The sequence below is a fragment of the Enterobacter sp. NFIX59 genome (assembly GCF_900113755.1).
In the GTDB taxonomy this organism is placed as follows: domain Bacteria; phylum Pseudomonadota; class Gammaproteobacteria; order Enterobacterales; family Enterobacteriaceae; genus Enterobacter; species Enterobacter pseudoroggenkampii.
The window spans coordinates 470,592-526,254 of sequence record NZ_FOQN01000002.1; the positions used below are offsets into that span (position 1 = coordinate 470,592).

The 55,663-nt window shown below is 57.1% G+C and carries 62 protein-coding genes (1 of these 62 running past the window's edge); 29 read left to right on the forward strand and 33 right to left on the reverse strand.

Annotation, left to right across the window (positions count from 1 at the left end):
• The 16 genes from BM007_RS23425 to BM007_RS11125 form a co-directional block, all read right to left on the reverse strand.
• Positions 1-1,697, reverse strand: the 5' portion of a protein-coding gene (locus tag BM007_RS23425) for a phage tail protein (protein ID WP_244319931.1). 61 nt of this gene lie to the left of the window's left edge; the window shows 1,697 of its 1,758 coding nt (coding positions 1-1,697); its start codon is at positions 1,695-1,697; the stop codon falls past the left edge of the window.
• Between the two features lie 11 nt (positions 1,698-1,708).
• The gene (locus BM007_RS11055; protein ID WP_090418755.1) at positions 1,709-2,239 is read right to left on the reverse strand and encodes a phage tail protein I; all 531 of its coding nucleotides are present in this window, start codon (positions 2,237-2,239) and stop codon (positions 1,709-1,711) included.
• Complete coding sequence (locus tag BM007_RS11060; RefSeq protein ID WP_090418758.1) at positions 2,232-3,140, reverse strand: baseplate assembly protein; 909 nt, start codon at positions 3,138-3,140, stop codon at positions 2,232-2,234. The genes BM007_RS11055 and BM007_RS11060 overlap by 8 nt, the downstream gene beginning before the upstream one ends.
• A 5-nt stretch (positions 3,141-3,145) precedes the next feature.
• Positions 3,146-3,496 (reverse strand): GPW/gp25 family protein, encoded by a 351-nt coding sequence (locus BM007_RS11065; RefSeq protein WP_090418761.1) that lies wholly within the window; start codon positions 3,494-3,496, stop codon positions 3,146-3,148.
• Positions 3,493-4,134: a phage baseplate assembly protein V gene (locus BM007_RS11070; RefSeq protein WP_032645069.1), complete on the reverse strand. Its 642-nt coding sequence runs from the start codon at positions 4,132-4,134 to the stop codon at positions 3,493-3,495. Before BM007_RS11070 ends, BM007_RS11065 begins: the two co-directional genes overlap by 4 nt.
• Before the next feature lie 112 nt (positions 4,135-4,246).
• On the reverse strand, positions 4,247-4,714 hold the full coding sequence (locus tag BM007_RS11075) for a phage tail protein (RefSeq protein ID WP_048990835.1): 468 nt from the start codon (positions 4,712-4,714) through the stop codon (positions 4,247-4,249).
• Complete coding sequence (lysC, locus tag BM007_RS23270; RefSeq protein ID WP_230581841.1) at positions 4,677-4,922, reverse strand: Rz1-like lysis system protein LysC; 246 nt, start codon at positions 4,920-4,922, stop codon at positions 4,677-4,679. Before lysC ends, BM007_RS11075 begins: the two co-directional genes overlap by 38 nt.
• The gene (gene lysB / locus BM007_RS23430) at positions 4,810-5,235 is read right to left on the reverse strand and encodes an Rz-like lysis system protein LysB (protein ID WP_090418764.1); all 426 of its coding nucleotides are present in this window, start codon (positions 5,233-5,235) and stop codon (positions 4,810-4,812) included. The genes lysC and lysB overlap by 113 nt, the downstream gene beginning before the upstream one ends.
• Positions 5,232-5,741, reverse strand: a complete 510-nt coding sequence (locus BM007_RS11090) for a lysozyme (protein ID WP_090418767.1) — start codon at positions 5,739-5,741, stop codon at positions 5,232-5,234. Before BM007_RS11090 ends, lysB begins: the two co-directional genes overlap by 4 nt.
• The gene (locus tag BM007_RS11095; RefSeq protein WP_023309247.1) at positions 5,725-5,946 is read right to left on the reverse strand and encodes a phage holin family protein; all 222 of its coding nucleotides are present in this window, start codon (positions 5,944-5,946) and stop codon (positions 5,725-5,727) included. The genes BM007_RS11090 and BM007_RS11095 overlap by 17 nt, the downstream gene beginning before the upstream one ends.
• Positions 5,937-6,140, reverse strand: a complete 204-nt coding sequence (locus tag BM007_RS11100) for a tail protein X (RefSeq protein ID WP_061716452.1) — start codon at positions 6,138-6,140, stop codon at positions 5,937-5,939. Before BM007_RS11100 ends, BM007_RS11095 begins: the two co-directional genes overlap by 10 nt.
• A gap of 178 nt (positions 6,141-6,318) precedes the next feature.
• The gene (locus tag BM007_RS11105) at positions 6,319-6,759 is read right to left on the reverse strand and encodes a DinI-like family protein (RefSeq protein WP_024906437.1); all 441 of its coding nucleotides are present in this window, start codon (positions 6,757-6,759) and stop codon (positions 6,319-6,321) included.
• A gap of 109 nt (positions 6,760-6,868) precedes the next feature.
• On the reverse strand, positions 6,869-9,058 hold the full coding sequence (locus tag BM007_RS11110) for a replication endonuclease (RefSeq protein ID WP_090418770.1): 2,190 nt from the start codon (positions 9,056-9,058) through the stop codon (positions 6,869-6,871).
• Between the two features lies 1 nt (position 9,059).
• A complete protein-coding gene (locus BM007_RS11115; protein ID WP_090418773.1) occupies positions 9,060-9,281 on the reverse strand; it encodes a TraR/DksA family transcriptional regulator in 222 nt (73 codons plus the stop codon).
• Complete coding sequence (locus tag BM007_RS11120; RefSeq protein WP_023309252.1) at positions 9,281-9,508, reverse strand: DUF2732 family protein; 228 nt, start codon at positions 9,506-9,508, stop codon at positions 9,281-9,283. Before BM007_RS11120 ends, BM007_RS11115 begins: the two co-directional genes overlap by 1 nt.
• 68 nt (positions 9,509-9,576) lie before the next feature.
• On the reverse strand, positions 9,577-9,915 hold the full coding sequence (locus BM007_RS11125) for a DUF5347 domain-containing protein (protein ID WP_024906434.1): 339 nt from the start codon (positions 9,913-9,915) through the stop codon (positions 9,577-9,579).
• A 227-nt stretch (positions 9,916-10,142) separates the two neighbouring features.
• On the opposite strand from BM007_RS11125, the gene BM007_RS11130 reads away from it, so the two are divergent.
• From BM007_RS11130 to BM007_RS11155, 6 genes are all read left to right on the forward strand, one after another.
• Positions 10,143-10,718, forward strand: a complete 576-nt coding sequence (locus BM007_RS11130; RefSeq protein ID WP_024906433.1) for a phage repressor protein CI — start codon at positions 10,143-10,145, stop codon at positions 10,716-10,718.
• Between the two features lie 271 nt (positions 10,719-10,989).
• The gene (tssD, locus tag BM007_RS11135; RefSeq protein ID WP_090418947.1) at positions 10,990-11,481 is read left to right on the forward strand and encodes a type VI secretion system tube protein TssD; all 492 of its coding nucleotides are present in this window, start codon (positions 10,990-10,992) and stop codon (positions 11,479-11,481) included.
• A gap of 12 nt (positions 11,482-11,493) precedes the next feature.
• Positions 11,494-11,856 carry a tlde1 domain-containing protein gene (locus BM007_RS11140; protein ID WP_071994439.1) on the forward strand — a complete coding sequence of 121 codons (363 nt, stop codon included), beginning with the start codon at positions 11,494-11,496 and terminating at the stop codon, positions 11,854-11,856.
• A 101-nt stretch (positions 11,857-11,957) separates the two neighbouring features.
• Entirely contained in the window at positions 11,958-12,320 is a 363-nt protein-coding gene (locus tag BM007_RS11145; RefSeq protein ID WP_231103412.1) for a hypothetical protein, read from the forward strand.
• 211 nt (positions 12,321-12,531) lie between these two features.
• Positions 12,532-12,966: a hypothetical protein gene (locus tag BM007_RS11150; protein WP_061716449.1), complete on the forward strand. Its 435-nt coding sequence runs from the start codon at positions 12,532-12,534 to the stop codon at positions 12,964-12,966.
• A gap of 205 nt (positions 12,967-13,171) precedes the next feature.
• Positions 13,172-14,341, forward strand: coding sequence for a coiled-coil domain-containing protein (locus BM007_RS11155; protein ID WP_024906429.1), 1,170 nt, complete (start codon positions 13,172-13,174; stop codon positions 14,339-14,341).
• On the opposite strand, the gene BM007_RS11160 is transcribed toward BM007_RS11155, so the two are convergent.
• Positions 14,342-15,106: a siderophore-interacting protein gene (locus BM007_RS11160; RefSeq protein WP_090418776.1), complete on the reverse strand. Its 765-nt coding sequence runs from the start codon at positions 15,104-15,106 to the stop codon at positions 14,342-14,344. It lies immediately after the preceding gene.
• A 146-nt stretch (positions 15,107-15,252) separates the two neighbouring features.
• On the opposite strand from BM007_RS11160, the gene BM007_RS11165 reads away from it, so the two are divergent.
• The gene (locus BM007_RS11165; protein ID WP_090418780.1) at positions 15,253-15,747 is read left to right on the forward strand and encodes a PadR family transcriptional regulator; all 495 of its coding nucleotides are present in this window, start codon (positions 15,253-15,255) and stop codon (positions 15,745-15,747) included.
• On the opposite strand, the gene BM007_RS11170 is transcribed toward BM007_RS11165, so the two are convergent.
• Positions 15,744-17,303: a methyl-accepting chemotaxis protein gene (locus tag BM007_RS11170; protein WP_024906426.1), complete on the reverse strand. Its 1,560-nt coding sequence runs from the start codon at positions 17,301-17,303 to the stop codon at positions 15,744-15,746. The genes BM007_RS11165 and BM007_RS11170 overlap by 4 nt on opposite strands.
• Before the next feature lie 336 nt (positions 17,304-17,639).
• Entirely contained in the window at positions 17,640-19,160 is a 1,521-nt protein-coding gene (locus tag BM007_RS11175; protein WP_090418784.1) for a methyl-accepting chemotaxis protein, read from the reverse strand.
• A 435-nt stretch (positions 19,161-19,595) separates the two neighbouring features.
• On the opposite strand from BM007_RS11175, the gene ygjG reads away from it, so the two are divergent.
• Positions 19,596-20,975 (forward strand): putrescine aminotransferase, encoded by a 1,380-nt coding sequence (ygjG, locus tag BM007_RS11180; RefSeq protein ID WP_032650311.1) that lies wholly within the window; start codon positions 19,596-19,598, stop codon positions 20,973-20,975.
• Between the two features lie 36 nt (positions 20,976-21,011).
• Here the strand turns inward: ygjG and BM007_RS11185 are convergent, their stop codons facing one another.
• The gene (locus tag BM007_RS11185; RefSeq protein WP_048992625.1) at positions 21,012-21,614 is read right to left on the reverse strand and encodes a helix-turn-helix domain-containing protein; all 603 of its coding nucleotides are present in this window, start codon (positions 21,612-21,614) and stop codon (positions 21,012-21,014) included.
• Between the two features lie 42 nt (positions 21,615-21,656).
• Here BM007_RS11185 and BM007_RS11190 point away from each other — a divergent pair, with 42 nt between their 5' ends.
• Both BM007_RS11190 and BM007_RS11195 read left to right on the forward strand, forming a co-directional pair.
• Positions 21,657-22,343, forward strand: a complete 687-nt coding sequence (locus tag BM007_RS11190) for a B3/B4 domain-containing protein (RefSeq protein ID WP_090418788.1) — start codon at positions 21,657-21,659, stop codon at positions 22,341-22,343.
• 12 nt (positions 22,344-22,355) lie between these two features.
• Complete coding sequence (locus tag BM007_RS11195; protein WP_090418791.1) at positions 22,356-23,204, forward strand: dihydrodipicolinate synthase family protein; 849 nt, start codon at positions 22,356-22,358, stop codon at positions 23,202-23,204.
• 65 nt (positions 23,205-23,269) lie between these two features.
• Here the strand turns inward: BM007_RS11195 and lsrG are convergent, their stop codons facing one another.
• Genes lsrG through lsrA form a run of 6 tightly spaced genes read right to left on the reverse strand, consistent with a single transcriptional unit; the run spans position 23,270 to position 28,955 of the window.
• A complete protein-coding gene (gene lsrG, locus BM007_RS11200; RefSeq protein ID WP_090418794.1) occupies positions 23,270-23,563 on the reverse strand; it encodes a (4S)-4-hydroxy-5-phosphonooxypentane-2,3-dione isomerase in 294 nt (97 codons plus the stop codon).
• A complete protein-coding gene (lsrF, locus tag BM007_RS11205; protein ID WP_048992618.1) occupies positions 23,560-24,447 on the reverse strand; it encodes a 3-hydroxy-5-phosphonooxypentane-2,4-dione thiolase in 888 nt (295 codons plus the stop codon). The genes lsrG and lsrF overlap by 4 nt, the downstream gene beginning before the upstream one ends.
• Before the next feature lie 11 nt (positions 24,448-24,458).
• Complete coding sequence (lsrB, locus tag BM007_RS11210; protein WP_023333523.1) at positions 24,459-25,460, reverse strand: autoinducer 2 ABC transporter substrate-binding protein LsrB; 1,002 nt, start codon at positions 25,458-25,460, stop codon at positions 24,459-24,461.
• Position 25,461: 1 nt separating this feature from the next.
• A complete protein-coding gene (lsrD, locus tag BM007_RS11215; RefSeq protein WP_090418797.1) occupies positions 25,462-26,439 on the reverse strand; it encodes an autoinducer 2 ABC transporter permease LsrD in 978 nt (325 codons plus the stop codon).
• Positions 26,440-27,471, reverse strand: coding sequence for an autoinducer 2 ABC transporter permease LsrC (gene lsrC / locus BM007_RS11220; RefSeq protein ID WP_048992614.1), 1,032 nt, complete (start codon positions 27,469-27,471; stop codon positions 26,440-26,442).
• The gene (lsrA, locus tag BM007_RS11225; protein WP_090418800.1) at positions 27,468-28,955 is read right to left on the reverse strand and encodes an autoinducer 2 ABC transporter ATP-binding protein LsrA; all 1,488 of its coding nucleotides are present in this window, start codon (positions 28,953-28,955) and stop codon (positions 27,468-27,470) included. The genes lsrC and lsrA overlap by 4 nt, the downstream gene beginning before the upstream one ends.
• 215 nt (positions 28,956-29,170) lie before the next feature.
• On the opposite strand from lsrA, the gene lsrR reads away from it, so the two are divergent.
• From lsrR to BM007_RS11240, 3 genes are all read left to right on the forward strand, one after another.
• Entirely contained in the window at positions 29,171-30,142 is a 972-nt protein-coding gene (gene lsrR, locus BM007_RS11230; RefSeq protein WP_003862617.1) for a transcriptional regulator LsrR, read from the forward strand.
• 33 nt (positions 30,143-30,175) lie between these two features.
• The gene (gene lsrK / locus BM007_RS11235) at positions 30,176-31,756 is read left to right on the forward strand and encodes an autoinducer-2 kinase (RefSeq protein ID WP_090418802.1); all 1,581 of its coding nucleotides are present in this window, start codon (positions 30,176-30,178) and stop codon (positions 31,754-31,756) included.
• 185 nt (positions 31,757-31,941) lie between these two features.
• Positions 31,942-33,963: an NADPH-dependent 2,4-dienoyl-CoA reductase gene (locus tag BM007_RS11240; protein WP_090418805.1), complete on the forward strand. Its 2,022-nt coding sequence runs from the start codon at positions 31,942-31,944 to the stop codon at positions 33,961-33,963.
• A 119-nt stretch (positions 33,964-34,082) separates the two neighbouring features.
• Here BM007_RS11240 and rlmG read toward each other — a convergent pair whose 3' ends face one another.
• Positions 34,083-35,219 carry a 23S rRNA (guanine(1835)-N(2))-methyltransferase RlmG gene (rlmG, locus tag BM007_RS11245; RefSeq protein WP_090418807.1) on the reverse strand — a complete coding sequence of 379 codons (1,137 nt, stop codon included), beginning with the start codon at positions 35,217-35,219 and terminating at the stop codon, positions 34,083-34,085.
• A 208-nt stretch (positions 35,220-35,427) separates the two neighbouring features.
• Between rlmG and BM007_RS11255 the strand changes: the two genes are divergently transcribed.
• The 4 genes from BM007_RS11255 (at position 35,428) to sstT (ending at position 39,699) form a co-directional block, all read left to right on the forward strand.
• On the forward strand, positions 35,428-35,931 hold the full coding sequence (locus BM007_RS11255) for a YgjP-like metallopeptidase domain-containing protein (RefSeq protein WP_023333531.1): 504 nt from the start codon (positions 35,428-35,430) through the stop codon (positions 35,929-35,931).
• Between the two features lie 70 nt (positions 35,932-36,001).
• The gene (locus BM007_RS11260; RefSeq protein ID WP_090418811.1) at positions 36,002-37,000 is read left to right on the forward strand and encodes a Gfo/Idh/MocA family protein; all 999 of its coding nucleotides are present in this window, start codon (positions 36,002-36,004) and stop codon (positions 36,998-37,000) included.
• Between the two features lie 251 nt (positions 37,001-37,251).
• The gene (locus BM007_RS11265; protein ID WP_023309283.1) at positions 37,252-38,220 is read left to right on the forward strand and encodes a TerC family protein; all 969 of its coding nucleotides are present in this window, start codon (positions 37,252-37,254) and stop codon (positions 38,218-38,220) included.
• Between the two features lie 237 nt (positions 38,221-38,457).
• Complete coding sequence (gene sstT / locus BM007_RS11270; RefSeq protein WP_024906409.1) at positions 38,458-39,699, forward strand: serine/threonine transporter SstT; 1,242 nt, start codon at positions 38,458-38,460, stop codon at positions 39,697-39,699.
• A gap of 92 nt (positions 39,700-39,791) precedes the next feature.
• Here the strand turns inward: sstT and BM007_RS11275 are convergent, their stop codons facing one another.
• Positions 39,792-41,279 carry a UxaA family hydrolase gene (locus BM007_RS11275; RefSeq protein ID WP_024906408.1) on the reverse strand — a complete coding sequence of 496 codons (1,488 nt, stop codon included), beginning with the start codon at positions 41,277-41,279 and terminating at the stop codon, positions 39,792-39,794.
• Positions 41,280-41,296: 17 nt separating this feature from the next.
• Positions 41,297-42,709: a glucuronate isomerase gene (gene uxaC, locus BM007_RS11280; protein WP_024906407.1), complete on the reverse strand. Its 1,413-nt coding sequence runs from the start codon at positions 42,707-42,709 to the stop codon at positions 41,297-41,299.
• 475 nt (positions 42,710-43,184) lie between these two features.
• Here uxaC and BM007_RS11290 point away from each other — a divergent pair, with 475 nt between their 5' ends.
• From BM007_RS11290 to BM007_RS11340, 11 genes are all read left to right on the forward strand, one after another.
• Positions 43,185-44,483 (forward strand): MFS transporter, encoded by a 1,299-nt coding sequence (locus tag BM007_RS11290; RefSeq protein WP_024906406.1) that lies wholly within the window; start codon positions 43,185-43,187, stop codon positions 44,481-44,483.
• 115 nt (positions 44,484-44,598) lie between these two features.
• Positions 44,599-45,375 carry a transcriptional regulator ExuR gene (gene exuR, locus BM007_RS11295; RefSeq protein WP_023309288.1) on the forward strand — a complete coding sequence of 259 codons (777 nt, stop codon included), beginning with the start codon at positions 44,599-44,601 and terminating at the stop codon, positions 45,373-45,375.
• 344 nt (positions 45,376-45,719) lie between these two features.
• Positions 45,720-46,382 (forward strand): DedA family general envelope maintenance protein YqjA, encoded by a 663-nt coding sequence (gene yqjA / locus BM007_RS11300; protein WP_024906405.1) that lies wholly within the window; start codon positions 45,720-45,722, stop codon positions 46,380-46,382.
• A gap of 2 nt (positions 46,383-46,384) precedes the next feature.
• Entirely contained in the window at positions 46,385-46,768 is a 384-nt protein-coding gene (gene mzrA, locus BM007_RS11305) for an EnvZ/OmpR regulon moderator MzrA (protein WP_090418814.1), read from the forward strand.
• A gap of 142 nt (positions 46,769-46,910) precedes the next feature.
• The gene (locus tag BM007_RS11310; protein WP_008503142.1) at positions 46,911-47,279 is read left to right on the forward strand and encodes a DUF1090 domain-containing protein; all 369 of its coding nucleotides are present in this window, start codon (positions 46,911-46,913) and stop codon (positions 47,277-47,279) included.
• A gap of 31 nt (positions 47,280-47,310) precedes the next feature.
• Positions 47,311-47,616: an ElaB/YgaM/YqjD family protein gene (locus tag BM007_RS11315; RefSeq protein WP_008503141.1), complete on the forward strand. Its 306-nt coding sequence runs from the start codon at positions 47,311-47,313 to the stop codon at positions 47,614-47,616.
• 1 nt (position 47,617) lies between these two features.
• The gene (locus BM007_RS11320) at positions 47,618-48,010 is read left to right on the forward strand and encodes a phage holin family protein (RefSeq protein ID WP_023333540.1); all 393 of its coding nucleotides are present in this window, start codon (positions 47,618-47,620) and stop codon (positions 48,008-48,010) included.
• A 2-nt stretch (positions 48,011-48,012) separates the two neighbouring features.
• The gene (locus BM007_RS11325) at positions 48,013-48,309 is read left to right on the forward strand and encodes a YqjK-like family protein (protein ID WP_024906403.1); all 297 of its coding nucleotides are present in this window, start codon (positions 48,013-48,015) and stop codon (positions 48,307-48,309) included.
• Positions 48,310-48,519: 210 nt separating this feature from the next.
• The gene (locus BM007_RS11330; RefSeq protein ID WP_023309292.1) at positions 48,520-48,912 is read left to right on the forward strand and encodes a DoxX family protein; all 393 of its coding nucleotides are present in this window, start codon (positions 48,520-48,522) and stop codon (positions 48,910-48,912) included.
• Positions 48,913-48,983: 71 nt separating this feature from the next.
• Positions 48,984-49,970 carry a glutathione S-transferase family protein gene (locus BM007_RS11335; protein ID WP_090418816.1) on the forward strand — a complete coding sequence of 329 codons (987 nt, stop codon included), beginning with the start codon at positions 48,984-48,986 and terminating at the stop codon, positions 49,968-49,970.
• A gap of 107 nt (positions 49,971-50,077) precedes the next feature.
• Positions 50,078-50,443, forward strand: a complete 366-nt coding sequence (locus BM007_RS11340) for a DUF805 domain-containing protein (RefSeq protein ID WP_024906401.1) — start codon at positions 50,078-50,080, stop codon at positions 50,441-50,443.
• Positions 50,444-50,484: 41 nt separating this feature from the next.
• On the opposite strand, the gene BM007_RS11345 is transcribed toward BM007_RS11340, so the two are convergent.
• Positions 50,485-51,387, reverse strand: a complete 903-nt coding sequence (locus BM007_RS11345; protein WP_032650335.1) for a LysR family transcriptional regulator — start codon at positions 51,385-51,387, stop codon at positions 50,485-50,487.
• A gap of 104 nt (positions 51,388-51,491) precedes the next feature.
• Between BM007_RS11345 and BM007_RS11350 the strand changes: the two genes are divergently transcribed.
• Complete coding sequence (locus tag BM007_RS11350; protein ID WP_032650336.1) at positions 51,492-52,193, forward strand: pirin family protein; 702 nt, start codon at positions 51,492-51,494, stop codon at positions 52,191-52,193.
• Positions 52,194-52,286: 93 nt separating this feature from the next.
• Here the strand turns inward: BM007_RS11350 and BM007_RS11355 are convergent, their stop codons facing one another.
• The 3 genes from BM007_RS11355 to BM007_RS11365 all read right to left on the reverse strand — a co-directional run bounded on the left by BM007_RS11355 (position 52,287) and on the right by BM007_RS11365 (position 55,615).
• On the reverse strand, positions 52,287-53,591 hold the full coding sequence (locus BM007_RS11355; RefSeq protein WP_090418818.1) for an L-cysteine desulfidase family protein: 1,305 nt from the start codon (positions 53,589-53,591) through the stop codon (positions 52,287-52,289).
• A gap of 20 nt (positions 53,592-53,611) precedes the next feature.
• Positions 53,612-54,943 carry an SLC5/6 family protein gene (locus tag BM007_RS11360; protein WP_090418821.1) on the reverse strand — a complete coding sequence of 444 codons (1,332 nt, stop codon included), beginning with the start codon at positions 54,941-54,943 and terminating at the stop codon, positions 53,612-53,614.
• Positions 54,944-55,204: 261 nt separating this feature from the next.
• A complete protein-coding gene (locus BM007_RS11365; RefSeq protein ID WP_061716433.1) occupies positions 55,205-55,615 on the reverse strand; it encodes a Spy/CpxP family protein refolding chaperone in 411 nt (136 codons plus the stop codon).
• Positions 55,616-55,663: the final 48 nt, after the last annotated feature.

Below are 55,663 nucleotides of genomic sequence, written 5' to 3' on the forward strand. Positions count from 1 at the left end.
ACCGCTGTGTAATTCGTTTTTTGCTGCACAGCAGTCACTACAGTTCCATTTGGTGCATATGCAAATTCATTATCATTATTGCCGTTTGTAGCAACTCCCGCCGATGCAAGCCTGAGCCCTCCTTGAAGGAAGCTTGCTATAGTCCACGCAGGCGTCGCAAAACCTCCCTGAACCCATGCGGTTGTTGCATAAGGGCTCAAGTCCTGTTTCGGTGGCGGATTGTTAGGTGAATATACGCGCACACCGGGAGTGTCATATAACCCTGCAGCAGATTGAATAAATCCATCACTGCTAATATTGCGATTTGAGTGAATATCAGCGAGCGCACCTAAGTAACCACCTGCAACAACACTTCCGTCAGGAGAGATATTAAGTGACGGGCCACCTCCACCGCGCAAGCGAAGCACTTTATCATCACCAGCGTAAACAAGTCCCGCCTCTTGATTATCAGTTCTAAAGAACCAAAGATGCTTATTGTTTTCGCCACGGATAAAGATTGCATTTTGAGAAAGCTCAGTCGCGCCATTAAATGCTCTTATTGAACCGGGCGTCGTAACTGTTTTACCGCTAGAATCATATTGCACAGTGCTAAAATATCGCCATCCAATGTTAGTACCATCATCTTCGCGAATGGCTAGAACCTGCGTCGAATTTGTGTAGCTTACAAATTGAATTAAAGGTCTGTTAACCCTTCCCCCCTGCGCCGGGCTAGTCGCACAAATAACCTCAATATAATAAAAGTCTTGATTCAGAAACGGCGGGATGTTAGTGCATCCACGCACATCAATAAACAATGACTCCCCTACAACAAATGGGTATGTCGCAAAATCAAGCACTCCGTGGTTACATTCGGATTTAAAATTCCCCTTATATCCCACTGGAATTAATGCCCCTGAAGCATTATCAGCTATATTCCTAAAAGCAGCATCGCCGAGGCTGTTTTTCAGCGTTTTAATATCATCGCTGACCGCCTTCACGGCCTTTGGTGTGGCCGCAAGAGACTCAAACGCGCTGTCGGTTGCGCTACTGAGCTGAACGATACCCTTTTGCGCCGTGGTCGCGTCCTGAGCCGTATATTTTCCGGCTGCAAGATCATATGCCGCCTTGACCGCTTTCGACGTTGCTGCGAGCAACTCAGACGCACTGTCGGTTGCGTTACTGAGCTGTGTAAACCCTTTTTCCTTAGTCGTGGCATCAGGATGCCTGCGTGACGCCTCATGCTCTGCGAGCTTATCGTCGACATAATCCTGGGTTGCCATGACCAGTGAGGTATCTATCGAAAGCTCGATCGAGTCGATATTGCTCACCATAACCACCATACGCACGGTTTGTGCTCGGCCTGACCCCTCGGCCAGCAGTGGCTTATAGCTTTCCGCCATGTTACCGACAGCAATCAGTGTGCCGGTGTCGTCATAGAGTCCCATTTCTCGCACCCAGAAACCACCAGTTTCTGGTGGGATGAGCAATTCCGCGATCACATAATTTTGATTCTTGTTGTCCTGGCTGATTCTGTTCAGTTCATGACGCCAAACCTCATTGACGAGTTTCGTCTGACTGGCATCGGGAACAGGTAATGTCCCCCCACCATCACCCACGGCCATCGTGGTAAAATTCACTTTCTTCTTGTTCGGGACGGTCGCGGCAGCCAGTTTTTCGGCACCGGCTTTGGTGATAACCGTTTTATATTTCACTGTCATAGTGCTCTCACTTATCCGGGATAAACCGTGATGATGTCGCCGTCATAGCTCAGGGCGCCGGTATAGAGATAACCCGGTATGTCCTGGATGATATTCAGGCCAATAAGGTGGCGGCTGGCAGGCTTCGCATCGGCGATGAGCCTCTCCATTTCGTAATACATTTCCTCGGTGATGCCCGTATCCAGTACGCCGATATCAAGGCGGAAGGTGCCGGGCGGATCGTTGGTTTGCCACCACTCGGTAACGTTAATCAGATAGCCAAGCGGCTCCACCACGCGACGTACAGCGCCTATCGTTCCCTTGTGGGCATGAATAAACCACGCGGCGCGGATCACCTCCCGTTTGGTGGCCTCCGGCCAGTTCTCATCCCAGCGGTCAACGGAAAACGCCCACGCCAGCCAGGGAAGCAAATTCGCCGGACAGGTATCCGCACTCCAGAGATGGCGCAGCGGAACCGGCGTATTTTCGATGTCCGCGCAGGCGCGCGCCGCAGCGACCTCAAGCGCCGATGAGCCAACCGGTAACAGGCGTGTATTACTCATCGTTTCCCCCCACGATTACGCTGTAGTGGCTGCACCATGAGGCCTGCGTTTCATCAAGCACGATGTCAGCCGCGGGTGCGGTCAGTTCCACCCGCTGCACCCCTTCCACATGAAGAGCCGCGTAAATGGCGGACTTGCGGATATCGCGTCCCAGCCGATGCTGAGCCGTGATGTAGGCCTGTAACCGGGCTCTTGCCGCATTGAGTACCGGTTCACTTTCGGGGCCGGGAAAAAGGAAAAGCGATGCTTCAATGCTGTAGTCGACAATGTTGGCCGACTGGACGGTCACCCGGTCGGCGACGGGCCTGACATCCTCATCGTTCAGCGCATTGCGAACAACGGCGAGCAGTTCCTCAGACGCTATGCCGTTATTCTCCCGGGAGAGCACGGAGACAGTGACGTTTGCCGGCTGTGGGCTAATGACGGAAATGTCTGCCACCCGGCCATCTGCACTGCGGCCATGGAACTGATACGCGCCCGTCGAACCGGCCACGCTCAGCCCTTCCGGCGCCTGCTGGATGCGCAGACGAAAGTCGGTATCGGACTCCATCACAGCCGGAGTGGGCGGTAACGTGGTGTCGTCGGCAGGGGTAATAGTCAGACGCGCAAGGTTCGCGTTTGCCCCAATCTGGTCCAGATCGCTGCCCGCCGCGTAGGCCAACATGACCGCCCGTGCAGCCTCGTTAACCCGCTGGCGCCAGATAACTTCCCGGTAGGCGTTCTCCTGCAGCAGCTTCACAATCGGCTCTGACTCCAGGGTCAGCGTCCGTGCAATCGCCTCTCGCTCCTCTTCCGGATAGAGCGACACAAAGGTGGCCTTTCGTTCTGCCAACAGCGTTTCATAATCCACCTCCTCCACGACATCAGGCGCGGCGAGCTGGCTCAGATCAACAATAGCCATAGCGTTTAACTCAGTGAAATGGTGATAGAAAAGGATTGTCCGGAGATCGGGCGCGTGCCGGTGATATCGACATACAACGTCCCGTCGTTCTCCGAACGCTCGAAAGTGATGGCCGTCAGGCTTATCCGCGGCTCCCATTTCTGGATGGCGGAATAGCATGCGGCCATGATCTGCAGGCGCAGCGCCGGGCTCTGCGGCCTGTCAATCATCTCCGCCAGCAGCGAGCCGTAATCCCGCCGCATGACCCGCGAACCAATCGGCGTGACCAGGATGTCGCGCACGCTTTGCCGAATGTGTTCAGCCTCTGAAATGCTCAGCCCGGTCTGCCTGTTCATCCCCCTGTAACGCACCGTCATTGTGTCCCCTTAGTCCAGCTTCCGCCGCTTTGCACACTGCCGTGCGCGTGGTTGTCCACCTGCACCCCGTTGGAGGTGAATTTACCGCCGGAATGCTCAATATTTCCGGCCATCACACCACCCTTCTGCACTTCCAGCGAGGCGGTAATTAACCTGTTGGTACACACCACTTCAGGCGTATCCAGCGTGATGCGGGATGTTGACGTCACCCGTACCTCCGGCACGGTGGCGGTCAGCGATTCAGAGGCGGTAATGTCGGCCGTTTTAATGCCTGCAACCGTCAGCGCCCCGCGCCCGGGTTCGTACTCGATCACCGCGCCGTCCGGAAACGAGACGTGGAACGCATCAGGTGACCCGGACGGTGCCGGATGGTCGTCCGAGAAAATGCCGGGCAGCACAAAGGCGGTATCCAGCTCACCGCCGATGGCCAGCAGCAGCACCTGCTCTCCCTCGGAAGGGGCCCACCACACGCGCGAACGTCCCGCACGACAGGTTAGCCAGTTCAGCCAGGTGGTTTTCATCCCGCCGGTCTGGACACGACAAAGCCCTCTGTTGAGGTCAACGTCGGTCACAACACCGATACGAATCAGGTTGCGGATCGCGCGAGCGATACCGTTCATGGAAGTTAATGTATTCATGAGAAGAGAATGCCGTTCAGGAGGAACGGCAGCAACGAGACGGGGTTTTCTGCGGGATGATACAACAAGCGGTCCAGACAACAGGCGGTTGGCGGCCTTCAGCGCAGGGAGCTTAGTCCTCCCACTGGCTGACCAGCTCACCGTTGATGTACAACGCCTTCGGACGCGTGACGGGCTCCGGCAGCGGCGGCTCCGGGGAATAGGTCGCGTGCAGAGCGCCCTGCTCCTGAGTGACAAGAATGCGCTCGGTCAATTGCACGCTGATGGTGATATCCATCGTATCGTCATCGTTTAAGACGATCGTGAAGGTGTATCCGTTTTTGCGTCCTTCATCGAGGGTAAAAATATCCGGCTGATTTTCCCGCAGCCAGGCCAGCACCGGGACAAAAAATCCCTCGCTGTCGCCGGTGAAACCGCTGACCTTCGCGTTCAGCGCATACCGCTTTTCAAAGGAGAGCGAGGAGGCAAGTCGGGCGTCTATATTGCCGCTTCCGACCGACATCTGCAGGCGCTCCGGGTTGGCATTCAGCTGGGGGATCGCGTCAATTAATGCCTGACGCAGGCTCTTGAGTTTGTGCATCGAGTTTATCCTGACAGTCTTTTATGGTTTCAACCTGCAGCGCGCAGGCGATAAGGGCGTATTCAAGCCTGCGAATATCGGCGCTGAGATCGCCGTTAGTGGCGGGTTCGCTTCCCGGCATCGGGCAGCGGCTCACCTTCGGGCAGGCGTTGTAAACAATGGGCTGCGGAGGCACAGGCGGTGCGGGTGTGCAACCTGCGGACAGCATCAGGCAACTGAGCGGTATACCAGCGGCGTAACGCTTCATTTTCATTGAGTAATCTCCCGATAGTCGCTTCCCGTCTTGCCCTCTCCTCGCCCGCAGTAACAAGCTCCTCACGGAGCCTGACCTGGGCGTGTTCATTTGCTCTGGCCATCCGCTGCGACAGGGACAGCTGATGGTTAAGCGTGGCGAGGGCCGTTTTTTGCTCGCTGGCGACCCGGTTGGCCGTGGCTAAAGAACGGGACAGGGTCTGGTTGTCATGACGAAGCCACAGCGCGATCGCCAGCAGTCCGGCCAGCATCAGCATGAGGACTCTCATGGCAGCCCCTTCATGCACCAGGCCTTCTCGCGGACGCGGCGATTTTCCAGCCCGGTTTTTTTGACGCCGTTGACGTACACCCAGCGGGTAAGCTGCCCGCACGCCTGCGACCACTGTTTACGTTTGATAAAGGAGACCAGAGTCGAACGGCAGGCGGCGCCTGCGCCGACGTTAAAGGAAAAACTCACCAGCGCGTCGTAGACCCGCGGCGGCATCTCCACCGGCGCGCACGCCGCCAGACGACGCTCAACGTTGAGCACATCAGCGACCAGATTTACCGCGGCCTCACGCTCGGTAATGTCCCGCGTCGGCACGACGTTTGCCGTGTGGCCAATGCCTGACGTCCATACGCCAGCGCTGCACCGGTAGGGCGAGAGGCGACATCCTTCGAGATCGGCAATCAGCGCCAGCCCCTCCGGGGAGGTTTTCAGTAATCGAAAGTCAGGCATCAGCACCGCCAGGGCCAGCACGCCGGCGACGCTGCAACGCTTAATGATTGAGTTCACGAATGCTCTTCTTATCGAGGCCCAGAGACTGGAGGTAGCGCCAGGTTTTGCGCTTAAACCAGTAATTCGTCAGCGCGGTAAAAATGGCGCAAAGGCTCCCCACGTACAGCGCAACCTTTTCAGGAGACATCGCCCCGAACCAGGCCAGCGCCACGGCCAGCCAGTAGGCGATAACCGTGGTGATTTTCTCCAGGCTCAGTCCCATAGGTTTACGGATTCTTTGGTGGGGGCGCTATTCACCTCCGGCATCTCTACCGGCGTGCCGTGAGGCAAAATAACGCCTGACTCCGCGAGGCCAGGATTGGCCTTCAGAACGGCTTCTACGACGCCAACCGTGCGCCCATAATAGCGGGCGCAAACGGCATCAAGCGTGTCCCCCTGCATTGCATAGATCTTCATCAGACGCTCCCAACATCCGGTTACCAGGTACTGTAGAGTTTCCCGGGCCGGCGGTCTTTTCGCTATCGCTGACGGATGGACAATCTCGGACACAACAGACCGTCCACAAGCAGCGAAGCGTGGGTCGACGAAAGCGCAAAATCTGAATGAGGGTGTACGTTCGGGCTATGACGCTGGGCTAACGCCAGCTCTCGTCTTCCCAGACTTCCCGGAGAATATTATCCAGCATTTCGCGATCGGCCTCTCCTTCAAGCCCCTGGAGCTCGACTCCCGTCACCGATCCTATTTTCACGCTCACCCGCGATGACGGAAACAGGGATCGTATTCTGCGGGTCAGTTCGCACTGAAAGGCTTCAACGACGGCATGGCCAATCTGCTGATCTTTATCGAGCGTAATGTTCACCCGAACGTTACCCTCTTTTTTGATTCGTTCCGGAACAGGCGATGCTGAGAAAACAACGGTAAATGCGTTGTTCTTGATTAAATTTCCCCGCGCAATCTCAGCAATCAAATTCAGGGCAATCTCACGATCTCTTTCCTGACATGTTCCTTCTGTCGTCAGTCGCGCAATCATCTCGACGCGTTCAATCATGACCTGCTCGTTCAACTCTCTGTCCACACAACCTCCACCACGAGATACTGTATAAACATACAGTAGCACGTATTCATAAAAAGAGTGAAGCGAAAAATCAGAACCCTTCACGGTATGTACATGATATGGATGGAGATTAGCGGGCTCTCTGAGCGAAGAGATCCGTTAAATAGCCAATACGTTCAAGGATTTTCCGCGCCTTGTGCTGATAAGAACGCGCTGCCGGAAAGAGCGATCCGTCAGCTGCGCCTCTGCACCATTTGTCGTTAAAACGGCTTACGCCGCCCGCCATAAGATGCAGGGCCTCTCCGCGGCTGATGGCGATTCCGGTGGCGAGCCGTATCTCATCGATCACTTTCTCCGGAACCCCGTTCTGCGGGTCGCTCGCGAAGACGATGGGCGACGACGCGCCAGGGCGGATGAATTTGATGCGTTCGGTTAACGCCCGCCTCGCACGCCTGCTGAGGGGTTGAGAAAGATCGGTCTGCGTACAGTTATTGACAGAACTCCGAGAGGATACAGGTGCGTCCTTAAGATCCGCGGCCCGCTTCGGCACAATTTTCCACTGCGTGAGTCGGGTTATAATTGGGCTGCCCGCGCCAACGGCAGAATCGTACACGCCGCGGATGCGGACCGTTTCCTCGCCGTACTGGTTAAACCCGGCGCCCGGCTCATACAGGGTGCGCACCTGTAAATCATCGCGACGCACAAACGGGCCGCCCTGTGCAGTAACGTATCCCGCCCAGTCGCCGGCGTCGGCAGCCTCATGGACGGCGGCAAACTCGACGCTCAGACCGCGCGCGGCCTCGGGATCCGCCAGACGTCGCAGCTCGCGGTAGACCGTTACCGGCGCGCCGCCGATAAACTGAAACTGGCGAATGTGCCAGCGCCCCGCCCAGGCCGACACGGCGGACGCCGTCTCCTTCAGCAGCCCGCCGCTTTCGCTATCGGTCTCGCCATCGAGCGCATAGCCGTCGATATTCTTTGAGATGTATTTGGCAATATAGCCGGTAGCGCTGCCTTTCTGCGGATCGATCGCGTCCGCGTGAAAGCGAGCCTGTCTGGCGCTTTCGCTCTGCAGCTCAGCGGCATCCTCCTCCCGGGCGTAGTCCCCTATAATCCGGCGAACGCATTCGACGTCTTCCGGCCGCATAAACACCAGCATGTGCCAGTGGGGCGTACCGTCGTGATGGGGTTCCGCAACGCGGATACCGAAAATACGGATCCCATCACGGTGGAGCTTTGCGCGGATGCGCGCCCACAGTCGGGTGAGGTAGCCTTGCGTATCCGCCGGACTGGCCCCGTTCCACTTCGCGTTGGGGTAGCCTGATTTCAGCGTCGCGTGATACTGCGCGGGCGCGGTTAAGGTATAGAACTCGCCCACATAGCCCAGCGCCTCACAGATATTTTCAAACCCGCGGATACGGGTCATCAGTTCACAGCGTCGTATCGCCGGGTTGGCCACCGAGCTATCGAATTTTTCAATCAGGCTAATGCGGTTGCCCTCTTCATCTTCCAGCTCCATGCCCTTGAGAAATTCGCGGGTGCGGCGCTTCTGCTCGCGCCACTCGGTCACGCAGCGTTTGCTCGCATACGCCGTTCTCTTTTTGCTGACGTTGCCGAGGGCAATCTGCAAATGCTCGCGCCAGGCAGCCGCGACCCGACGCAGACGCCCGCGCCACCACGCCTCGGAAAACATGCGGATCACCGCCGCGGAAACGTCATCTTTGTCGAAACACGTCTTCGACACGCGCTCCCAGTGCGGAGGCGACACGTTGAACTGGCGGGCGATCAGTCCGGCGCGCTGATACCAGACGTACAGCGTCTGGTATTCGCCCATCTCAGCATCGTTAATATTCGCCAGCTCGCCGCGAATAAAGCTGGCGATATCGGCGGCCAGCAGGTCGATGTCCGCGCGGGACATATCCGGCAGACGGTTATAGCGGGCAACCAGTTCGACCATTCGCGAGGCAAGGTACTGCAGAAGCTGGGTATCGAAATGGCCGTCAAACACGGCTCGGGAGACTGCTTCATGCAAACCTGCGCAGGCATAGCGTTCAGAGACCCGCCGCAGGCGAGGTAACATTCTTTTGCAGAAGCGGATCAAAAAGGCGTTAGCCTGCGGGCTGCCACGATGCTGTTCGAGGGCGTCAACCGCGCGCCAGACCTCAAAACGCACGCAGTCAGGCTGCTGTGAAAGAGCCATTCTTGCCTGCTTCAGCGCCGCGAAAAGGCGATCGCGGCGCTGCTGTTGGGCATGGGTGAGATAAGGGCTGGCAATGGCCGACCGTGGGGCATTCCACGGATAAGCAAATGACGTCGCCAACTCATCCTCCCCGGACGTGTTTATTTTTCATCTCTGCGATCTCCTGGCAGGTTACGCACAGGGCCACACCGGGCACCGCCATACGGCGCGCCTGCGGTATCGGCGCCTCGCAGTCCTCGCAGAGGAAACGCGAAGGCGATGCGGGTCGTCTGCGGGCGCGATTAATGTGGCGCTCTCTGTCTTCCTGCTCGCGCGCCTGGGCAAGATCGATAAAATCGGCCATCAGTGCAGCTCCTGTGATTCACGCTCGTAGCGGGCCGCCTCGTGGCACAGCAGTTCGGCAACGTCCTCTCCGCTCATACCGGTTTTGTAGATATGGCTCGCCAGCGCCTCCAGGCGCAGGGAGACCGCGAGGGCTCGCGCGCATCGTTCCTCCGTTTTTGCCTCTGCCAGCAGGCGTTTCAGTTCTTCACTTCCGATCGGATAAGGGCGGTTTTCACTGTTTCGCATCACGCGTTCTCCTTAAATTCAGGCAAAAGGATGCCCGGCGGGTTTACGCCATTAGTTTTTGGGTTGGGTTATATCGGCATGGTCAGCCGTTCAGGAAATAAACTCACAACAGCACGAAAATGGTTCATGGCGTTAATCAGCGCCCGTTTCTCTTCGGTCGTCAGCTCGCTGATATCGCACTCATGACGGGCGACGGGTAATCTCGCAAGGAAAAAGAGGGCGGCCAGCGCCCTGCAGTTCTCCTCAAAACAGGGATCGCGCTTATCGCGCAGCTCGGCCATAAACCGCGCCAGCTCTTTTCCGCTATCGCTCCCGTATCGGGCGCGCAGTTCAGCGACGTGGTTAAGCCCGTTAAGACGCGCTCCCACGCTAAGTGGAACCCTTGCACGGGCAGCTTCTATCGCCATATCACCCCTCGCATAAATTCACGCACGCTAATGTGCTGAAAACGGGTACAGCACGGTTTTTTCCACCGTTTGATGATTGCGATTTCAGAAGCCATGCTGCATGATTCCCATTTTGATACTGTCTGCAATCATTAGCCTCTGTTTGCCAACGTCTGCCGCTGATTGCCCGAATTTGCAATGATATTAATACCCAATTGAGTATTAGTAAACACCCAAAGGAATATATTTTGATCTTAGATTCTCAAGTGAATAATGAAGAGTTACTCGATAGAATCTGTCAGGTATATGGTTTCACGCAGAAAATCCAGCTGGCCCGGCACTTTAATATCGCCGCCAGCTCGCTTCAGAACCGCTACGCGCGCGGTACCGTCTCTTACGACTTTGCGGTTCAGTGCGCGCTGGACACCGGCGCCAGCCTTCGCTGGCTGATGACCGGCCAAGGGGCGCAGTTTGAAGGTCACCCCGTGCCGGGCGATCCCGTTTCAGTTTCGACATTCACACTCAGTGACGGGAGACTGGAAGAAAATTCCATTTTGAGTATAGACTCTGCTTTCTTTAGCAAACCGCTGGCGCGCGGCATCGCCGTCCGGGCGGAGGGGAAGCTGCACTTTATCGAAAAAGACGCATCGTTAACCGACGGCCTGTGGCTGGTTGAGATTGAAGGCACCGCCAGCATCCGCGACCTGACGCTGCTGCCGGGTAAAAAACTTCACGTGGCGGGCGGCAAGGTTCCGTTTGAGTGCGGTATCGACGAGATTAAAACGGTAGGGCGTGTGGTGGGGATCTATAGCGAAGTAAGCTGAGGATGTTTCATCCCCCCCTCGTGGCTGTGGATCTGCCGCAAGATAAACCGATACAGAGAAGCGAATTATATGTCCGTATAATTCGCTTCTCTGTTCTTGTTTAATCAGGCTTATAACACTCATAAAAAAATATATGTTTTTAAATTATATTTTTTATTACTTCATTCAACCAATGAATGCATGTAACTGTAGTGACACGAAATATTACAAACAGAAAAATCATGAAGGAGTAAGGTCAGAGAAATTAATTAAATAAATGGAGTTAACCAGAATGGCTATACCAGTTTATCTCTGGCTTTACAGCGAAGAAGGGAAACAGTTAAAAGGTAGCGTTGATGTACATAGACGCGAAGGTAGCATTGAAATAACCGGACTGTCACACGGCGTAGAGATACCTACAGATGATTACTCCGGAAAAATAACAGCCACACGCCAACATTCTCCCTTTGTTTTTACAAAAGCGCAAGACGTCTCAAGTCCTTACCTTTATCAGATCGTTAGTACGGGGAGTGTTCTTAAATCTGCTGAGCTAAAAATTTATCGAATCAACCACGCAGGGCAGGAAGAAGAATATTTTAATATTTTTATGGAAAATGCACGTATTACCTGCATTGTGCCTTATATGGAAGATGTGAAGGATCCCGACTTCACACATTATGATCATATGGAAGCCATAGAAATGACATATGAAAAAATAACATGGAAATATCTGGACGGTAACATTGTCCATTCCGATAGCTGGAAAGAACGCAGCGCGGCATAAGGGGAATAGCTCATGGCATGGACCTACTACCAAAGTACCGGTGAACTGTGGCATAAAGGTAAACTTATTGGCACAGGGTATTCCGGAAACCTGACAAACAAAAATAATCCAGACCGTCAGCACGTTAAGGGGATGGGACCATTACCACGCGGAACGTATCGCATAGGAGGCCATACATCCTCAAGGGGGCCAATGACAATTAACCTCAAACAAACCTCTGGTGAGAGCTATGGGCGATCGCTGTTTCGCATCCATGGTGAGAAAAAGGCACCAGCCATTCCTGGTTTTGCATCAGAGGGCTGCATTATCATGGGACCTCACATTCGCTCTAAAATAATTCTTTCGTCAGATCGTACGCTTGAGGTAGTTCGTTGAAAAAGTACGTGTTTTCTCTAATTACCTGCATTCTTACGGCTTCCTGTATAGCGTCAGAGAGTGACTGGATAACCTATATTAAGCTGGTGTCCAGCGCTGACATGGCAGCTATTCAGGCATTACCAGCGAAGATTAAAAGCACTGGTGATAATCTGGATGACGAGCATGCTGAACAGTTGGCGACCGCCATCAGCATGGCGCTTATCCGCGCCCCAGAATTAGTGCTGAATGTCACCAATCAATTTGAGTTGAACCCAGACCCTTTACAGCAACGGTTTGGAACCACTTTGATATGTAGCATACCGATGATGATACACAGCACTAATGCGGAGGTTGAAACCTATTTAGCAAAGGCTAAACCAGCATTGGAGAAAGCGGGCTCCCCAGCAAGAGAATGCTTAAGCAATATGCTCGATGTAATCAATGAGGTTAAGCAAGAAAAGGATAAGGACTCAAAACGTTAGCATCATATTATAACAAGCGCTTTTCTGAGCGCTTAATCTTTGAACCATTAAATAATAAACTACATATCACTCCAGTTTATCCAAAAATAAAAGAGCACATGGCTAAATCCTCCCTTTCAACCATCACCGTATCAAATAACAGCGGCTGCTCGGCTATGAGTGCGACGCAGAAATTTGAAAATATCTATATCCCACCGGGAATGAACTTGATATGAAAACGATGCAGCTGTTTTTGATTATGTTAGTGATATCGCACGTGGCTTATGCAAATGACTGTACTTCTGTTGAAGAAATGGACAAGGCAGATAACGCAGCCTCTGCCATTCAGGACTGGCAAGGCATCCATTCTTTTTACAAAAATTACAGACAGTGTGATGAGGGATATATCGCAGAAGGGATATCAGCGACTATTGTCGGGCTGTTAGCCGACAACTGGAAAACCTCCCATCAACTCATGCAGCTATCTGTAAACGATCGCGCTTTTGAGTCATGGATGATTAATCACATCGATACGACCACGAACGATCGCGAGCTCGATAAAGTCGTGAGAAACGCCACGGATAGCTGTCCCGAAGGCGGTAAAGCGTTCTGCAATCAGATTGAGAATGCCGCACAAGGCGCGTTGAAGGAATTGCAAAGCCCATAGCCAAGAATGGTTTCACAGGTAGAGCAGGAAACGGAGCTATCCTCACCCTCCACCTTACAGGCTCCTGCTCACTTCCCCACCTCACAAACTGCAAAACTAAAGAAATCCCCCATCGCGCCGATCATCATCCGTGTGTATTATTTCCTGTAGCTTTTACAACAACTAACCTTAACTCAAATACTTAAGCGCCAAAGCGAAAGGCATCATGAGCACACCGATCAAACGGCTAGAAATCATTAAAAATGCCATTGAACTGGAAGATGACGACATCATCCAGAGCCAGCTGACACGCCTGAAAAATGAAGCGTTTGACGATGAGCTACAGGCAATCGTCGTGGCGCTTGAGGAGAAGAACTACACCGCGGCCATGGCGGCCATTACCGCCTGGCTGCAGGGCCAGCGCGCCGTCACCCCGTGGCGCGACCCGCAGGTGGCCGCCAGCAAGCTGGAGCTGAAGGCGCTGGAAGAGCGTCTGCGCGATCTGATTGACCGCCGCAACGCCCGCGTGCAGCAGCTTGATGAGTTTAACGATCTCTATTTTTCCCGCCTTGGGCCGCTGATGCAGCAGATCCTCGCCCTGCGTAAAACCCTGGCGGAGCTAAACCTGCGTCGTCAGCAGGCGGAAGCGCGTCGTCGCGAGGAAGATTACCGTCGCTGCCAGCACTATATGGCGCAGGCGGTAGAGGTGCTGGCGACGCTCACCCAGCGCTGGCGCGATCTCCCGGCCGACTCCGTCCAGGCCGCTGAGGCGCGTAAGCATCTGGAACAGCAAAGCAATCTGATTGCCAACCTGCTGGCCGAAGCGCTGGAGCTGGAGAGCGGCTTAACGCGCGAAGAGGAGCCTGCGCGTCAGGCGCGCGACGAGGCGAACGAAGAGTACGAGAAGTATCGCGAACAGCATCACGATGCCGAAGTGCGGCTGCGCAAAGGTAAGCATCTTTCGGAAGAAGACCAGAACGAGCTCAAGCGCCTCTGGCGGCAGGCGAGCAAGCTCTGCCACCCGGACCTCGTGGCGGACGATTTGAAAGAAGAAGCCAACAGCATGATGGTGCAGCTTAACCAGGCGAAGCAGCGCGGCGATGTGAAAGCCATTCGCTCGCTGGTGGCCCGCCTGCAACAGGGCTTCGAGCCATTGATGGCCAGCGACAGGCTGAACGATCTGGAACGTATCCGCAAAAAAATGGCGCAGGTCCGCGAGCAAATCGACATTTTAGTGAACGAGCTGGCGGAACTGGAGAAAGAGGAGTCCTGGCTGCTGGTCTCGTCGCTCAATAATATGGAAGCGTACTTCGCTCAGCAGGAGAAAGCGCTGCACGAGGTCCGCGCCTCGCTCGAACATCAGGTGAACGAAGCGCAGCTGGATTCCGCCGCCTGATTATTTGGCGTGCCAGTATGCGCTGGCACGCACCAGCTGCGGATCAATCGCGTCGGTTTCAAACTGACGGCTCAGCGTTTTCACCACCTTCCCTTCCCCGGTCAGCCAGATGAAGTAGTCTTCCCCCGGAACGGTCAGCGCCGTCAGATGTTCTGCGACCGCCTGCTCGCTATGGCCCACCACCCAGGTGATATTGAACCCGCTCAGGTGCGCCAGATAGTCTTTATAAGATTCGTCCCCGACCGTCACGACCGCATGAACCTCCGGGCGAACCGGCAGTTTAGCAATGCTTTCTAAACGTCGACGCAGCGCGGGCATGCCGGATTCATCGCACACGTACAGCTGCCAGGCGTAATCCTCCGGCGCCACCAGCGAACCGCGCGGGCCGCCGATGGTCAGCCTGTCGCCCGCTTTCGCCTCGACCGCCCAGCTGCTGGCAATGCCGCCGTCATGAATGAAGAAATCGAGAACCAGTTCATGATTTGCCTCATCGTAGAGCGGCGTATAGTCGCGCGCCTGCGGACGCACGCCGTCGCCCCAGTCGATGCCTTCATCGGTGACCACCGGCGGCGTAAACGTCGTCCCGGGTGCCGGGAAAAAGACTTTGGTATGGTCGTCGAAACCGCGGGAGCTAAAGCCCTCCAGCGCCTCGCCGCCTAAAACAATGCGCTGGAAACCCGCGCTGGCGCGCTCAGCGCGGAGCACCGTCAGCTCGCGAAAACGCAGGTCATTACGAACACGCTGTGGATAACGGGTAGATGCCATTTTTAGACCCTTTGCTGGTTAATACGATATATCTAAATCAATTTTCAAATGATAATGATTACTAATAAGGAAAAATGCAAGATCTTTTAGATTGCATCTGAATATATCTTAGATATAGTTTAGATATATCAATTAAAGGACCTGTTATGCGACACGAACACGACAGCGGCGGGCGCCGACCGCGCTTTTTCGGCCACGGCGATCTGCGGCTGGTGATTCTGGATATCCTGACCCGTAGCGCGAGCCACGGCTACGAACTGATCAAAGAGATTGAAAACCTGACCCAGGGGAATTACACCCCGAGCCCGGGCGTCATCTATCCAACCCTGGATTATCTTCAGGATCAGACCTTTATCACCATTACGGAAGAAGAGAGCGGGCGTAAGCGCATTGCGATTACCGCTGAAGGACAGCGCTGGCTGGATGAAAACCGGGAACAGCTGGAACAGATCCAGGTGCGTATCAAAGCGCGCAGCGTCGGTTTTCAGCTGCGCAAAAACCCGCAGATGAAGCGGGCGCTGGATAACTTCAAAGCGGTGTTAGACCTGAAGGTGAATCAGGGAGAGCTCAGCGACGCGCAGCTTAAGCAGATTATCGGCGTGATTGACCGCGCGGCGCTGGAGATCTCCCAGCTGGATTAAGCCGGCGCGTGCTCGCTCACGCGGAAGACGCGTACCAGCTCTTTCAGGTGCATCGCCTGTTCGTTAAGCGATGCCGCTGCAGCTACAGACTCCTCCACCAGCGCGGAGTTCTGCTGGGTGGTGGCATCAATCAGGCCAATCGCGCTGTTAATCTGCGAGATACCTTCCGTCTGCTCGTGGCTGGCCTGGCGAATTTCCCGCAGAATCACGTCCATCTCCTCCACGTTACCCACCATCCCGTTGATCAGCCCACTCGCTTTTTCGACAAGGTTCATCCCGTCCTGGGTCTGGCTGGTGGAGCTCTCAATCAGCTCCCGGATTTCGCTGGCAGACGACGCGCTCTTCTGGGCAAGCTGGCGAACCTCACCGGCCACCACCGCAAAGCCGCGTCCGTGCTCGCCGGCGCGCGCCGCTTCCACCGCCGCGTTCAGCGCCAGAATGTTGGTCTGGAACGCAATGGCGTCGATCAGGTCGATAATGTCGGACATCCGGTTCGATGTTTCGTTAATCAGGCGCATTTTGCTGGTCACCTGCTTCATCATCTCACCGTTGTTTTTGACCACCGTGGCGGCATCGGCCGAAAGGTTGGTCGCTTCCCCGGTATGCGAGGCAGTATTTTTCACCGTCGCGGTGATCTGCTCCATCGAGGCAGCGGTCTGTTCGACAGAACTTGCCTGCTCTTCCGTGCGCGCGGCCAAATCCTGGTTCCCGGCGACAATCTGCGCGGCTGCGCTGGAGATATTCTCCGAGCCGGTTTGCACCTGCTGCACAATGTCCAACAGTCGCGTCTTCATCTCCATCAGCGCATGCAGCAGCAGACCCGTTTCGTCTTTGCCGTGCGGCGTGATGCTTCCCGTCAGATCGCCCTCTGAAATGGCTTTTGCAAAATGCACCGCCTCGCCGAGCGGACGTGTGATAGCGCGCACGATAAACCAGCCAATCAGGCTGCCTGCCACGACGCTAAAGAGCGTGATCAGGATCAGCAGCAGGCGGTTAGACCTGAAATCTCCTTCTACCTGCGCCCCTGCACTCTGCATCTCGCTGTTTTGAATCGTAATCAGCTCCTTCACCTTCGCTTTATAAGCCTGCTGCACGGCGAGGGTGGTGGTCATCATCTCCTGAATAGCGCCCGCACGATTGTTGTTCTGCACCGCCTGCAAAATGCGGTAGCGCGAGTCCAGATACTGCTGGCGCACGCTGCGGATATCCGCCAGCACCTGCTGAGACTTTTGATCCTGCAGCGCGTTGTTCAGCTCGCCGAGGATCACCGTGATGTGCTCGCTGATCTCTTTCAGGCGCTGCTGCGATTGCCCCGTGTAGGTACCCTGCTCATCCAGCAGCATCAGCTGTTGCGTGCTAATAAATTCCTGGAAGTTATCGATTAACTGGTTCGCTTTTACCGTGGTCGGATAATCACTGGTAATAATGGATTGCATCCCGTTATTAGCCCGGTTCAGACTCAGCAGAGACAGGCTCGCGCTGATCGCCATCAGGACAATAAAGAATCCAAACGCCAGAAATAATTTCGTGCCGATCTTTACGTCATGTAAGAACATATTTTCTCCATCGATGTGATTATTTCTCAGACGATCGCTGTTATCGGTAACGAATTTTCTAACTTTATGACTTTGATCGTTTTTTTATTTCATAACCCTCACAATGCATAGGTGTAGGCTATTAATATTGCTTCATCGATCGTTACCAGACCGTCAAACGAGGTATTTTTGAAACAGGATTCTGAAGAACTGACTTAGGCAGGAATAAATAACTGAGGCACTTTCTTTAGTTATTTAATATGAACTTAACAATAAAATACATTAATAGTCACAACCAGAAAATAAAAAGCCGCTTATTCCTTACGGAATAAACGGCTTTTCCGGAACATTATTGACTCAATGGAGCACAGTCACCGCATCCTTAAGGCGTCCGGCGCGATGCTTCACCATCGCAGAAATGTGGGCGCTCTCCTCGACCAGGTCGGCGTTTTTCTGCGTGATGCTGTCGAGTTCAGCCACCGCGCGGGTCAACTCTGACAGTCCGGTTGCCTGCTCGGAGGTCGCGTGGCTGATCTGGGCGATAAGCTGCGTCACGTTTTTCACCTGCACAACGATATCATCCATCGTACGGCCTGCGGCGTGTACCTGCTCAGAGCCGGACTGCACCTTGCTGGCGCTGGCATCAATGAGTTTACGAATATCATTAGCCGCACTGGCGCTGCGGCTGGCGAGATGACGGACTTCACCCGCGACCACGGCAAACCCTTTACCCTGCTCCCCTGCCCTTGCTGCTTCAACCGCCGCGTTTAGCGCCAGAATATTGGTCTGGAAAGCGATATCGTTAATCAGGGAGGTAATCGAGCCAATTCGCTGCGTGCTGTCGGCAATGTCATCCATGGTTTTAACGACAGTCTGCATCGCGTTGCCCCCTTTCGTTGCCGCGCTGCTCGCGGCCACCGAGAGTTTGTCCACCTCGGCGGCGGTTTCGGAGTTACTCTGAACGGACGCGGCCATCTGGTTCATTGTTGCGACGGTCTGCTGCACGTTCGCCACGGTCTGACGCGTCCGATCGTTCAGATCTTCATTCCCCTGCGCCAGCCTGTCGCTGCCGTCACGGACGCTCACCACCTGGCTCGACACGTCATTGATTAACCAGCGGCACATCAGGCCCAGTTGCCCGACCGCACGCAGCGTCAGCCCCAGCTCGTCGCTGCGGTTCAGGTGCTGCACGCTGTTGCGCTCGCCGGTTGCGACCTTCAGCGCCTGTTGCGCCACATTCTCTACCGGGCGGACAATCTGTTGCTCAAACAGCAGCGTCCCCAGCAGCATTACCAGCGCGGCTGCGGCAAGCGGCATCCACCCGGCGGAGGTCGCGACCAGCGTGGCGGCGAGTACGGCAAAAAGCACCGCCATCACGCTGCGCACACGCCAGCGCAGCGGCATTGCCGGCAGTTTGCCCAGCCAGCCCTTTCCGACCACCAGCCCTTTATGAATACGTTTTTTACAGCGCCCGTCGTTCAGCGCCCGGTAGAGCGGCTCCACGGTGGCAATCTCTTCCGCTGTGGCTTTGGTGCGAATGGACATATAGCCCGTCACCTGCCCGCGGCGCACCATCGGTACCGCATTCGCACGCACCCAGTAGTGGTCGCCGTTTTTGCGCCGGTTTTTAACAATCCCGCTCCACGGCTCGCCCTGCTGCAGCGTGTACCACATATCGGCAAACGCGGCTTTTGGCATATCGGGATGGCGTACCATATTGTGCGGCTGGCCCGTCAGCTCATCGAGCTGGTAGCCGCTCACCTGCACAAAGGTGTCGTTGGCGTGGGTGATGTAGCTGTGGACGTCTGTTGTAGACATTAAGGTGGTGTCATCGTCCAGAGGATATTCATTCTGGGTGACATAGGTTGGAGAGGACATCGTGGGCATCCCTTGCAGGTTATTTGAATGTTAATTTTGTGGGTCAATGTTTTTTCGGCGGTAAACAATTTATCTTTAGTTGTTAAACTTGATGGAGATCGCAGATTTGACTTAAACCATACTTTTTGTACGATTTTTTAATTCATTGATTTCAAATACTTTCGTAAAGAAATTACCTGTAAAGCATGACCCGTTAACGCCCCCTTAAGTTGCAGCGAATGCACTTCTTTAGTGCAGCTGCGCGTTTCCGTCCTCATTTATCCTCTCTTCCCTGTACCGCTAAAACCCGTTTCGGTTGCTCCGGCATGATTAAATATTGTGCAACATTATTTTAACCTGGCGTTTATCCCGATTTTCGTTAAGTCATCTGAAGTGGCGTAATCCCTGCAATACTTAACTCAGTATCATGTGATACGCGATCCCCGGGAGCACATTTTGAACAGGTTACCTTCCAGCGCCTCGGCTCTTGCCTGTACCGCGCACGCACTGAATCTCATTGAGAAGCGAACGCTCGATCATGAGGAGATGAAACAACTTAACCGAGAGGTCATCGATTACTTTAAAGAGCACGTCAATCCAGGGTTTCTGGAGTATCGCAAATCTGTTACCGCCGGCGGGGATTACGGAGCCGTAGAGTGGCAAGCGGGAAGTCTGAACACGCTTGTCGACACCCAGGGACAGGAGTTTATCGATTGCCTGGGAGGTTTTGGAATTTTCAACGTGGGGCACCGTAATCCAGTTGTGGTTTCCGCCGTACAGAATCAACTTGCGAAACAACCTCTCCATAGCCAGGAACTGCTCGACCCGCTTCGCGCCATGCTCGCGAAAACGCTGGCGGCCTTAACGCCCGGCAAACTGAAGTACAGCTTCTTTAGCAACAGCGGCACGGAATCGGTCGAAGCGGCGATTAAACTCGCCAAAGCGTACCAGTCGCCGCGCGGGAAATTCACCTTTATCGCCACCAGCGGCGCGTTCCACGGGAAATCCCTGGGCGCACTGTCTGCTACCGCCAAATCCACCTTCCGCAAACCGTTTATGCCGCTGCTGCCGGGCTTCCGCCACGTGCCGTTTGGCGACATCAACGCCATGCGCACCGCGCTGAGCGAATGCCGCAAAACCGGCGATGACGTGGCGGCGGTGATCCTGGAGCCGATTCAGGGCGAAGGCGGCGTGATCCTCCCTCCGCAGGGCTATCTGCCCGCCGTGCGTCAGCTGTGCGATGAGTTTGGCGCGCTGCTGATCCTCGACGAAGTCCAGACCGGGATGGGGCGCACCGGCAAGATGTTTGCCTGCGAGCACGAGAACGTGCAGCCGGACATCCTGTGCCTGGCGAAGGCGCTCGGCGGCGGCGTGATGCCGATTGGCGCGACGGTGGCCACCGAGGAGGTCTTCTCGGTGCTGTTCGACAATCCGTTCCTGCATACCACCACCTTTGGCGGTAACCCGCTGGCCTGTGCGGCCGCTCTGGCGACCATTAACGTGCTGCTGGAGCAAAACCTGCCCGCGCAGGCGGAGCAGAAAGGCGACATGCTGCTGGACGGCTTCCGTCAGCTAGGCCGGGAGTATCCGGACCTGGTGCAGGACGCGCGTGGGAAAGGGATGCTGATGGCGATTGAGTTTGTTGATAACGAAACCGGCTACAGCTTCGCGAGCGAGATGTTCCGCCAGCGGGTGCTGGTGGCCGGAACGCTCAACAACTCGAAAACCATCCGCATTGAACCGCCGCTGACGCTGACGATTGAGCAGTGTGAGCAGGTGCTGAAAGCGGCGCGTAAAGCGCTGGCAGCGCTGCGGGTGAGCGTGGAAGAGGCGTAATCAACGCCGGGTGGCGTTACGCTACCCGGCAGTTTTTTATCGGTGAAACTCCGCCACCGTCATGGTGAAGCGAAGCACGGTATCGCTTTCATTGGCGTAGCCGTGCGACGCTTCCGTTTTCGCCACCGCCGACGCACCAGCGTTAACCTGGGTCACCGTCTCATCCACCGTCAGCGTTAACACGCCCTCGTTTACGTGCAGCAGCTCAAAGGTTCCCGCCGGGTGCCCCGGAGAGGTAAACCGTTCTCCCGGCTGCATCTCCCACTGCCATAACTCAATCATGTCAGGTCCCGCGGTACCCGCCAGCAGTCTGGCGCGTCCACCCAGCGCGCCCTGCCACAGCACCGGAATCGCCTCTTCTTCGATAACATGTACCAGCGGCTCGCTGGAGACGTTGACGATATCCGCCACGGAGATGCCGAGCGCGGCGGCCAGCTTGCACAAAATGGCGATGCTGGGATTGGCTGCGCCCTTTTCGATCTCCACCAGCATCCCTTTGCTGACGCTGGCGCGGCGGGACAGCTCGTCCAGCGACAGCTTTTTCTCTTTACGCCAGTTGCGAATGCGGTTCGCCACGGCCAGGCTTACCTGGGCAACATCGGCACCCGAATCAGTCATTATATTGACTTTATCAGTCATTGGTCACTACCATGGTATAAAACAGTCAATACAGGATTATTTATGTCTCTCGTTACGCCGTCAATAGATTCGCGTCTTGCCGGGATTGCCCCAGGCTTTCGGGCGCTGAGCATTCTGGTTGAAGCTGGGCCGATTACCCACCCGGAGGTAGCGCCCGCCGCGCTGGCGCAGGCCTGTCAGCAGATGTTGAATGATGATGTGCCGTGGGCTGATGCACACCTTTCAGACTGGGATGAGGTGTTTAAAGCCTTCGGCGCGAAACCGAAACGCACGCCCTGTTCCGCCGCGGCCCTGCGCAAGCGGGTACTGAAAGACGGTTCGCTGCCGTCGCTGGATCCGGTGGTGGATATCTATAACGCGGTGAGCATTCGCTATGCCATTCCGGTGGGTGGGGAAAATCTCGCGGCGTACTCGGGTGCGCCGCGTCTGACGCTGGCCGACGGCAGCGAGCCGTTTGATACTTTAAAAGAGGGACAACCAGTGGTAGAACATCCGGAACCTGACGAGGTTATCTGGCGCGACAACCTCGGCGTCACCTGCCGCCGCTGGAACTGGCGACAGGGGGTGCGTACCCGTCTGGACAGCCAGGCGCAATCTATGTGGTTTATTCTTGAAAGCCTGCCGTCGATGCCGCTTGCGGCACTGGAAGAGGCGGGAGAAGAGCTGGTCAACAACCTGCAGCGGCTGATGCCGGGGGCCACGGCTCAGGTTAAGATGCTGACGCTGTAAGAGGACAACACGATGTTTCACGGATTAAGCGCTTTTCCGTTAACCCCCCTGAAAGAGGGGACGTTTGACGAGCAGTCCTCCATCAATCTTCTGCGCCCCCTGGTCGACGCTGGCGTGGATTCTCTGGGCATTCTCGGCTCAACGGGAAGCTATGCCTATCTGACCGTAGAAGAGCGCGGTCGGATCGCACGCTGCGCGGCGGCGCATGCTGATGACATTCCGGTCATCGTCAGCATTGGCGCATTACGGCTGGACGATATTCTGCGTCTGGCTGACGACGCGCAATCGGCAGGTGTCTCCGGCTTGCTGCTGGCGCCCGTGTCGTACCAGCGATTAACGGAAGACGAAGTGTTTAATCTCTATGAAACGGTGACCCGCCAGATCTCCGTACCGCTGTGCATTTACGATAATCCCGCCACGACCGGTTTTTCGTTTAGCGATGAATTGTTATTTGCCGCCGCGGCCCTGCCGAATATAGGCTCCATAAAGCTTGGCCGCGTGCCGGAGGACCTGTCGCAGGTACGCGCTCGTCTTCCTGATACCGTCACGCTGGGCATCGCCGGCGACTGGCGAGCGGCCTCCGCCCTGCATGCCGGGTTTGACGTCTGGTACTCGGTGGTCGGCGGGTTGTTTCCGCAAACAGCGCTGGCGATTGCCCGTTCGAAAGAGGCGGCACAATCCGAGCGGCTGGAGCCGCTGTGGGAATTGTTCCGTCGATACGGCAGCTTGCGGGTGGTAGCGGCAGCGGCAGAAATGCTGGGGAAAGTGGAAACACCCGCGCTCCCCTTCCCGCTTCAGGCTATTCAGGGTGAGCCGCGCGAAGCGCTTGCTGCGATACTTGCGGATCTGGTGCTGGCCTGAACAATGCCGGGTGGCGCTAACGCCTACCCGGCCTACAAAAGCAACACAACCTCTTACCCGTACCGTTACTCCGGCAACAACCCCACAAAACTCCGTTTCTTACGTGGCTCCGACATCAATTCCTCAAGCTTATCCACGCACGCCAGATAGTGCGGTGTTTGCTTATGCGCCAGCACCGCCTCTTCGTCTTTATAGGCTTCGTAGATAAAGAAGCGGGTTTTCACCCTCGGGTCCTGCAATACGTCAAAGCGCAGGTTTCCCGGCTCCTTGATTGCCCCCTCGTGGTTGGCGCGGAATACCTCCACAAACTCGTCCACCCGCTCGGGCTTAATGTTGATTTCAACCAGCGTCACGTTCATTTTGCTTCTCCCTGTTTCTCTTCCTGCCAGAACTGGAACGCATCGCGGGCATTCCAGTTCTCGTGAACCACTTTTTTCACCGCCTTTAGCATGGCGAGCGGCGCGCTGGACTGGAAGATGTTGCGCCCCATGTCCACGCCGGATGCTCCCTGATCTATCGCACGCCAGCACATCTCCAGCGCCTCGTGCTCCGGCAGCTTTTTGCCCCCGGCGATGACAATCGGCACCGGGCAACTGGCGGTCACTTTTTCAAAGCCTTCATCCACGTAGTAGGTTTTGACGAACTGCGCCCCCATTTCGGCGGCGATGCGGCTGGCGAGCGAGAAATAGCGCGCGTCACGCGCCATCTCTTTACCGACCCCCGTCACCGCCAGCGTCGGCATGCCGTAGCGCGCGCCCGCATCGACAAGCTTGATGATGTTGTTGATCGACTGGTGCTCAAACTCGCTGCCGATATAGACCTGTGCCGCCACGGCGCAGACGTTCAGGCGCAGCGCGTCCTCCATCGCCACCGCCACGCACTCGTTCGACAGCTCGCCCAGAATCGAATTACCGCCGGAGGCGCGCAGCACCACCGGTTTGTTCGTGGCGGCGGGCACCTGGCTCCTGAGGATGCCGCGGGTGCACATCAGCACGTCGGTTTCACCAAACAGCGGCGCGATGGAGAGATCGATACGCTCAAGGCCGGTGGTCGGCCCCTGAAAGTAGCCGTGGTCAAAGGCCAGCATCACCGTACGGTTGCTCTTAGGGTTGAAGATGCGTGCCAGGCGGGACTGCATGCCCCAGTCCAGCGAGCCGCAGCCCTTCAGCGTGAACGGCACGTTGACCTGCGGCGTGCCGATGCCAAAATCCTTACCGTCTTTGATATCGTCTAAATCAGCCATTTGCTCCCCCGTCAGAAATCGTATTTGCTGATGTTCTCTTTGGTGAACACCACCCGCTCCGGCAGCAGCACGATGCCGTTGCCCTTCGCCTCATACTGGTAACCCTGCACGCTGTTCGGCTCGACCTTCAGCGCCCCGATATTTTTTACGTCCACGCTGTCGCCGACGTTAAGATCGCCTTTTTTCAGCAAACGATCGGCGACATTGACCGCAATTTTGCCCTGTTGTACGACATCCCACAGGCCGAAAGCTTTTACCGTGCCGCGCTCAACGTACGGACGCATCACGTTCGGCGTACTGAACCCGACAATCGCCACCCCTTCGCGCTTCAGGTTTTCCGCCGCCTGCGCAGCGGCCGGCAGCGCGTTGGCGTCCGGGGCGATGATCGCATCCAGATCCGGATACGCTTTTAAGATCCCTTCGGCGGTTTGCAACGATTTGGTGGCGTCGTTATAGCCAAACTGGGTAGTGACGACCTGCCACTGGGGATGATCTTTCTCGATTTTGGCCTTCGCCTCTTTCACCCACTGGTTCTGGTCGGTGACGGTGGGGCTGGAGTAGAAGAACGCCACTTTGGCATTCGGTTTGGTGACCTGCTTGCCCGCCATCTCCACCAGCAGGCCGCCCAGCTGTTCCGGCGTTCCCTGGTTGATATAGATGCTGCGGCACTCCGGTTTGGTGTCGGAGTCCCAGGTCAGAACCTTGACGCCGCGCTGCATCGCGCGCTTGAGCGCCGGGCAGAGGCCGTCCGGCGACACGGCGGAGACGATGATGGCGTTATAGCCCTGGTTGACGAAGTTATTGATCAGCTGCACCTGGCCGGAGACGCTCGGCTCGGTCGGGCCGTCGTAGGTGACGTCCACACCGAGGTCTTTCCCCGCCTCTTTCGCGCCGTTGCCGCCGCTGGTGAAGAAGCCCACGCCCACCAGCTTCGGGATAAAGGCAATGCGGTCCGCCGCCTGCGCCGAGGCGAAGCTGAGGGCCATTGCCAGGACGAACAGTTTTGTTTTCATCTTACGCTCCGGATAGTTTTCTAAAGAGAGAACGCACCCACTCGCGGTGCAGACTCAGCGAACGTCCCATCACCACCACAACCAGCAGCGCCCCTGACAGCGCGCTCGACACCTGGTTGGGGATGCCGACCATCTGTAAACCCTGCTGCAGATACCCCACCAACAGCGCCGCCAGCGCTGTACCGACAACCGAACCTGAACCACCGTAGATATTGGCCCCGCCGAGCACGGCAGCGGTGAGCGCGGGCATCAGTAAATCGCGCCCCAGATCCGAACGCGCGGAGCCGAAATAGGAGACCATTACCAGCGCGGCAATCGCGGAGGCTACGCCCACCAGGCCGTACAGCGCGTAGGGCATGCCGTTCACCGACAGCGCCGCATAGCGCGCCGCGCGAGGATTCTGCCCAATCAAAAACAGATGACGACCAAAGCGCCCGCGGTGGGTAATCAGCCAGAAGAAGACGGTAATCACCGCGAACAGCACCAGCGGGATCGGCAGGCCAAACACCGTGAGGTTAGCCAATGCCGTGAAGCTGTCCGGGAAGCCGCCGATGCCCTCGTAGCCCGTGGCTCCCGCCATGCCGGAGAGCAGCAGCGCCCCGCCGCCGTAGAGGTAGAGCGTGCCGAGGGTAATCACCAGCGGGCTGATGCCGGTGTAGTGGATCAGCGCCGCGTTTACCAGCCCGCACAGCAGTCCCAGCAGCAGCGTCAGCGGAACGGCGACCGCCATCGGCCACCCAGCCTGCATCATCACCCCCAGCGCAATCGCGCACAGGCCGATGGTCGAGCCGAGGGAGATGTCGATCCCGCCGCTGATGATCACCAGCGTCAGCGGCAGCGCCACAATGCCGATGCAGATGAAGTCGCTGGTGCTGAACAGCAGCATGTTGATGTCGAGCATGCGCGGGTTGATGGCGCCGAAGAGCAGGATCTCCAGCACCAGCAAAATGAGCAGCGCGCTTTCCCAGTTAAGCCTCATTTACGCCACCTCTTTTTTGCGTTTGGGAAACGGGGTGACGTGCTTCCCCCCTCTGTTACCCGGCTGGAAGCGACCGTACTTCAGCGCCCGCTGATGGCGCGCCAGCGCCTGGCGCAGACGCCCGTCGAGCACCAGGACGCCCAGCAGCACCAGCCCGGCGATAAAGTCGTTCCACCAGGCCGGGAGCCTGAATAGCACCAGCACGGTGTCGATTTGGGTCAGGAAGAAGGCGCCGAGCAGCGCGCCAACCAGCGTGCCCGTGCCGCCCAGCAGCGAAATCCCCCCGAGCACGCAGGCGGCGATGGCCTTCATCTCCAGCCCGCTGCCGGTCTGGTTGGGCACAAAACCAATCTGCGCGGCAAAGACGATCCCGGCGCAGGCCGCCAGCACGCCGTTGAGGGTAAAGGCGATCATGCGGGTGCGGTTCACCGCCACGCCCAGCTGCCGCGCGGCAGCGAGGTTATCCCCCACCGCGTAAAAATCACGCCCGAACGCGGTGCGCGACAGCGTCCACGCGCCGGTGACCACGATAATCAACACCACCATACCAAGGGGCGACACGCCGATGGCCGCAGGCTCAGAGAGCGATTTCAACCCCGGCGGCAGCCCTTCAATCCACTTTCCGCCCGTCCAGAGCAGCATCGCTCCACGGTACAGCCCCAGCGTGCCGAGGGTGGCGACAATCGCCGGGATGCGCAGCCCCACCACCAGAAACCCGTTGAATAACCCGGCCAGCGCGCCAACCGTGAGCGCGAAGAGGATGGAAACGGGCAGGCTGTAGCCGCCGTTCAGCGCCACGCCGACGGCGATGGCGGAGAGCCCGACGGTTGAACCCACGGAGACGTCGATATTGCGGGTCAGCATCACCAGCGCCGCGCCGATCGCCAGCAGGATCAGGATCTGCGAGCTGGCGAAGATCATCCCCAGCGTCTGCAAACTCAGGTAGGACGGATTGAGCGCCACCAGCACGGCGAACAGCGCCAGAATGGCGAGAAACGCGCTCAGCTCGCGGTTTTTCAGTAAGGTCTTCATGCTTGCCCTCCGAACGCCAGCGCCATCATTCTGTCGAGGCTGACGGCATGGCGCGGCAGCTCGCCGCTGAGTACGCCCTGATGCATCACCAGCACGCGGTCCGCGAGGCCCGGAAACTCATCGAGATCGCTTGAGATCATCAGTACCGCCACGTTCTGCGCCGCCACGCTTTTGATGAGCTGGTAGATATCGGCGCGCGCCGAGACGTCCACGCCGCGCGTCGGTTCATCGACGATCAGTAATAAAGGATTGGCCTCCAGACAGCGCGCCAGCAGCACCTTCTGCTGGTTGCCGCCGGAGAGCGTGCGCACGGTTTGATCCGCATGGTTGAGCTTGATCCCCAGCGCCCGGTGATAGCGCTCCACGACCGCAGACTCCCGCTTGCGCTGCTGCCAGAGCGACGGCTCGTTCAGCGCCACGGTGTTCCAGCGGATCGGCGCGTCGAGGAACAGGCCGGACACCTGCCTGTCTTCCGGCAGGTAGACCAGCCCTTTTTCCAGGCGTGAACTTACCGGATCGCCGGCAATCTCCTGGTTCTCCAGCCAGATGCGGCCGCCACGTACCGGCCGCAGGCCGTAGAGCGTTTCCGCAAACTCGGTGCGCCCGGATCCCACCAGCCCGGCCAGGCCGACGATCTCCCCGGCATAGATCTCAAGGCTGAGATCGATAAAGCCTTCCCCGGTAAGATCGTCAACGCGCAGCACCGGGAAATCCTGCGGCTGGGTGCGGCGGTTGCCCGGCAGCGCCAGCCACAGCTTTTGCGTATCGCTGAGGGATTTCTCCCGGCTTACCGGCGTCATGGCGGCAATCAGGGCGCTGTCGTCAAACTGCGCGGTTTCGCCGCTCAGCACCACCGCGCCGTCGCGCATCACCGAGACGTGGCTCGAAAGCACGCGAATTTCCGGCAGCTTATGGGAGATAAAAACAATCCCGACGCCGAGTGCCTGCAGGGCGCGGATCTGGCGGAACAGCCGTTCGGTTTCACCCGGCGTGAGGGAGGCTGTGGGTTCGTCGAGGATCAGGATCCTGGCGTTGCGCATCAGGCCCCGCAGGATTTCCACCATCTGCTGATCCGCCACTTCCAGCGTGCTGGCGGTAGCGTCGAGGTTAAGCTGGCACTGCAGCTGCTGGAGTTTTTCCGCCAGGCACTTTTCTAGATCGCGCTCGCGCGGCAGGCGGAACAGGATGTTTTCCCGCACCGTCAGGTTGGGGAACAGCAGAGGCTCCTGCGGCACGAGGTAAATGCCAAGCCTGTGCGCCTGTACGGGCGTCAGCCGCGCATATGACTGCCCCTCGACGGAAAGTTCACCGCCGTCCGGCGTCTCGACCCCGGCGATGATTTTCATCAGCGTCGATTTTCCCGCGCCGTTTCCGCCCATCAGGGCGTGCACCTGGCCCGCAAGCAGCGTGAAATCAATGCCTTTAAGAACCGGCACGCCTGAGAACTGCTTGCTGATATTCCGCGCGTCGAGAAGTGAGTTCATCATCGCTCCGCTATTGAACAAATGATTTTTAGATTTAATAATGTTCAAAAGCGTAGACGGTGAACTATATTTACAACCGTGCAGGGATCACAGTTTTACCGATTGAGATTCAGATAAACCAGAAACGATCGAAATGATCCGTTTTGTCGCGTGGCTCACACTTTCCCTTCGCGCCATCACGAACATATGATCTAAATTTTTATAAGAGTTCAACTATGAGCGATAAACGCACTGCGGAAGAAGGACGGTTTGCCGGGCTGGCACTGGCGGAAGAGGAGCTGGTGGCGCGCGTGGCCTGGTGCTACTACCACGACGGGCTGACCCAAAACGATATCGGCGAGCGGCTCGGGCTGCCGCGATTAAAAATCTCCCGCCTGCTGGAGAAGGGCCGTCAGTCCGGGGTGATCCGCGTGCAGATCAACTCCCGCTACGAGGGCTGCCTGGCGCTGGAGACCGAGCTACAGCAGCGCTTTGGCCTGAAGCTGGTGCGCGTGATGCCCGCCCTGAATACGCCGCCGATGAACGTGCGGCTCGGCATTGGCGCGGCGCAGTCGCTGATGGGCGTACTGGAGCCCGGCCAGCTGCTGGCGGTGGGGTTTGGTGAAACCACCATGAGCAGCCTGCAGCACCTGAGCGGCTTTATCAGCTCGCAGCAGATCCGCCTGGTGACGCTCTCCGGCGGCGTCGGGCCGTATATGACCGGTATCGGCCAGTTGGACGCGGCATGCAGCGTCAGCATGATCCCCGCCCCGCTTCGCGTGTCATCCGCCGAGGTGGCCGGGATCTTAAAACGCGAGACCAGCGTGCGGGACGTAATCCTCGCCGCCACCGCTGCCGACGTGGCGGTGGTCGGCATTGGGTCGGTGAACCAGCGCCGTGACGCCACGATCTTGCGATCCGGCTATATCAGCGAAGGTGAACAGCTGATGTACGCCCGCAAAGGCGCGGTCGGCGACATTCTCGGCTATTTCCTCAATGCCGAAGGGGAGTGCGTCGAGGAGCTGGAGATCCATAAAGAATTACTCGGCGTCTCGCTTGATGAGCTGGCGCAGCTGCCCACCATCGTTGGCGTGGCCGGAGGGGAAGAGAAAGCCGATGCGATTTATGCCGCACTGAAGGGTCGCCGTATCAATGGCCTGGTGACGGAGGAGACGACAGCCCGCGCGGTGCTGGCTCTGGCCAAATGAGAGCCCGCCCTGCGCTAACAACGAGGCAAGCTCATGAGTTACCTTTTAGCGTTAGATGCAGGGACCGGTAGCGTTCGCGCCGTGATTTTCGATTTGCAGGGCAACCAGATTGCCGTCGGCCAGGCCGAGTGGAAGCATCTGAACGTAGAGAACGTGCCGGGGTCGATGGAGTTCGACCTCGAGACCAACTGGCAGCTGGCCTGCCAGTGCATTCATCAGGCGCTGTCGCGCGCGAATCTGGGCGCGGCGGACATTCAGTCCGTTGCATGCTGCTCCATGCGCGAAGGGATCGTGCTTTACGACCGCAACGGCGAGGCCATCTGGGCCTGCGCCAACGTTGACGCCCGCGCCAGCCGCGAGGTGGCCGAACTCAAAGAGATCCACGACTATCGTTTTGAATCCGAAGTGTATGACGTTTCCGGGCAGACGCTGGCGCTGAGCGCCATGCCGCGCCTGCTGTGGCTGGCACACCATCGTCCGGATATTTACCGCAAGGCCGCGACCATCACCATGATCAGCGACTGGCTGGCGGCGAAGCTCTCCGGCGAGCTGGCGGTCGACCCGTCTAACGCGGGCACCACCGGCATGCTGGATCTCTTCTCCCGCGACTGGCGTCCGGCGCTGCTCGACATGGCCGGGCTGCGCGCCGATATTCTCTCCCCGGTGAAAGAGACCGGCACCGTGCTGGGCGCTATCACCAAAGAGGCCGCGCAGCAAAGCGGCCTGCGCGAAGGCACGCCGGTCGTCATGGGCGGCGGCGACGTGCAACTGGGCTGTCTGGGGCTGGGCGTGGTTCGCGCCGGGCAGACGGCGGTGCTGGGCGGCACCTTCTGGCAGCAGGTGGTGAATCTGCCGCAGGTGCGCACCGACCCCGAGATGAACATCCGCGTCAACCCGCACGTTATCCCCGGCATGGCGCAGGCGGAATCGATCAGCTTCTTTACCGGGCTGACCATGCGCTGGTTCCGCGACGCCTTCTGCGCGGAGGAAAAGCTGATTGCCGAGCGGATGGGGATGGACACCTACTCCCTGCTGGAAGAGATGGCCAGCCGCGTGCCGGCGGGTTCACACGGGGTGATGCCGATCTTCTCCGACGCCATGCATTTTAAGCAGTGGTACCACGCCGCGCCGTCGTTTATTAACCTCTCCATCGACCCGGAAAAATGCAATAAAGCGACGCTGTTCCGCGCACTGGAGGAGAACGCGGCGATCGTCTCGGCCTGCAACCTGGCGCAGATTTCGCGCTTCTCCGGCGTGACGTTTGAGAGCCTGGTGTTTGCCGGTGGCGGTTCGAAAGGCGCGCTGTGGAGCCAGATCCTCAGCGACGTCACCGGCCTGCCGGTGCGCGTGCCGGAAGTGAAGGAGGCGACGGCGCTGGGCTGCGCCATTGCGGCAGGCGTTGGCGCAGGGCTGTTTGCCGATATGGCCTCGACGGGCGAGCGGCTGGTGAAATGGAGCCGCGAATTCACGCCAAACCCGATACATCGCGAGCTGTACGACGGCATGATGCAGAAATGGCAGGCGGTATATGCGGACCAGCTTGGGTTGGTGGACAGCGGGCTGACGACATCGATGTGGCAGGCACCGGGGCTGGTGCGGGCAGCGGCGCCGTAAATAACGCCGGATGGCGCTACGCTTATCTGTCCTGGGGTTTTGTAGCCCCGATAAGCGCAGCGCCACCGGGGAAGTTCTTTGAGATCTATCACAATCATTCGATCCCGCTTTTACCTTTCTGCTGCCGCTGGCTAAATTAGTAACTCATCCGACCACATAACAATAATTTTACACTGGAAGAGACTATGAGCCGCTACCCGTCGTTATTCGCCCCCCTCGATCTGGGGTTCACCACACTCAAAAACCGCGTGCTGATGGGGTCGATGCACACCGGGCTGGAGGAGCACCCGGACGGGGCCGAGCGTCTGGCAGCCTTCTATGCCGAGCGCGCACGCCACGGGGTGGCGCTGATCGTCACCGGCGGCGTGGCCCCTGCCCCTTCCGGCGTGGGCATGGAGGGCGGCGCGGTCCTGAACGATGCGTCACAGCTGCCGCACCACCGCATTGTGACCGACGCGGTACACCGCGAGGGCGGCAAAATCGCCCTGCAAATTCTGCACACCGGACGCTACAGCTATCAGCCGAATCTGGTCGCGCCATCGGCTCTTCAGGCACCGATTAACCGTTTTAAACCTCACGCCCTCACCCACGACGAGATCCTGGCGTTGATTGACGACTTCGCCCGCTGCGCGGCGCTGGCGCGCGAGGCGGGCTACGACGGCGTTGAGGTGATGGGCTCAGAAGGCTACCTGATCAACGAGTTTCTCGCCGCCCGCACCAACCACCGTGAAGACGAATGGGGCGGCGACTATGCCCGCCGGATGCGCTTTGCCGTGGAGGTGGTGCGCGCGGTGCGCGAACGTGCAGGGGCTGATTTTATTATCGTCTTCCGCCTGTCGATGCTCGACCTGGTGGAAGGCGGCGGAACGTTCGATGAAACCGTGCAGCTGGCGCAGGCGATTGAAGCCGCAGGTGCCACCATTATCAACACCGGCATCGGCTGGCACGAGGCGCGCATCCCGACCATCGCCACGCCGGTGCCGCGCGCGGCGTTCAGCTGGGTGACGCGCAGGCTGAAAGGGAAAGTGTCTGTTCCGCTGGTCACCACCAACCGCATTAACGATCCGCAGGTGGCGGACGATGTGATTTCACGCGGCGACGCCGACATGGTCTCAATGGCGCGGCCGTTCCTTGCCGATGCCGAGCTGCTGTCCAAAGCGCAAAGCGGCCGTGCGGATGAAATCAACACCTGCATCGGCTGTAACCAGGCCTGCCTGGATCAGATCTTCGTCGGCAAGGTCACCTCATGCCTGGTTAACCCACGCGCCTGCCATGAAACCAAAATGCCGGTCGTTCCGGCAGTCAATAAAAAACGCCTGGCCGTGGTGGGCGCAGGCCCGGCGGGGCTGGCGTTTGCGGTCAATGCCGCCTCGCGCGGGCACAGCGTAACGCTGTTTGATGCGCTGGGGGAGATTGGCGGGCAGTTTAATATCGCCAAACAGATCCCCGGCAAAGAGGAGTTCTACGAAACGCTGCGCTACTACCGCCGGATGATCGAGCTGACGGGCGTCGAGCTGCGGCTTAACCAGTTTGTCCACGCAGCGGATCTGACTGATTTCGATGAGGTGATCCTGGCGAGCGGGATCGTACCGCGCACGCCTGCGATCGAGGGTATCGATCATCCGAAGGTGTTGAGCTATCTGGATGTATTGCGAGACAAAACGCCGGTTGGCGAGAAGGTGGCGATTATCGGCTGCGGCGGGATCGGTTTTGATACCGCTATGTACTTAAGCCAGCCGGGCGAGGCCACCAGCCAGAACATTGCTGAATTTTGCGTGGAATGGGGGATCGACACCAGTCTGAACCAGTCCGGCGGGCTTCGCCCGGAAGGACCGCAGCTGCCGAAAAGCCCGCGCCAGATCGTGATGCTGCAGCGTAAAGCCAGCAAGCCGGGCGAAGGGCTGGGTAAAACCACGGGCTGGATCCACCGCGCCACCCTGCTCTCGCGCGGGGTGAAGATGATCCCGGCGGTGAGCTATGAGAAGATCGACGACGAGGGTCTGCACGTCACGATCGGCGGCGAACCGCAGCTGCTGCGCGTGGATCATGTCATTTTATGTGCCGGGCAGGAGCCAAAGCGCGATCTGGCGGATCCGCTGCGCGAAGCCGGTAAAACGGTGCATCTGATTGGCGGGTGCGACGTGGCGATGGAGCTGGACGCGCGGCGCGCGATTGCGCAGGGGACGAAATTAGCTCTGATGATCTAGAACATTGCCGGGCAGCGGGGTAAAAGCAAAACGGCAACCCAGTTGCCGTTTTTAATGTTTGCTCCCTCTCCCTGTGGGAGAGGGTCGGGGTGAGGGCATCAGGCCGCACATACCCAATCTTAACGACGACGTCCCAGCTTCACCGACTTCAGCACCACAAACTTATTGTTCGTCGCAATGGTGACGCAGTTGCCGAAAATCTTCTTCAGCTTGTGGAAGTAGTCCAGGTGGCGGTTCGCCACGATGTACAGCTCGCCGTTGATTTTCAGGCAACGGCGCGCGTGGTGAAACATTTCCCACGCAACGTTATCCGTCAGGGCGTGCTTCTGGTGGAACGGCGGGTTACAGAACACGGCGTTGAAGCGGAACGGCTCTACGCCAGACAGCGCGTTGTTGATCATAAACTCGCAGCGGTCCAGCGCGTCCGGCATGTTGGTTTCCACGTTCAGACGGCTGGAGGCCACCGCCATCGGCGACTCGTCGCTGAACACCACGCTGGCTTCCGGGTTCTTCGCCAGCAGCGTCAGGCCGATCACACCGTTGCCGCAGCCAAGGTCGACAATCTCACCTTCCAGATTTTCCGGCAGATGTTCCATAAAGAAGCGCGCGCCGATATCCAGACCGGTGCGGGAGAAGACGTTCGCGTGGTTATGGATGGTCCAGTCAGTCCCTTCCAGCTTCCAGCTCAGCGTTTCTGGCGCGTCGGCCAGCTCCGGTGCGCTGAAGGTGCAGTTGATCAGGCGCGCTTTTTTCCAGGCCAGCGTGGTGGTGGTCGGGCCGAGGACTTTCTCGAACAGCTCCAGCGTCGAAGTATGAATATCGCGCGCTTTGGCACCCGCGATGATGCGCGTATCCGGCGTCACGACCTTACGCAGCGCGCGCAGCTGCTGCTCCAGCAGCGCCATGGTTTTTGGCACTTTGATCAGCACCACGCCGGGCGCCTGCGGGTAGTCCGAGGTGCTGTCGAGAAACTTCACGCTGGACTCTTCGATGTCGTTATGGCGCAGGTTTTCACGCGTCGCCAGCTCGCTCAGGTAGGAATCGCCGATGCTGTATGGCGTGTGCTCCGCCAGGGCGCATCCCAGCGCGCCAAACGCGTCATTCAGGATCAAAACCGGGCCGCGGATTTCAGTGTCATCCAACTGCTGCAGCAGATATTCATCCGCTGCTTCCCACGCCTGAAGCGGGTTAACGTCGTCCGTTTCCGGGAAACGTTTAAGGTTGAGTGAACGGAAACCGTTGTCTAAGTGGCTCATCGGCCCTCCTGAATGGTAAAATTTGGCGTATCCCTGAAAAGGGTGCGTGAGTATATACCCAAAATCATTCAAGTTGTATCAAGGCGGCAAGTCTGAGAATCCCCAGGAGCTTACACAAGTAAGTGACTGGGGTGAGCAGACGCAGCCAACGCAGAGACAACGTGAAGGATGAAGGGTATACCCGTTTTCGCATTAATTTGGGCTCTTGATGAACCAACTTACTTATCTCCAGGGCTATCCGGAGCATTTACTGACTCAGGTTCGCAGCCTGATTGCCGAGCAGAAGCTCGGTGCGGTGCTGGAAAAACGCTATCCCGGCACGCACGATTTCGCGACCGATAAGGCCCTCTGGCAGTATACGCAGGATCTGAAAAGCCGGTATCTGAAGAGCGCGCCGCCGATCAACAAGGTGATGTACGACAATAAGATCCACGTGCTGAAAAACGCGCTCGGCCTGCACACCGCCATCTCCCGCGTGCAGGGCGGCAAGCTGAAGGCGAAGGCCGAAATCCGCGTCGCGACGGTGTTCCGTAACGCGCCGGAAGCGTTTCTACGGATGATCGTGGTGCACGAACTGGCGCACCTGAAAGAGAAAGAGCACGACAAAGCGTTCTATTCCCTGTGCTGCCACATGGAGCCGCAGTACCATCAGCTGGAGTTTGATACCCGCCTGTGGCTTACGCATTTATCGTTAAATGGTAATGCGGAATAGCGCACGCGAATTGTCATGATGACGTGCTACAGTGGCTAAAGGTTCCCCGCTACGGAGTACGTAAACGTTTATGATACGTTTCGCAGTCATTGGTACGAACTGGATCACGCGCCAGTTCGTCGACGCCGCCCACGAAACCGGCAAACTTAAACTTACCGCAGTCTATTCCCGCAGCCTTGAGCAGGCGCAGAGTTTTGCTAACGACTACCTCGTTGAGCATCTCTTCACTTCGCTTGATGAGATGGCGCAAAGCGACGCCATTGACGCGGTCTATATCGCCAGCCCGAACTCCCTGCACTTCCCGCAGACAAAGCTGTTTCTCAGCCACAAAAAGCATGTGATTTGCGAGAAGCCGCTGGCGTCGAATATCCAGGAAGTGGAAGCGGCCATTGCGCTTGCCCGCGAAAATCAAGTGGTGCTGTTCGAAGCGTTCAAAACCGCCAGCCTGCCGAATTTCCTGCTGCTGCAGCAGTCCCTGCCGAAAATTGGCAAAGTGCGTAAAGCCTTTATCAACTACTGCCAGTACTCGTCGCGCTACCAGCGCTATCTGGACGGCGAGAACCCGAATACCTTTAACCCGGCCTTCTCTAACGGTTCGATTATGGATATCGGCTTCTACTGTCTGGCCTCTGCCGTGGCCCTGTGGGGCGAGCCGCACGGCGTAACGGCCACCGCCAGCCTGCTGGAGAGCGGCGTGGATGCGCACGGTTTAGCGGTGCTGGACTACGGTGATTTCAGCGTCACGCTGCAGCACTCCAAGGTGAGCGACTCTGTCCTGCCGAGCGAAATTCAGGGCGAAGCGGGCTCGCTGGTTATCGAGAAGATCTCCGAGTGCCAGAAGGTGAGCTTTGTGCCGCGCGGCGGCAAAGCTCAGGAGCTGACGCAGCCTCAGCATATAAACACTATGCTCTATGAGGCAGAGGTCTTCGCCCGTCTGGTGGAAGACAACGAAGTGAATCACCCAGGCCTTGCGGTGAGCCGCACCACAGCGAAGCTGCAAACGGAGATCCGCCGTCAGACCGGCGTGGTGTTCCCGGCAGACGGCGTGAGCGCGGAAGCTATCGCGTAAAGCTGTGTAATGAAACGGCGCAGACCATTGACGAAACCAATGGTCTGACATATTTTGTTACCTGCAAAGGGGAGTAACTTCTTCGTCGGTGGATCGTCATTACGATGCGTGCAATACCGCATCCGGTCGCCGGGCAACCCTCGTGGTTGTAAGTGAGACCTTGCCGGAAGGCGAGGTCTATGCATAAAAAGCTAACGGCTATCGTCTTCTGACCATGGCCGTTTTTGTTTTTTATGTGTAAGGAAAATAGTATGCATTCTGTCGGCACTCCCATGTTGTGGGGCGGATTCGCGGTTGTCGTGCTCATCATGCTGGCGATCGACCTCTTTTTACAGGGGCGTCGCGGCGCGCACGGCATGACCATGAAACAGGCTGCGGCCTGGTCGCTGGTGTGGGTTACCCTCTCCCTGCTGTTCTGTGCCGCCTTCTGGTGGTATCTGGCCTCGACCGAAGGCCGCGCGGTGGCCGATCCTCAGGCCCTCGCCTTCCTCACTGGCTATCTGATTGAAAAAGCCCTGGCGGTCGATAACGTCTTCGTCTGGCTGATGCTGTTCAGCTATTTCGCCGTGCCTGCGGCCCTGCAGCGCCGCGTGCTGGTCTACGGCGTGCTGGGGGCGATTATCCTGCGTACCATAATGATCTTCGCCGGCAGCTGGCTGATTACCCAGTTCGAATGGCTGCTGTACGTCTTCGGCGCGTTCCTGCTGTTCACCGGGGTCAAAATGGCGCTGGCGAAAGAGGACGGCTCTGCGATTGGCGATCGCCCGCTGGTGAAGTGGATCCGTGGACACCTGCGCATGACCGATAAGATTGAGAGCGAACACTTCTTCGTGCGCAAGAACGGCCTGCTGTTTGCCACCCCGCTGCTGCTGGTGCTGATTCTGGTTGAGCTGAGCGACGTGATTTTCGCCGTGGACAGCATCCCGGCTATCTTCGCGGTGACCACCGACCCGTTCATCGTCCTGACCTCAAACCTGTTCGCCATTCTCGGCCTGCGTGCGATGTACTTCCTGCTGGCGGGCGCGGCGGAGCGCTTCTCGATGCTGAAGTACGGTCTGTCGGTGATCCTGGTGTTTATCGGTATCAAGATGCTGATCGTCGATTTCTACCATATCCCGATCGCCATTTCGCTCGGCGTGGTGTTTGGCATTCTGATCGTGACGCTGATTATCAATACCTGGGTTAACCGCCAGCACGATAAGAAGCAGCAGGTGGAGTAAAACGTTCGGTGCGGACTGATGCCCTCACCCCGGCCCTCTCCCACAGGGAGAGGGTGAACACACATTTGTAACGAAGTAGTTAAAAAACATGACGCACCACGTAAAATCCAGCATTTTACGCTTCCCTCCCAAGACACTTTCCCTATACTCGACCAGGCAAACATTTACTTACATCCGGACATAAATGTGACTAAGAGCACATCCGGGATGGAACGCAATTTCACTTAAGGAACACCTATGACTACATCCTCGTCTGGTCTGTTTGCGCGCCTCTCGCGCGGCAGCCTCGTTAAGCAAATACTGGTTGGCCTTGTGCTCGGCGTCGCGCTGGCACTGATCTCGAAACCTGCCGCCGAGGCCACCGGCCTGCTCGGCACGCTGTTCGTCGGCGCGCTGAAAGCGGTCGCGCCGATTCTGGTTTTGACCCTGGTGATGGCCTCAATCGCCAATCACCAGCAGGGACAAAAAACCAATATTCGCCCGATTCTGTGGATGTACCTGCTGGGGACTTTCTCTGCGGCCCTGACGGCCGTGGTGGTGAGCTTTATCTTCCCGTCCACGCTGCAGCTGACCACCGGCGCTACCGACATTACCCCACCTGCGGGCATTGTTGAGGTGATGCACGGCCTGCTGATGAGCATTGTTGCCAACCCGATCCACGCGCTTATCAACGCGAACTACATCGGGATCCTGGTATGGGCAGTCGGTTTGGGCTTTGCCCTGCGCCACAGCAACGATACGACCAAAAACCTGGTTAACGACCTTTCTCACGCCGTGACCTTTATCGTGACGGTGGTCATCCGCTTTGCGCCGATTGGTATTTTTGGCCTCGTGGCATCCACCCTGGCAACCACCGGTTTCGGCGCGCTGTGGGGCTATGCGCAGCTGCTGCTGGTGCTGATTGGCTGTATGGCCGTCGTGGCACTGGTGATTAATCCGCTGCTGGTGTTTCTGCAGACCCGTCGTAACCCGTACCCGCTGGTGCTGATGTGCCTGCGCGAAAGCGGCGTGACCGCCTTCTTCACCCGCAGCTCGGCGGCAAACATTCCGGTCAACATGTCCCTGTGTGAGAAGCTGAATCTGGACCGCGATACCTACTCCGTATCCATTCCGCTGGGTGCGACCGTCAATATGGCGGGAGCGGCCATCACCATCACGGTGCTGACGCTGGCGGCGGTCAATACGCTGGGTATTCCGGTGGATCTGCCAACCGCGCTTCTGTTAAGCGTGGTGGCTTCGCTGTGTGCCTGCGGCGCATCCGGCGTGGCGGGCGGTTCCCTGCTGCTGATCCCGCTGGCATGTAATATGTTCGGCATCCCGAACGAGATCGCCATGCAGGTGGTTGCGGTAGGCTTTATCATCGGCGTGCTGCAGGACTCCTGCGAGACGGCGATTAACTCCTCCACCGACGTGATGTTCACCGCAGCCGTGTGCCAGGCGGAAGACGCGCGTTTAGCGAAGAACGTCCTGCGAGGTTAACAGCAAAACGGCAACCCTGAGGTTGCCGTTTTTAGTGTTTGTACCCTCTCCCCGTGGGAGAGGGCCAGGGTGAGGGCATCAGGCAGCACCGATTAAAGCGTCACACCACTCTTAAAGATCGCCAGCTCGCGGAAATCGTTCTTCTCGTTGCAGGTCTGCCTGCCGTTGGCAAATTCCACAATCGCGTCCACGAACTCCGTCAGCAGCTGCGGCATCGCCTTGCCGTGGATAAGCTGCCCGGCATCAAAGTCAATCCAGTGTTTTTTCTTCGCCGCCAGCTCGCTGTTGGTGGCGATTTTCACCGTCGGTACAAAACCGCCGTACGGCGTGCCGCGCCCGGTGCTGAACAGCACCATATGGCAGCCGGCACCCGCCAGCGCGCTGGTGGCGACCGCATCGTTACCCGGGGCGCTCAGCAGGTTCAGACCGTGGGTTTTCAGGCGCTCGCCGTAGCGCAGAACGTCAACCACCTGGCTCGCGCCCGCTTTCTGGGTGCAGCCGAGGGATTTCTCTTCCAGCGTGGTGATCCCGCCCGCCTTGTTACCCGGAGACGGGTTTTCATAAATCGGCTGATTGTGAGCAATGAAGTACTGTTTGAAGTCGTTCACCATGGTGACGGTTTTCTCAAACGTCTCTTCGTCGCGGCAGTGGCTCATCAGAATACGTTCCGCGCCGAACATTTCCGGCACCTCGGTCAACACCGTCGTGCCGCCGTTAGCAATCATATAGTCCGAGAAGCGACCCAGCATCGGGTTGGCGGTGATACCGGACAGGCCGTCAGACCCGCCGCACTCCAGACCAAACTTCAGCTCGCTCAGCTTGCCCGGCTCGCGCTTGTCGTGGCGCATCACGTTATACAGCTGATGAAGCTGCTCAACGCCCGCTTCCACTTCGTCGTCCTGATGCTGACACACCATAAAATGCACGCGCTCAGGGTCGAATTCGCCCAGCGTATCGCGGAAGGCGTCCACCTGGTTGTTCTCGCAGCCCAGGCCAATCACCAGCACCGCGCCCGCGTTCGGGTGACGCACCATGTTTTGCAGCATGGTGCGGGTGTTAATGTGGTCATCCCCCAGCTGGGAGCAGCCGTAGGTGTGGCTGAACAGATGCACCCCGTCAGTGCCTTCGGCATCGTGGGTCTCTTTCAGGAAGCGCGTCTGGATCTGACGCGCAATCCCGTTCACGCAGCCGACGGTCGGGAGGATCCACAGCTCGTTGCGGATCCCCACGTCGCCATTGGCGCGGCGGTAGATCTGCACGTCACGATCCGCCGCCTGCTCTTGTGCCGCAGGTAAATCAGGTTGATAGCTGTACTCGTCCAGATCGCTCAGATTGGTGCGGGTATTATGGGAATGAATATGTTCACCCGGCACGATATCCGCCAGCGCATGCCCAATCGGAAGACCGTACTTAATGACGTTGTCCCCTTTAGCGAGAGGCTTCACGGCAAACTTGTGTCCGCGAGCAATCGCCTGACGCAGGGTGACGCTCTGGTTATCAACGGTCACCACGTCGCCTTCAGCGAGATCCGTCAGCGCGACGGCCACGTTATCCAGCGAATGGATTTTGATGTATTGCATATCAACCTCAAACGGCCTTAGTTCAGTTCAATGGCGAAGTAGTCACGCGCATTGTTAAAGCAGATGTTTCTCACCATGTCGCCCAGCAGCTGGATATCCGCCGGCGCTTCGCCCGCGTGCACCCAGCGGCCAATCATCTGGCACAGAATGCGGCGGAAGTATTCGTGGCGAGTGTAAGAGAGGAAGCTGCGGCTATCGGTTAGCATGCCGACAAAGCGGCTCAGCAGGCCAAGCTGCGCCAGCTGCGTCATCTGACGCTCCATGCCGTCTTTCTGGTCGTTGAACCACCAGCCGGAACCAAACTGCATCTTGCCCGGCATCCCTTCGCCCTGGAAGTTGCCGACCATGGTGCCCAGCACTTCGTTATCGCGCGGGTTCAGGCAGTACAGGATGGTTTTTGGCAGCAGGTTTTGTTCGTTCTGTTTGCTCAGCAGTTTGGACAGCTCTTCCGCCAGCGGACGGTCGTTGATGGAGTCAAAGCCCACGTCCGCGCCGATCAGTTTGAACTGGCGCTGGTTATTATTGCGCAGCGCGCCGATGTGGTACTGCTGTACCCAGCCGCGACGCGCGTATTCCGCGCCGAGGAACACCAGCACCGCCGTTTTGAACTGCGCCACTTCGTGTTCGCTAAGCGATTCACCGGACAGGCGACGCGCCAGAATGCTGTCCAGCTCGGCCTCGTTTGATTCCGCGAACAGCACGACGTCCAGCGCGTGGTCAGAGACTTTACAGCCGTGCGCCGCGAAGTGATCCAGACGTTTGGTCAGCGCGGTTTGCAGATCGGCGAAACGGCGAATGTCGGTATCGGACACTTCCGCCAGCTTCGCCATGTAGTCGTTAAACGTGGCCTGCTCAATGTTGAAGGCTTTGTCCGGGCGCCAGCTTGGCAGCACTTTGATATCAAAAGAAGTGTCTTTGGCGACGACGGCATGATGCTCCAGGGAGTCAATTGGATCGTCGGTGGTGCCCACCATCTTCACGTTCATCTGCTTCATGATGCCGCGCGCGGAGAAGTTATCCTGCGCCAGCAGCGCATTGCAGCGATCCCAGATTTCATCGGCGGTCGTTGGGGAGAGCAGTTTGCCGGTGATGCCAAACGGACGACGCAGCTCAAGGTGCGTCCAGTGATAAAGCGGGTTGCCGATGGTGTGCGGAACGGTCGCCGCCCAGGCGTCAAACTTCTCGCGGTCGGTCGCATCGCCGGTGCACAGGCGCTCAGCGACGCCGTTGGTGCGCATGGCACGCCATTTGTAGTGGTCACCCTTCAGCCAGATGTCATACAGGTTTTTGAAACGGTAATTTTCGGCAACCTGCTGCGGCGGTAAATGGCAGTGGTAGTCGAAAATCGGCTGGTCTTTTGCGTAGTCATGATACAGGCGGCGAGCAAATTCGGTATCCAACAGAAAATCTTCGGTCATAAACGGCGTCATTATCGTCTTCCTCATTACGGGAGCGTCAGAAAGCGTATGTTCATATGCTGCAAAGTTATCACACCAATTTCCACCCACCGAAGCTTTTTTCGTGAGTGAGATCAATAAACACCAACAAATAAATTACCCTCAATGGCGTAAACCCTTCTACAGGCCGCGCCATTACTGGCTTTGTGCGCAGCGATTAATGTCCCTACAAAGAATCATACATTTGTGATGTCACTCACCTTTTAAAGTTGTATGACAAGTTATCTTTTCGCCGTCGCAAACGCTAAGCCGACGGAATGCATTACCGGTGTGAGAGGCATCGGGTTTAACGGTACGGATACCGACTTATGCACGCTTACTTATGGCAAGGTTCGGGCCGTTCCGGGACATGCTCCCGCTACGCCCCTCCCGTTACACAACTGCTCCCGGAAACGGTTGAGAGGTTGCCGTGCTCTGGCGCGGACATAACATAACGATGAGGTTTTAGATGCGTAAAATTAAAGGGTTACGTTGGTATATGATCGCACTGGTGACGTTAGGCACCGTGCTGGGTTACCTGACGCGTAACACCGTGGCAGCTGCAGCGCCAACGTTGATGGAAGAGCTGCATATCTCCACGCAGCAATACTCCTACATCATTGCCGCCTATTCCGCGGCGTATACCATCATGCAGCCTGTTGCTGGCTATGTGCTGGACATTCTCGGTACCAAAATCGGTTATGCCTTCTTCGCCATCGCCTGGGCGGTGTTCTGCGGTGCCACCGCGCTGGCAGGCAGCTGGGGTGGACTGGCGCTGGCGCGTGGTGCGGTCGGTGCGGCAGAAGCCGCAATGATCCCGGCAGGCCTGAAGGCCAGCTCCGAGTGGTTCCCGGCAAAAGAGCGCTCCATTGCGGTCGGCTACTTCAACGTGGGCTCGTCCATCGGGGCAATGATTGCACCGCCGCTGGTGGTGTGGGCCATTGTGATGCACAGCTGGCAGATGGCGTTCATCATCTCTGGCGTGCTGAGCTTTGCCTGGGCAATGGCGTGGCTGATTTTCTATAAACACCCGCGCGATCAGAAAAAGCTCTCCGAAGAAGAACGCGAATACATCATTGGTGGTCAGGAAGCGCAGCATCAGACCAACAACGGCAAAAAAATGACCGTCTGGCAGATCCTGGGCACCCGTCAGTTCTGGGGTATCGCCCTGCCGCGTTTCCTGGCTGAACCGGCCTGGGGCACCTTTAACGCGTGGATCCCCCTGTTCATGTTTAAAGTCTACGGCTTTAACCTGAAAGAGATCGCGATGTTCGCCTGGATGCCAATGCTGTTCGCTGACCTGGGCTGTATCGTGGGCGGCTACCTGCCACCGCTGTTCCAGCGCTGGTTTGGGGTGAACCTGATTGTTTCCCGTAAGATGGTCGTCACCATGGGCGCGCTGCTGATGATTGGCCCCGGTATGATCGGCCTGTTCACCAGCCCGTACGTCGCCATTGCCCTGCTGTGCATCGGTGGCTTTGCGCACCAGTCCCTGTCCGGCGCGCTGATTACGCTCTCGTCTGACGTCTTCGGCCGCAACGAAGTGGCCACCGCCAACGGCCTGACCGGGATGGCCGCCTGGACCGCGAGTACGATGTTTGCGCTGGTGGTCGGCGCGCTGGCGGATACCATCGGCTTCAGCCCGCTGTTCGCCGTGCTGGCTATTTTCGACCTGCTGGGGGCGGTAGTGATCTGGACGGTGTTGAAAAGCAAATCGGCAGAAGAGCTGGCGAAAGAGTCCCTCGGGAAACCGGCGACGCAGAGTTAGCGAAAATGCGTTTCACCGAAGCCGCCTCCGGGCGGCTTTTTTAATGGCAAAATCTGGAGAGTGGCACGCAAAAGTGGTATAACAAATCATCTGCCGTACCCTGCCTGGAGCGCATATGGAAATCACCGAACCACGTCGTTTATATCAACAACTTGCTGCCGAGCTGAAAGATCGCATCGAGCAAGGGGTCTATCTTGTCGGTGATAAACTTCCCGCCGAGCGCTTTATCGCGGATGAAAAAAGTGTGAGCCGCACCGTGGTGCGTGAAGCGATTATCATGCTCGAAGTGGAAGGTTACGTTGAGGTACGCAAAGGCTCCGGCATTCACGTGATTTCTAATCTGCCGAAACACTCTCCCGTCGCGGACGAAAGTCTGGAATTCGCCAGCTATGGCCCGTTTGAGCTGCTCCAGGCTCGCCAGCTGATCGAAAGCAATATTGCCGAGTTTGCGGCGACGCAGGTGACCAAGCAGGACATCATGAAGTTGATGGAGATCCAGGAGAATGCCCGTAAGGAAAAATGTTTCCGCGATTCAGAGTGGGATCTGCAGTTCCACGTTCAGGTCGCCCTGGCAACCCAAAATACGGCGCTGGCGGCAATCGTAGAAAAAATGTGGACTCAGCGCGTTCACAACCCGTACTGGAAAAAACTGCACGACCATATCGATTCCCGTACCGTCGACAACTGGTGTGACGATCACGATCAAATCCTTAAGGCTCTGATTCGTAAAGACCCGCATGCCGCTAAGCTGGCGATGTGGCAGCACCTGGAAAACACCAAGCAGATGCTGTTCAACGAAACCAGCGATGACTTCGAATTTAACGCTGACCGCTATCTTTTCGCCGACAATCCCGTTGTTCATCTCGATACGGCATCCAGTGCCGCAAAATAGATGACCTTTCTGCTGGCAGGCGCTACGTTGCGCCTTCCGGCTTACATGGGTAAGCAAAACATATATAGTGTCAGCCTTTGTAAATCCCCTCGCTCACTTCCTGGGCTTACGCCAAAATCAACTCACCCCTGCAAATTCTGTGACGCAGAACGTTGGGCTTTGTTACAATTGGATTCAATTCCTTATTTTGTAAGTTAGTGCTTGCTAACCAGCCAATTAACAGGGAACAGTGTTGGCCACACCGCAATGTGTCCGCGAGCGACCATAATGAAATCACAACAATGTCGCCGTGCTGTTTGTCCCGGATAACAGGCGTGACGTTAACCGATTTCCAGGAACACTGAATGGAACTTTTGACCCAACTACTGCATGCCCTCTGGGCGCAGGATTTTGAAACGCTGGCCAACCCTTCCATGATTGGCATGCTCTATTTCGTCTTGTTTATGATCCTGTTCCTTGAGAACGGTTTGCTGCCTGCTGCCTTCCTGCCCGGTGATAGTTTGCTGGTGCTTGTCGGCGTGCTGTGTGCCAAAGGGGCGATGGCGTTTCCACACACCATTTTATTACTGACCGTCGCGGCCAGCCTCGGCTGCTGGGTGAGCTATATCCAGGGAAGATGGCTGGGCAATACCCGAATCGTCCAGAACTGGCTCTCGCACCTGCCTGCACATTATCACCAGCGGGCGCACCACCTTTTCCATAAGCACGGGCTTTCCGCGCTGCTGATTGGCCGCTTTATTGCCTTTGTTCGCACCCTGTTGCCCACCATTGCCGGGCTGTCGGGATTGAGCAGCACGCGCTTCCAGTTCTTCAACTGGATGAGCGGTCTGTTATGGGTGCTTATTCTGACGACGCTGGGCTATGCATTGGGTAAAACGCCGGTCTTTATGAAATATGAAGACCAGCTGATGTCCTGCCTGATGCTGCTGCCTGTGGTTCTGCTGGTCTTTGGCCTGATCGGCTCCCTGGTCGTCCTGTGGAAAAAGAAATACGGAGCCAGAGGCTGACGATGGTTATCTCACCGCTCGCTCTGCGCCGTTTTGCCTTTGCCATGATTACGCTGGTGCTGCTCAGCGCCCTGCTGCTGGCCTGGAGCGCGCTTTCGCATCAGGAATCGACGCTGGCCATCCGCCCGGTAAACCAGGGTGCCAGCGTGCCTGACGGTTTTTCTGTCTGGCATCATCTGGATGCGAACGGGATCCGCTTTAAGAGCATCACCCCGCAGGACGATGTTTTACTGATCAAGTTTGATTCCCGTGCGCAAAGTGCCGCCGCGAAAGTGGTTCTCGACCGTACGCTGCCGCGCGGGTATATCATTGCTCAGCAGGAAGATGAGAGCCAGCCAGCTGCCTGGCTCTCATTGATTCGCGATACGTCGCATCGGTTTGGATAACTTCCAGGATTCCGAATCTTTTCACTCACTTTGGTGAATCCCCCGTTTACTTACTATGCTTAAGTACGCGGAGCACCCCTCGATGTACTCCGCATAACTTTGGATAGCGGCTCAAGCCGCAACACAATGGAAGGTTTCGATAATGAAATTCCGCATGACTCTGGCTCTGGCCCTTTTTTCTTTAAGCACAGCATCCTTCGCAAACTCTCTCTGTCAGGAGAAAGAACAGGATATTCAGCGTGAGATCGGTTATGCCGAAAAGCATAACAATCAGCACCGTGTCGATGGTCTTAAAAAAGCGCTGAGCGAAGTGAAAGCGAACTGTTCAGACAGCAAGCTTCGTGCCGACCACCAGAAGAAAATCGCTGAACAGAAGGACGAGATAGCCGAGCGCCGTCGCGACCTGCAGGAAGCGAAAGAGAAAGGGGATGCGGAAAAAATTGCTAAGCGCGAGAAGAAGTTGAAAGAAGCGCAGGACGACCTGAAAGCGCTGGAAGCTCGCGATTATTGAGTTAACGGAAATCTCAACAGGAGAGAGAATCATGTCAAAAGATACGACGTCTGAACATCTGCGCGCTGAACTGAAATCCCTGGCCGATACCCTTGAAGAGGTGCTGAACTCCTCTGCTGACAAGTCAAAAGAAGAGGTCAGCAAGCTGCGCAGCAAGGCGGAGCAAGCGCTGAAGGAGAGCCGTTATCGCCTGGGTGAAACCGGTGATGCACTGGCGAAACAGACCCGTGAAGCAGCTGCCCGCGCGGACGAATATGTGCGTGATAATCCATGGACGGGTGTAGGGATTGGTGCCGCAGTGGGTGTGGTGCTGGGTGTCCTGCTGACGCGTCGTTGATATGGAAGATCCTCGTCACGCACAAGGGCCTGCTAACAACGTCCTCGGCATCGGCCAGCGTATTTTAACGACGCTGGTCGGGATTGCCGAAACGCGCGTCCGGCTGGCAGTGGTCGAGCTGGAAGAGGAGAAAGCGAACCTCTTCCAGATGCTGCTGATGCTCGGGCTGACCATGCTCTTCGCCGCGTTTGGCCTGATGAGCCTGATGGTGTTAATCATCTGGGCCATTGACCCGCAGTATCGTCTTAACGCGATGATTGCCACCACCGTCGTTCTGCTGGTCGCCGCGTTGATCGGCGGTATCTGGACGCTGCGTAAAGCGCGCAAGTCCACATTCCTGCGCCATACGCGTCAGGAGCTGGCGAACGATCGCGCCCTGCTGGAGGATGACTAGCCGTGAGCGGTAAAGCCGAACGTCAAAAGCGAAAAGCGTACCTGCTAAGCCAGATCCAGCAGCAACGGCTGGACCTGTCTGCCAGCCGTCGCGACTGGATTGACGCGACGCGACGGTTTGACCGGGGCTGGAATACCGTCCTGAGCCTGCGTTCATGGGCGCTGGTCGGCAGCAGCGTGATGGCTATCTGGTCCGTTCGTCATCCGAACATGCTGATCCGCTGGGCGCGTCGTGGATTTGGTGCATGGAGCGCCTGGCGTCTGGTGAAAGCAACGTTGCGGCAGCAGCAATTACGCTAGCCTTCTCGCCGGGTGGCGCTACGCCTTACCCGGCAAAATTCTCTCCCCCTCCCTTACTCAATATCTTTGAAGAAGATTGACAGTTTTCCTTGCTAACAATTGCCACCCGCCCCGTTTATTATCCTCTCCATCGACAGCAACGACGCGGTATCTACCCGGAATTGCAGACAAATAACGTTCAGCCGCTGATGTGGTTTCCTGGAGAGTAAAATGAAAAAATTAGAAGATGTTGGTGTACTGGTAGCGCGTATTCTGATGCCAATTCTGTTCATCGTGGCAGGTTGGGGAAAAATCACTGGTTATGCGGGTACCCAGCAGTATATGGAAGCCATGGGCGTTCCGGGGTTCCTGTTGCCACTGACCATTCTTCTTGAGTTCGGCGGCGGCCTGGCAGTCCTGTTCGGCTTCCTGACCCGCACCACCGCGCTGTTTACTGCAGGCTTCACCGTGCTGACGGCGTTCATCTTCCACAGCAACTTTGCGGAAGGCGTGAACTCTCTGATGTTCATGAAAAACCTGACCATCGCGGGTGGCTTCCTGCTGCTGGCCGTCACTGGCCCGGGCGCATACAGCATCGACCGCGTTCTGAATAAGAAATGGTAAGCACGCTATACTGAATGAACACAAAGCGAGGAGACATCTCCTCGCTTTTGCTATCTGACGGAGGAGAAAAAATGGGACAACTCGTAGACGGCGTCTGGCAGGATGTCTGGTATGACACCAAATCCACCGGAGGTCGCTTTAAACGCTCTGTTTCGGCCTTCCGTAACTGGCTGACCGCCGATGGTGCGCCAGGCCCTAGCGGTGAAGGCGGCTTCGCGGCTGAGAAAGACCGTTATCATCTTTATGTTTCCCTTGCCTGTCCGTGGGCCCACCGCACGCTGATCGTGCGCAAGCTTAAAGGTCTTGAATCCTTCATTCCGGTTTCCGTCGTCAACCCGTTGATGCTGGAAAACGGCTGGACGTTTGACAGTGATTTCCCTGCGGCGACCGGCGACGAACTGTATCACCACGATTTCCTGTACCAGCTCTATCTGCGCGCCGACCCTCATTACACCGGTCGCGTGACCGTGCCGGTGCTGTGGGACAAGAAAAACCAGACGATTGTCAGCAATGAGTCTGCGGAAATCATCCGCATGTTCAATACCGCATTTGATGCCCACGGCGCCCGCGCCGGAGATTACTATCCGGTTGAGCTGCGTGAGAAAATTGATGAGCTGAACAGCTGGATTTACGACAACGTCAACAACGGTGTCTATAAGGCCGGTTTCGCCACCAGCCAGGAAGCGTATGACGAAGCGGTTGGAAAAGTGTTTGAATCGCTTGAACGCCTGGAACAGCTCCTGGGCAAGCATCGCTACCTGACGGGCGATCGCCTGACGGAAGCGGACATTCGCCTGTGGACCACGCTGGTTCGCTTTGATCCGGTCTATGTCACCCACTTTAAGTGCGACAAGCACCGCATCAGCGATTACCTGAACCTGTATGGTTTCCTGCGCGACATCTACCAGATGCCGGGCATCGCGGAGACGGTCGACTTCGACCATATTCGCACCCACTATTTCCGCAGCCACAAAACCATCAACCCGACGGGCATTATCTCCATTGGGCCGTGGCAGGATCTGAATGAACCTCACGGGCGCGACGTCCGTTTTGGATAAATATTAAGGGCATCAATAGATGCCCTTTTTTAATTCACAATCTCCATCTATCCTTACTTTGATTGCTTAAAAAACAAGTGATTGACCGACTATTGAGGCAAGGAAAAATGGACTGGTATTTAAAAGTACTGCGCAACTACATTGGATTTGGTGGCCGCGCCCGCCGCAAAGAGTACTGGATGTTCGTTCTGGTGAACTTCATCCTCGTCATGGTGCTGGGCATTGTGGATAAAATTCTCGGCTGGGAGCGGGCTGGCGGTGAAGGCGTGCTGACCACCATTTATGGCCTGTTGGTCCTGCTGCCATCATGGGCGGTGCTGTTCCGTCGACTGCACGACACCGATCGTTCAGCGTGGTGGCTATTGCTGCTGTTGATCCCGATTGTGGGCTGGATCGTGATTTTGATTTTCAACTGCCAGAGCGGGACGCCGGGCGAAAACCGCTTTGGCCCCGATCCTAAGGTCGGCGCGTAAAATAACGCCCGGTGGCGCTTACGCTTACCGGGCCTACTCGTTCATTTATTGTGGTGGGCGAAAAGTTTGGGTATTTCGCGCAGGCACCATGATTTGGCTTCGCCCATGCTGTCGCGACGCCACGCCATAATGATATCCACTTCGCTGGTATACTCCGGGCTCACGACCCGCAGTCGCCCTTCTGCAATATCTTTTTCCACAAACGGGTACGGCATCGTCGCCACGCCCAGACCTGCCAGCAGCGCCTGCCGTTTGTCTTCCAGCGAGGTCACCGTCAGACGAGGCTGTTTATCCAGAAGTTGCACCGTCAGCACCGGACGCTCGCGCGCGGTATCCGCGACCGCCACGCCGCGATACTTCACGCGTGTGACTTCAGAGAGCGGCTCCGGCTCCTGGTGAATCGGGTGGTTGGGGGCGGCAACGTAGACGTTCATCACGCTGTAGAGCTTGCGCGAGTTGATTTCTGACGATGAGCGGAAGTGCATGTCCGGCGCAATGACAATATCCGCCCTGCCCGTCTCCAGACGCTCCCACGCCCCTGCCAGCACCTCGGTGATGATCGACAGCTGCGTATTGGCCTTCGCTGCCAGGCGGTCCACCAGCGGGAACAGCGCTTCTGACGGCACCAGCGCTTCGGTAACTAACGTCAGATGGGTTTCCCAGCCGCGCGCCAGCGCTTCGGCGTCCGTCGTGAGCTTGTCCGCCGCCTCCAGCAGCACGCGGCCACGCTCCAGCAGCATCCGCCCGACGTTGGTGAATTTAGTTCGATGGCCGGAGCGGTCAAACAGCACCACGTCCAGCTCTTCTTCCAGCTTCTGCATGGTGTAGCTCAGCGCAGACGGAACGCGCCCCAGTTCATCGGCCGCCGCCGCAAAACTGCCGCGCCGGTCAATCGCGTCCATGACGCGAAGCGCCTCAAGCGTCAATGCTCTCTCTTTAGCCATCTCGTTCTCATTCAGGAAATTTGAACATACCAGGCAGAATATCTGGCTAACAATGCAGCGTCCATACCTTTACCATTGTTTTAGTGTAAAGAGAGGTCAAGTTTATGATTACGACAAGAACAGCTAAACAGTGCGGACAAGCCGATTTCGGTTGGCTGCAGGCCCGCTACACCTTTTCCTTTGGACACTACTTTGACCCTAAACTCCTCGGTTACGCTTCATTGCGCGTGTTGAACCAGGAAGTGCTCGCCCCGGGCGCCTCCTTCCAGCCGCGTACGTACCCGAAAGTCGATATCCTGAACCTGATCCTGGAAGGCGAGGCAGAATACCGCGATAGCGAGGGCAATCATGTCCAGGCAAAGGCTGGCGAAGCGTTGTTAATTTCCACGCAGCCGGGCATCAGCTACAGCGAGCATAACCTCAGCAAAGACAAAACGCTGACCCGCATGCAGCTGTGGCTGGACGCCTGCCCTGAACGGGAAAATCCGCTGGTGCAGAAGATAGATTTAACGGACGAAAAACAGCAGCTGATTGCATCCCCTGATGGCAGCAAAGAGAGCCTGCAGCTGCGTCAGCAGGTGTGGCTGCACCATATCGAGCTGAAGAAAGGTGAACAGGCAAGCTTCCAGCTTCATGGCCCGCGCGCCTATTTGCAGTCTATTCACGGTACGGTGCATGCGGTGACGCATACGGAAGAGAAAGAAGCGCTCACCTGCGGCGACGGGGCGTTTATTCGTGATGAAGCGAATATCACCCTGGTGGCGGATACGCCGCTGCGCGCGCTGCTGATTGATTTGCCGGTTTAAAGAATGCCACTTGCCCCTCACCCCAACCCCTCTCCCCAAAGGGGCGAGGGGTTGGGGTGAGGGGCAGGGTGAGGGGTCACGGGTTGGATTAAATCACGACACCTTACTCGCCATAATCTCAATAATCTGCCGGTCCGTGGCCTGCATCGAGCGGCACGCCAGCGCGCACAGGTTTGCGATTGACTGCTCCACATCGTGCGCCACAATCCCCTCGTTTCCCGTTACGCCCGACTCATCCAGCGCCATCATCACAGCTTTCCAGGCGCTACTGACGCTGGTTGAGACCTTCATGGCGCAGCTGTTTGACGCCCCGTCGCAGATCATCCCGCTGACGTCACCGATCATGCTTCCAATCGCCATCGCGATGGTCTGGTAACAGCCCCCCATCAGCCACGCCATGCCCGCCGCAGCGCCCATCGCCGCCGTTGTCGCCGCACACAGTGCGGACAGGCGCGGAAGCTGATAATGAATATAGATCGCCGAAAGATGCGACAGCATCAGCGCCCGCGCCAGCCTTTCGTCGTCAGCCTGAACGTGTTCAGCCACGACCACCACCGGCATAGTGGCGGTGATCCCCTGATTACCGGAGCCCGAATTGCTCATCGCCGGCAGCGTCGCGCCGCCCATGCGGGCATCCGAGGCTGCGCTGGTACGAATTACAATATCTGACCCCAGATCCTGCGCCATCCATCCGCGCGCGCGCTGCTTATCAAGCGTTGCGCCAATATGCAGCCCCCACTTCCCGCTGAGCCCTTCGCGGGAGAGCGCATCGTTCAGCCGCCCTGCCTGCAGGATAAAGCAGATCGCCTCAAACGGCACCTGCTCAACAAATTCCACGATCTGCGACAGTGTAGTAGTTGAAAGCACCGCCAGCGGATCGTCATTCGTCTGGCACCGTTGATCGTCAAGCGTAAAGCGTGTTTCCCCCTGGCAAACCACTTCCACCACCCGCGTATGCCCGCCCGCGATGGTCACCATCGCCGAGTGATCCCCGGCATGAACGCATGCACGGGAATAGAGGATCTCATCACAGGGCTCCTGCAGTTTTACCTGCACTTGCCCTGCCTCAAGCAGGGCTTTGGCGCGGACCAGTGCATCGGCGGTGGCATCTTTCAACACCTCCAGTCCGGCGTGCGCGTTACCGCCAATCGCGCCCAGCGCCGCCGCAATCGGTAACCCGACCATACCGGTCCCCGGCACCGTCACGCCCAGCCCGTTTTTCATCAGGTTCGGCGAGACCCACGCCTCAATCCGTGTGACCTCCCCCGGCAGAAGGTCTGCGGCCATCGCACAGGCCAGTGCCAGAGAGACGGGTTCGGTACACCCAAGGGCAGGCTTCACTTCTTCCTGCACCGCGCGAATAAATTGATTCCATAAAGGATGAGTTTGCTCAGACATCGTTACGACCTTAATTACCCTCAGGAGAATGCGAGGAAAGGAGAAACACAAAGCAGCAGTCCGGTGATGACGATAATCACCAGCGATACGCCTTTATATTTATGCAGGGCTGGCACCTTGTAGACCAGCCATGCCGGGATAAGACAGCCCACCATGCCGAAGATGGGGCTGCAAATGGAGGTGAAGCTCAGCACCGGCGCGTTCAGGACTATCGCGCTCCAGGCCAGCAGGATGGCGAACAGCATAATCCCGCGCTGGACGGCGTGTTCATTGATTTTCTCAGCCGGCATTCTGCGGCGCAGGATGTTCATGACGATACCCTGCGTCGCCTCGCGAAAGCCGAGATACACGCCGAAGAACGCGGTCATCACGGCGAAGATATTGAGGATCACGCTGACGATTTTGACCCAGCCCGCGCCGTCACCGCTGATAAACTGCGCCGCAATCGCCAGAGCCGAAATGTTCTGCTCGTAGGCTTTAACCGCCTCATCGTGCCCCATCGCCAGCGTGAAGGAGACGGCGTAGAAAAAGACCGTCACAAACAGGATGCCAAAGGCAATATTCATCGCCCGCAGCGCTTTGTGGCGCGCCACCTCCACCGATTTTTCCCGTGAACGGTATGAGATCACCATCGGACTCAGGGTCTGAATAAACAGAATGGAGGTTAAGGTAAAGGGCAGCGTAATGATGGCGTTTTTAATCAACAGTCCCAGCGGCGGCAGCATGCCCACGTTGGCCAACTGCCAGAGCCCAATCATTGACAGCCCCAGCGCGGCTACCACGAATAATTTGGTCAGCACCATCAGGCTTGAGACTTTAAACAGCAGCTTTTCACCGCGCGACGAAATGGCCACCAGAATGCAGATCAGGCATAAACCGTAAAACGGATTATCTGATAACAAACCGTCGGTCACGCCGAAGGTATGCAAATACGAGGCGCTGTCGTTGGTGATGGCCGTAGAATAGACAAACATCCAGATCACCAGCATCACGAAATAGAGCGCGCCTAATAAGATGCCCCAGTTCTTACCCAAATAACCGCTAATTACGCTCGGGTAATCTTTGCACTCCGGTGATTCCGCCAGCGTATTAATAAACAGACGCTGGAATAAATACATGGCCGGATAGCCGATTATTGATGAGAGCAAAAATACCCACAGCCCCATTAATCCGACCTGCACGGGGAGAAAAACTATCCCCGCGCCGATAGCCATCCCGATACTCATGATGACCCAGCCCGTGTCGGTGCTGTCGAATTTAATCGCCTCCCGCCACTCGCTTTCACTCATTCCCGCCCGCCTTGCCGCGGGGGAATCACTCACAATCACACTGCTGTTTGTTGCCGTATCCATTGGGCACTCGCTTATTTTGTAGGGTAAACAGTTGTTTTTATTAGTTTCCGATCGCCAGCGATTGCGATTCAGATGGTTGCAGGTGAGTGTTATTGGTGTGGGAAGATCATATCCGGAGAGCGGGAGAAAAATGTCACAACATTAATAAGGATATTCTGCTTCTGGAGGAAATTTTGCTTCTGAAGTGGGATATTAAAAGCTAATTTTCTAAAAGTGACGCCGATCAAGAAATAAAAACCCGCGCCATGCGCGGGTAGGAAATCAGTTAGCCAGCGCGTTAGCCATATCCGTTCTAATTTGTTTACGCTGTTCCGGCGTCAAAACCTGGCTGACGTCGAAGTAATATTTCACGCGGTAATAACGGGTCTGCTCTTCAATTTTGCTAAAGGCAGCAAGCTGGCTTTTCACCGTGCTTTCGTCCCACTTGCCCGCCTGGAACATGTCGATCAGCGCGCCGTCCTTCACGCCCGTCATCGGGATCTTGCTGACATTTTGTTCCAGCTGCTTATGCAGACCTTCAATCTTCTTAACCTGCTCATTGCTGAGCTTCAGGTGCTGCACCAGCGGATCCTGCGATGGAGACGGAGCAGCCTCAACGTTCGCGGCCTGTGCCGTAAAACTACACACTGCCAGCGAGGCGGCGACCAGCGCAATACGGGTCATTTTCATCATCTTACTGTCCTTACATGCTGTTATAGGGAAAAGCAGGGGTATTGTTTT

Coding starts and splice junctions, on each gene's coding strand:
- BM007_RS11055 (WP_090418755.1), bottom strand. CDS start 2,239: ATGAGTAATACACGCCTGTTACCGGTTGGCTCATCGGCGCTTGAGGTC.
- BM007_RS11060 (WP_090418758.1), bottom strand. CDS start 3,140: ATGGCTATTGTTGATCTGAGCCAGCTCGCCGCGCCTGATGTCGTGGAG.
- BM007_RS11065 (WP_090418761.1), bottom strand. CDS start 3,496: ATGACGGTGCGTTACAGGGGGATGAACAGGCAGACCGGGCTGAGCATT.
- BM007_RS11070 (WP_032645069.1), bottom strand. CDS start 4,134: ATGAATACATTAACTTCCATGAACGGTATCGCTCGCGCGATCCGCAAC.
- BM007_RS11075 (WP_048990835.1), bottom strand. CDS start 4,714: ATGCACAAACTCAAGAGCCTGCGTCAGGCATTAATTGACGCGATCCCC.
- lysC (WP_230581841.1), bottom strand. CDS start 4,922: ATGCTGTCCGCAGGTTGCACACCCGCACCGCCTGTGCCTCCGCAGCCC.
- lysB (WP_090418764.1), bottom strand. CDS start 5,235: ATGAGAGTCCTCATGCTGATGCTGGCCGGACTGCTGGCGATCGCGCTG.
- BM007_RS11095 (WP_023309247.1), bottom strand. CDS start 5,946: ATGGGACTGAGCCTGGAGAAAATCACCACGGTTATCGCCTACTGGCTG.
- BM007_RS11100 (WP_061716452.1), bottom strand. CDS start 6,140: ATGAAGATCTATGCAATGCAGGGGGACACGCTTGATGCCGTTTGCGCC.
- BM007_RS11115 (WP_090418773.1), bottom strand. CDS start 9,281: ATGGCCGATTTTATCGATCTTGCCCAGGCGCGCGAGCAGGAAGACAGA.
- BM007_RS11120 (WP_023309252.1), bottom strand. CDS start 9,508: ATGCGAAACAGTGAAAACCGCCCTTATCCGATCGGAAGTGAAGAACTG.
- BM007_RS11125 (WP_024906434.1), bottom strand. CDS start 9,915: ATGGCGATAGAAGCTGCCCGTGCAAGGGTTCCACTTAGCGTGGGAGCG.
- tssD (WP_090418947.1), top strand. CDS start 10,990: ATGGCTATACCAGTTTATCTCTGGCTTTACAGCGAAGAAGGGAAACAG.
- BM007_RS11140 (WP_071994439.1), top strand. CDS start 11,494: ATGGCATGGACCTACTACCAAAGTACCGGTGAACTGTGGCATAAAGGT.
- BM007_RS11145 (WP_231103412.1), top strand. CDS start 11,958: ATGGCAGCTATTCAGGCATTACCAGCGAAGATTAAAAGCACTGGTGAT.
- BM007_RS11150 (WP_061716449.1), top strand. CDS start 12,532: ATGAAAACGATGCAGCTGTTTTTGATTATGTTAGTGATATCGCACGTG.
- BM007_RS11155 (WP_024906429.1), top strand. CDS start 13,172: ATGAGCACACCGATCAAACGGCTAGAAATCATTAAAAATGCCATTGAA.
- BM007_RS11160 (WP_090418776.1), bottom strand. CDS start 15,106: ATGGCATCTACCCGTTATCCACAGCGTGTTCGTAATGACCTGCGTTTT.
- BM007_RS11165 (WP_090418780.1), top strand. CDS start 15,253: ATGCGACACGAACACGACAGCGGCGGGCGCCGACCGCGCTTTTTCGGC.
- BM007_RS11170 (WP_024906426.1), bottom strand. CDS start 17,303: ATGTTCTTACATGACGTAAAGATCGGCACGAAATTATTTCTGGCGTTT.
- BM007_RS11175 (WP_090418784.1), bottom strand. CDS start 19,160: ATGTCCTCTCCAACCTATGTCACCCAGAATGAATATCCTCTGGACGAT.
- BM007_RS11185 (WP_048992625.1), bottom strand. CDS start 21,614: ATGACTGATAAAGTCAATATAATGACTGATTCGGGTGCCGATGTTGCC.
- BM007_RS11190 (WP_090418788.1), top strand. CDS start 21,657: ATGTCTCTCGTTACGCCGTCAATAGATTCGCGTCTTGCCGGGATTGCC.
- BM007_RS11195 (WP_090418791.1), top strand. CDS start 22,356: ATGTTTCACGGATTAAGCGCTTTTCCGTTAACCCCCCTGAAAGAGGGG.
- lsrG (WP_090418794.1), bottom strand. CDS start 23,563: ATGAACGTGACGCTGGTTGAAATCAACATTAAGCCCGAGCGGGTGGAC.
- lsrF (WP_048992618.1), bottom strand. CDS start 24,447: ATGGCTGATTTAGACGATATCAAAGACGGTAAGGATTTTGGCATCGGC.
- lsrB (WP_023333523.1), bottom strand. CDS start 25,460: ATGAAAACAAAACTGTTCGTCCTGGCAATGGCCCTCAGCTTCGCCTCG.
- lsrD (WP_090418797.1), bottom strand. CDS start 26,439: ATGAGGCTTAACTGGGAAAGCGCGCTGCTCATTTTGCTGGTGCTGGAG.
- lsrC (WP_048992614.1), bottom strand. CDS start 27,471: ATGAAGACCTTACTGAAAAACCGCGAGCTGAGCGCGTTTCTCGCCATT.
- lsrA (WP_090418800.1), bottom strand. CDS start 28,955: ATGAACTCACTTCTCGACGCGCGGAATATCAGCAAGCAGTTCTCAGGC.
- lsrR (WP_003862617.1), top strand. CDS start 29,171: ATGAGCGATAAACGCACTGCGGAAGAAGGACGGTTTGCCGGGCTGGCA.
- lsrK (WP_090418802.1), top strand. CDS start 30,176: ATGAGTTACCTTTTAGCGTTAGATGCAGGGACCGGTAGCGTTCGCGCC.
- BM007_RS11240 (WP_090418805.1), top strand. CDS start 31,942: ATGAGCCGCTACCCGTCGTTATTCGCCCCCCTCGATCTGGGGTTCACC.
- rlmG (WP_090418807.1), bottom strand. CDS start 35,219: ATGAGCCACTTAGACAACGGTTTCCGTTCACTCAACCTTAAACGTTTC.
- BM007_RS11255 (WP_023333531.1), top strand. CDS start 35,428: ATGAACCAACTTACTTATCTCCAGGGCTATCCGGAGCATTTACTGACT.
- BM007_RS11260 (WP_090418811.1), top strand. CDS start 36,002: ATGATACGTTTCGCAGTCATTGGTACGAACTGGATCACGCGCCAGTTC.
- BM007_RS11265 (WP_023309283.1), top strand. CDS start 37,252: ATGCATTCTGTCGGCACTCCCATGTTGTGGGGCGGATTCGCGGTTGTC.
- sstT (WP_024906409.1), top strand. CDS start 38,458: ATGACTACATCCTCGTCTGGTCTGTTTGCGCGCCTCTCGCGCGGCAGC.
- BM007_RS11275 (WP_024906408.1), bottom strand. CDS start 41,279: ATGCAATACATCAAAATCCATTCGCTGGATAACGTGGCCGTCGCGCTG.
- uxaC (WP_024906407.1), bottom strand. CDS start 42,709: ATGACGCCGTTTATGACCGAAGATTTTCTGTTGGATACCGAATTTGCT.
- BM007_RS11290 (WP_024906406.1), top strand. CDS start 43,185: ATGCGTAAAATTAAAGGGTTACGTTGGTATATGATCGCACTGGTGACG.
- exuR (WP_023309288.1), top strand. CDS start 44,599: ATGGAAATCACCGAACCACGTCGTTTATATCAACAACTTGCTGCCGAG.
- yqjA (WP_024906405.1), top strand. CDS start 45,720: ATGGAACTTTTGACCCAACTACTGCATGCCCTCTGGGCGCAGGATTTT.
- mzrA (WP_090418814.1), top strand. CDS start 46,385: ATGGTTATCTCACCGCTCGCTCTGCGCCGTTTTGCCTTTGCCATGATT.
- BM007_RS11310 (WP_008503142.1), top strand. CDS start 46,911: ATGAAATTCCGCATGACTCTGGCTCTGGCCCTTTTTTCTTTAAGCACA.
- BM007_RS11315 (WP_008503141.1), top strand. CDS start 47,311: ATGTCAAAAGATACGACGTCTGAACATCTGCGCGCTGAACTGAAATCC.
- BM007_RS11320 (WP_023333540.1), top strand. CDS start 47,618: ATGGAAGATCCTCGTCACGCACAAGGGCCTGCTAACAACGTCCTCGGC.
- BM007_RS11330 (WP_023309292.1), top strand. CDS start 48,520: ATGAAAAAATTAGAAGATGTTGGTGTACTGGTAGCGCGTATTCTGATG.
- BM007_RS11335 (WP_090418816.1), top strand. CDS start 48,984: ATGGGACAACTCGTAGACGGCGTCTGGCAGGATGTCTGGTATGACACC.
- BM007_RS11340 (WP_024906401.1), top strand. CDS start 50,078: ATGGACTGGTATTTAAAAGTACTGCGCAACTACATTGGATTTGGTGGC.
- BM007_RS11345 (WP_032650335.1), bottom strand. CDS start 51,387: ATGGCTAAAGAGAGAGCATTGACGCTTGAGGCGCTTCGCGTCATGGAC.
- BM007_RS11350 (WP_032650336.1), top strand. CDS start 51,492: ATGATTACGACAAGAACAGCTAAACAGTGCGGACAAGCCGATTTCGGT.
- BM007_RS11355 (WP_090418818.1), bottom strand. CDS start 53,591: ATGTCTGAGCAAACTCATCCTTTATGGAATCAATTTATTCGCGCGGTG.
- BM007_RS11360 (WP_090418821.1), bottom strand. CDS start 54,943: ATGGATACGGCAACAAACAGCAGTGTGATTGTGAGTGATTCCCCCGCG.
- BM007_RS11365 (WP_061716433.1), bottom strand. CDS start 55,615: ATGATGAAAATGACCCGTATTGCGCTGGTCGCCGCCTCGCTGGCAGTG.